The following is a 55,990-nucleotide window of genomic DNA, read 5'->3' on the forward strand; positions in this document are numbered from 1 at the left end:
TTCGGCATCTCGGGCCGGGTAGGCCTTGAGTAAGCGTTGGCGGTAGTTTTCCCACCCCTCGTTGGTGAACTCGCGTATATCGTTGGTCAGGTCGAACATCATGTTGATGCGTTCGGGGGTGTAATTGTCCCAGGCGGCAAAGACCAGCAGGTGGGAGCAATCGGTGATTTGTGCCTGGTTCCAGGCGATGGCTTTAATCTGCTCACGCACTTCGGGGTTGGTAACCACTAGTACGTCATAGGGTTGCAGGCCGCTGGAGGTGGCGGTGAGGCGGATGGCTTCGAGTATGCGCTCTACCTTGTCTTCCGGGACGGCTTTGGCCGGGTTCATTTTTTTGGTGGCGTAGCGCCAGTTCAGCAGTTCGATGATGTCGGTCATTGGCGGGTCTCCAGGGTGTTCAGATGGACTGTCGTTATAGTGGCAGATCCGTCACTGCCGATAGACCGGGTTGTGGCGAACAATTTATTCGGCCCAGCCACATAATAATGCAGTGTGTGGAGTAGTCATTGGCGTGGGCTTGGTTCACGGCCAAGGCTGAGTGCCTGGTGTGAACGGGAACGGTTTTTGTGAGCCATCTTAGTGGCTGGTGATTAACCCTGGACAGTAGCGGTGGCGACCACTGGCCTTGGCTTCGTACAGGGCCTGGTCGGCGGTTGCCAGTATTTCGTTGAGAGATTGTCCTGCCATGGCGCGGCTGCTGCCTGCGCTGATGCTGAGTGGCAGTATTTCGTTCAGGTCGTTGCGGATTTCGTGTTTTTGTATGGCAGCGCAGAGGCGGCGGCCAAGCTGGTCGAGCAGGAATTGCTGGTCGGTGTTGATCAACAGCAGGAATTCATCTCCGCCCCAGCGGCAGGCAAAATCATCCGGACGAATGTGATCCTGAATGATCTGTGCAGTGGCTTTCAGCGCCAGGTCGCCAGCGGCGTGGCCATATTGGTCGTTAATGTTTTTGAATCGATCCAGATCGAGCCAGAGAATGCCGAACCCACCCGGATTCTGTGGCAGCTGTTTCATTTGTTGCTGCAGTTGTTCCATCATGCCACGGCGGTTGAGCAGTCCGGTGACGGGGTCGGCATAGGTCAGTTGTTCCAGTTCTTCGGTACGTTGTCGGACTCTGATTTCCAGCCGTTCACGTGATTTTAATACTTCACTCGCCATGCTGCTGAAATGACTCATGATGCGGCCAATGTCGCCATGAATGTGTTGCGGGATCACATTGTTTACCGGCTGGCCGTCGCGCAGTTGTTCGATCCCGTTTTCCAGTTGGCGCAGCGGCTTCAGTACGTAGCGATTGAGTGCCAGATTAAACAGTAGCAGGGCGATGAAGATGCTGACGCCCGCCAATAGGAACAGCTCATTAAAGGTGCTGAGGGGGAGTAGAATGTCCAGATCCAGCAAGGTCATTACAAACCAGTCTACCTCTGGCAAGTAGACCACCCCTGCCAGCTGATCGCTGCCATTTCTTTCGACATGGATACTGACGACTTGATCGGGCCTTGAACGGGCGGTTTGCAGTATGTGTTCCAGCTCGGCCCGTTGGGCTTCGTTGTCGAGCTGCTGCCAGATGGTTTTGTGTTCACTGGCATCCTTGGTGATGCTGGCAAAGTCGATCTGGGATATGTCTTCCGATACCTGAATGGCCCCTTCGTGGTCGAAAAACAGGTTGTTGATACCCGGTTCCGGGGTGGTGGTGAATTGTTGAATAAAGGTGGTCAGGTCGAGGCCGGTGCCAACAACACCGAGAATCTGGTCGCCATCACGCAGTAAAACATCGATCCAGAGTTTGGTGACCTTGAGTGGAATATCCGGGTTAACGTTCAGGTGAATGTCGCGGTTTTGCTCGATGATGCTGTAGAACCAGCGGTCATTGGGGTTATCGGCACGCAGGGTATAACGATATTGGTCGTTGGCGAATTCGTTGCTGGCATTGTTGTGGTAGTAGTTACCGGAATCGGGCAGGGCGACAAAGTAGCTGTGGTCAGAGAAGTTGTTGCGATAGGACTCCAGCTCTGCCAGCGCCGTCTGCTTTTTCTCTTCGTTGTTTTCGTCTTTTGCCCAGCGGCGCAAAATTTGTGAATCAGCCAGCTGACGGGCCAGTGCCACTTCCCGGATGATGGGCTGAAGCGAGCGTTCTTTTTCCAGTTTAACCTGGGTTTCGAACTGACGCAGGGCGGATTCTTGCAGCACGTTCAGGACGATTTTTTGGCTGAACAACCAGATAGCCAGTCCGGATAACAGCATCAGTAATGCAGTGAGAAGCAGAAAACGTGGCTTAAGGTTCATCTCGGCTTCCCGGTTGGCCGTTTATACAGGGCAGATGGTGTACGCTGCTGCTGTTCTGGTTCCGATCTGGCAAGCGGTGATGCTCTGTCTGCCTGAATTCAGGACTGGATCTGTGTATTGGTATCATGCCTGGCCAGTGTTGTTAATTGCTCTACAACTGGACAACCAGCGATACTCTGAGACTATCACGCTTTTATACCGCAGGCATGCTATTCGCTGAGCTTGTTGCTCTAAGCTGGCGCCAGAGTTTGGCCTGTATTGTCAATTTTGTCACTGTAGCAGGAGTGTGTATGTCTTCGCTGGTATATCCGATGTTGAGCTGGTTGTGTCTCGCCACGGTACTGTTGAGTGGTTGCAGCAGTATGACTTCAGTTGAATCTGGATTCGCTACCCCGGATCGTGCGTTAGAATCGGCTGATTCTGCAGCGGCTGTCCGTCGCAGTGACTGGCTCAAGTACTTGTATCAGCAGTATGACGATTGGCGTGGCACTGGCTATCTGTATGGTGGTACCAGCAGAAATGGTGTGGACTGTTCAGGATTTGTGAATGTGACCTATCGCGATCAGCTGGATAGCTGGGTTCCCCGTACCACTTTGTTGCAGTCACAGTTTGGTGAGCCGGTCGCGATGGGTGAATTACAGGTCGGTGACCTGGTGTTTTTCAAGACGGCTGACAAGGTTCGTCATGTGGGGATTTATCTTGAAAAGGGCAAATTCCTGCATGCGTCCAGCAGTGAAGGGGTGATTATTTCCAGGCTGGATAGCGCCTACTGGCGAGGCAAGTTCTGGCAAGCCCGTCGAATGGCTCCCTGAATAGAAAAAGAAGCATCCTGACGGCCGACTGACTACAATCGATGGCCATATTCTTCGGTGGAGTTTTGTTGTGCAAGCTATTTTGGATGAGATCGTTGCGACGATTGGTGTAAGCAACGACCGTGGCAAGGTGGCCGATTATATTCCGCAGCTGGCGTGTATCGACCCAAACCAGCTTGCTATTTCTGTGGCGCTGGCGGATGGCCGGGTGTTCAGTGCCGGGGATCATCAGCAGCTGTTTTCTATCCAGAGTATTTCCAAGGTGTTTACGCTGACTATCGCACTGGGCAAGTTGGGTGATGGCGTCTGGGCGCGGGTAGGACGAGAGCCGTCGGGAGATCCATTTAATTCCATCGTGCAGCTGGAGCATGAAAACGGCAAACCAAGAAACCCGTTTATTAATGCCGGGGCGATTGCGATTGCCGATGCCATTATGGTGGGGCATCAGCCGAAAGAGACGTTGGCAGAAATTCTGCAGTTTGTGCGCTTTATTGCTGACGATGAGAGTATTTGTATCGACCATAACGTGGCGGAATCCGAGTTGAAAACCGGCGATCGTAACGCTTCGCTGGCACATTTTATGGCGTCGTTCGGCCGTATGAATAATCCGGTCGATTATGTGCTGGGTACCTATTTTCACCACTGTTCAATTGCCATGACTTGCCAGCAGTTGGCCAAAGCCGGGTTGTTTTTGGCCGGGGATGGCGAAAACCCGGTCACCGGGACGCGGGTGGTGTCTGCCCGTCGAGCGCGCCGAATCAATTCGCTGATGATGATGTGCGGCCATTACGATGGCTCCGGTGAGTTTGCCTATCGGGTGGGCTTGCCGGGCAAGAGTGGCGTCGGCGGCGGTATTCTGGCGGTGGCACCGGGGCATGCTTCGATTGCGGTTTGGTCGCCGGGGCTGGATGAGGTGGGCAACAGTAAATTGGGCACTGAAGCGTTGGAGAAGCTGGTGCAGCAGACCGGCTGGTCGGTATTTGCTTGAGGGTATATCGATAAATGGCTGCGCTCGACATGAGGTTTATTCAATTCGAGCTGGAGCAGACGTTTTGTTAATACCGGATCGTAGCCGACTCTAACCCTTTGTCCCAATAGGGTGGCGAGCCAAAGTAGCCTTCCATAAAATCGATAAAGCAGCGTACCTTGCTGGCCAATAGCTGGCGATGGGCATACACCGCATATAACCCCATGGGTTCCGGTTCGTACTCTGGCAGGATGACGTGCAGTCGGCCTGCCGCAATGTCGGCCCCGGAAATAAAACTCGGCTGAATGGTAATACCCGCGCCTTCAATGGCGGCTTTTATCAGTATGTCGCCGTTGTTGCTGATGATACTTCGCTGCTGTTCACGCCCGGCATCTTTCAGCCGTTGATGGATGTTCAGGCTGCTGTCACTTTCCATATAGCTGTAGTGCAGATAGTGATGCTGTTGCAGGTCGTCGGGGCTGGTGGGCGTGCCGTGTTGCGCGAGGTATTGCGGCGAGGCACACATCAGCAAGCGCACCGGGGCAATTTTGCGGGCAATCAGCGACGAGCTTTTTAAATGGCCGATGCGCAGGGCGACGTCGAAACCTTCCTCAACAATATCAACCTTGCGGTCATTCAGTTGAACGTCGATGCCGACTGCGGGGTGCGCTTTTTGAAAATCGCACAGCAACGCCGCCAGATGCTGGGTGGCAAACGAGACCGGCGCACTGATTCTCAGTAGCCCCTGGGCTTGGCCTTGCATATCGCCCAATTGGCTTTCCATGTCGTCAAGGTCATCCAGCAGCTGGCTGGCACGCTGGTAATAGCGGCTACCGGCTTCGGTCAGGTGAACTTTGCGGGTGGTGCGGTTCAACAGCCGAACGCCCAGGTGTTGTTCCAGCTGTGAGACGTATTTACTGATCAGCTGGGGAGAGGTATCCAGCCGTTCAGCTGCACGGGCAAACACACCTTCATCAACCACGGTGATAAAGGCGCGCATGACGCTGATACGATCCATAGCGGCTTCCTGTGTAAGAGTATGAGGTTGATTATCAACATATTGTTGCTAATTAAGCAATGGATGCCATCTTAGTGTTTATGAATTGCAAGAGTAAAGTGTGCTTATCGTCTGCCGTAATGGCGCGGGCACTTAACTATTTCTGTGAGGATTCACCATGAGTAATAAATTGATCACGACCTTGTTGGCTTCTGATGCGGGTTGGGCGGCGCTGATTCTGCGTGTACCCGTCGGCCTGGTATTAGCCGCCCACGGTTCTCAAAAACTGTTCGGCTGGTGGGGTGGCTACGGCCTGGAAGGTACTGGTCAGTGGATGGCCAGTATTGGCCTGGAACCCGGTTATCTGATGGCGTTGCTGGCCGGTAGTGCGGAGTTTTTTGGAGGTCTGGCGCTGGTGTTGGGGCTACTGACTCGTCCGGCGGCGCTGGTCATTGCATTGACCATGCTGGTGGCGATCTTCAGCACTCATATCAGTCATGGTTTGTTTCTGAGCAATAACGGCTATGAATACGCGTTAAGCTTATTGGCGGTGACGGCGGCGCTGACGGTTCAGGGAGGCGGAAGCCTGGCGCTGGATCAGTGGTTGCATCAAGCGCTCAAGGGCGGTCGTGTTAACCGTCTGGAGCCGGTGACTGTCTGAAGCCAGGTCAGGGTATTGAGCCGCGTATTGAACTCAGAGCCCTGCACCTCCTATTACTGCCGGTTAATTGACTGCCGGTTAACGTGAGAACCCGAGTATGAGCCACAAAGATATTTTGTTTATTTCCCATGGTGGTGGTCCGATGCCGTTGCTAGGCGATCCTGGCCACCGTGAGATGGTGCAACGGCTGCAGGAAATTACCGCCACATTAAAGAAGCCAGCGGCGATTCTGGTGATCAGCGCCCACTGGGAAGAGCAAATACCGACGATTACTGCCGGAGCCGATCCGGCGCTGATTTATGACTATTATGGTTTTCCGCCAGAGTCCTATCAGTTGCAGTACCCTTGCGGCGGCGAGCCGGAGCTGGCGAATAGAGTCTATCAGTCGTTAGAATCTGCTGGCATTCCGAGTCGGCTGGATACTCAGCGCGGTTTTGATCATGGCCTGTTTGTGCCATTGATGTTGATGTATCCGCAGGCGGATATTCCGTGTGTGCAGCTGTCGCTGAAACATAACCTGGATGCAGCGGATCATCTGGCGATTGGCCAGGCTTTGCAGGCACTTGATTATGACAATCTGCTGGTGCTGGGTTCCGGTTTTTCATTCCATAATATGCGGGCGTTTTTTGCGCCGGATTCAGCCGAGATGCGAGCACGTAACCAGTCATTTGAAGACTGGTTACTGGAAACCTGTTCCAGCCAGGCGCTGGATGAAGGGGAGCGCAGTCGCCGTTTTGTGGCATGGGAGCAGGCTCCAGCCGCTCGTTTCTGTCATCCTCGCGAAGAGCACTTGTTACCCTTGCATGTGTGTTACGGGCTGGCAGGCAGGCCGTGTGATGCCCATTATGTGGCGACCATTCTGAATAAAAAGTCTGGCATGTTTTATTGGTCGGCTTGACAGGCGGCCCGCCTTCCCTGGTTCCGCGTAAGAATCATCGCTGCTGAATAGTGTGTATGTTCAGCGCATTTTTTATAACCATTCGGTTATTAATCTGGATCAAGTTGGCATTGCAGAACGGGTGTAAAAAGAAACCAGCTTGAGCTGTTCAGAGGGTACTTTGTCATGCTGTCGTGGTTTACCGATTTTGCTTCCTGGCTGACGTATTCGCTGTTGGCGCTGGATCCTGACTCGCGACTTGGGCAGTCGCTGCATTTCTTTATTGAAGACACCAGCAAGATTTTCTTTTTGCTGGTGGTGATGATTTATTGTGTGTCGTTTATTCGCGCCTCGCTGAATGTGGAGCGGGTACGCCGTTATCTGGCCAGTACCAACCGGGGCGTGGGCTATCTGCTGGGAAGTGTCTTCGGTGCCATTACGCCGTTTTGTTCCTGTTCCAGTATTCCGATTTTTCTGGGGTTTACCTCGGCCGGTATTCCGGTAGGCATCACCATGGCGTTTTTGCTGACCTCGCCGTTAATCAACGAGGTGGCAGTGTTGTTATTGCTGAGTTTGGTAGGGTGGGAGATTACCGCCATCTATGTGCTGGTAGGCATGTTGGTGGGGGTATTGGGCGGGATGTTCCTGGATGCGATTCATGCCGAGCGCTGGTTGCAGCCGTTTGCGCTCAAGGCTTATCTGAATGCCAGCGCCCAGACAGATGCGGGCGCAGTAACAGCCAGTCAATTGTCGTTCAGGCAGCGTCATGTATTTGCTCGGTCTGAGCTGACCGACATTGTCTCACGGGTCTGGAAGTGGGTATTTATCGGTGTTGGCCTCGGGGCGGCGCTGCATGGCTTTATTCCCGCAGGTTGGCTGCAAAACACTTTGGGACAAGGGCAATGGTGGTCGGTACCCGCTGCGGTATTGGTTGGCGTGCCATTGTATTCCAACGCGACCGGGGTGATCCCGGTGATGGAAAGCCTGTTTCTGAAGGGGCTGCCACTGGGCACGACGATGGCGTTTTGTATGAGTACGGTTGCGGCCAGTTTTCCTGAATTTATCTTGTTGAAACAGGTGATGCAGTGGAAATTGCTGGTGACGGTATTTGCATTGTTGCTGGTGGCGTTCACGCTGGTGGGTTGGGTGTTAAATGCGGTGGCCTTACTGTTGGTTTGAAGACAGTGATTTGATGAGAGTTATATAAATGCCGTTCTGTGTCTTTTTTTACGTCAAAGGTGACTGATATGAAAGTGTTTAATGTGCTCGGCAGTGGTTGTACCAAGTGCCAGAAAACCGCTGATTTGATACAGAAAATTGCCGCCGAACAAGGGGTAACGATTGAGTTGAATAAGGTCACTAGTCCCGAGACCATTATGGGTTACGGGGTGATGAGTACTCCGGCGGTGGTGGTGGATGAACAGCTGGTGCATTCTGGTTCAATCCCGGATCGGGCCAGTGTTGAGTCTTGGCTGACAAGCTGACAGGAGGTGCGGGTATTGGACAACAGCGGCTAGAAACTGGCAGGATGGCGCACTTTTTCCAATTTGAATCCCGGAGATCACGATGACCAACGAGTTTAAAGCCAAAGCCTGGTTGAAAAGTTCCTGCCCGTTTTGCTTTCGGTTTTTGCTGTTTATCACGGAAGCCGGTTTGCTGGATCAGGTCGAAGTGGTTCGGGTCGATGCGGATGATGAAGATCAGCTGAATGCTCGTCGGTCTGAGCTTCAGCAACTGACTGGCGAGGTGGCCTCCTTTCCAACCGTTGAATTGTCTCCGGGTCAGTATCTCAGCGACACCGCTGGTTTGATTCAGCATTTTGCCGCTGCGCACGGCATCAGCCCGGAAAGTCTGCCGACTTTGGCGTTTTACGATAGTGGTATGTTTCCGACGGCGCTTGCCCGCTTCAGGGAAATTCGCTCCCTGAAAGAGCAGTTGTCAACGCTGTCGGTCTGATATCGACCGCGCCATTGCGATTCCGTAGGCCCGCCTCCGTGCGTGGCCGCTGCTCCGGCTTAGCATCATTGCGGACAGCCACAGAGGGCGTCCCTACGAACCATGGGCGTTTTTATCGGCGTGGAATTTACACATCAGTCGAATGCTTTCGGCCGGTCGTGACAGCTGCTGGATCATGTAGTGGCGAAAATCATCCGGGTAGTTCAGATCCTGTAACGCCAGATCCATGCAGGTCAGCCAGGCTTGAACGCTGCTTTCATCGGCTGGCAGGTGGGCGTGAGCGACAGGAATACTGATGGCACCCACGTGCTCGGCATACAGCTTCGGGCCGCCAGTCCAGCCAGACAGAAACCAGGTGAGTTTTTGCCGCGATGAGGTCAGATCGTCTGAGTGCATGGCACGCAGGATTCTGGCTTCTGGCAGGGTGTCCATCCGTTGATAAAAACGGTCGACCAATGCGGTGATACCTTCCAAACCACCGGCGGCCTGATAAGTGGCGTCGCCTTGTCCATACGCGGGAGTATTTGAGGTTGGGCTCATGTCGGCTGCCTTGATCTCGTAAAAGAAACCAGCGGACTATATCAGCCTACTGTGCAGGCTCACTGATCTATCGCAGGTTATTGGGGCACCGCTTGGCCGATGACGGACTGGTATTTGGCCAGTGCGTCGGTTGTATGTGGTGGTGGCGGTGCGCAATTGCAGTCTTCTGGCGGCGGTTTGGGTATGCTGCGCGCTGACCGTTTGTATATCGACTGCTTACTTATGCCTGCCTCGCAAAAGATTTTCAAAGTTCGCCGCCATTATAATCGCTGGGTGGCGGATCAGACGCTGGAAGATTTTGCCCTGCGCTTTACCGCTCGCAGCGGTCGGCGTATGTCGATCGAACGGGTGGCACAAACGGCGTTGGGAGCAACGGCATTTCTGGCACTGGAAGGGCTGGCGGCGGCGGTGACGCTGAACTACGGCTTTACCAATACCGTGTATGCCATGCTGGTGGTGTGTCTGCTGTTTTTTATCACCGGCGTACCGATTACCTATTATGCCGCCAAGCACGGTCTGGATATCGACTTGCTGACACGCGGTGCCGGATTTGGTTATCTGGGCTCGACGGTGACGTCGCTGATTTATGCCTCGTTCACCTTTATCTTTTTTGCGATTGAAGCGGTGATTCTCGCCAGCGCCTTGCAGGCGTTACTCGGGGTGCCGCTGGCGATCGGCTATTTTTTATGTGCAGCGGCGGTAATTCCAATTGTGATGCACGGTATTTCTGCGATCAGTCGTTTTCAGGCGGGCACGCAGTTTATCTGGGTGTTGTTGCAGTGCCTGGCGTTGGCCGTGGTGATTGTGAATGAATCTGGCCAACTCGCGGCCTGGACGCAGTTTCACGGTCTGGCGGTCGATCAGTTACCAGGCGTTGCTGTACCTGGGCCGGGCAATGATGCTGCCGTTCCGGGTGGAGGAGCAGGCAGTTTTAATATTTTGTTGTTTGGTGCTGCTGCATCGGTGTTTTTTGCGCTGGTACCACAGATTGGCGAACAGGTGGATTACCTGCGGTTTATGCCGCCCAAGACCCCACAAAATGCTCGCCGCTGGTGGTTCTGGCTGATTCTGGCGGGGCCGGGTTGGGTGTTTATCGGCATTATCAAGATGTTGCTGGGGTCGTTTCTGGCTTATCTGGCCATTACCCAGGGGGTTGCCTACGAATTGGCGACTGACCCGACCCATATGTATCAGCGGGTATTTTTTTATCTGACCCATTCCGACGGGCTGGCGTTGTTGCTGGCGGCAACCATGGTGATTGTGTCGCAGATGAAAATAAACGTCACCAATGCGTATGCCGGATCGATCGCCTGGTCGAATTTTTTCTCGCGGCTGACTCACTCTCACCCCGGCCGGGTGGTGTGGCTGGTATTTAACGTCACGATTGCGCTGCTGTTGATGGAGCTGGGTATCTATCAGGCGTTGGAAGCAGTGCTGGGAGTGTTCGCGATTGTGGCCGTCAGCTGGCTGGGATCGTTGGCGGCGGATTTGCTGATCAACAAGCCGCTGGGTCTGAGTCCGGATATCGTAGAGTTCAAACGCGCCCATTTGTACGACATCAACCCGGTGGGTACTGGCTCCATGTTGCTGGCAACCACAGGTGGTGTGCTCAGTTATCTGGGCATGTTTGGTGAAGTCACGGCCACACTGAGTCACTTTGTCAGCCTGGGGATCTGCTTTGTTATGGTGCCACTGATTGCCTGGTTCACGGGTGGTCGTTACTACATTGCCCGTACCTCCCCGGAGCTGGATCTATTGGTGACCGATATTGCGCCGACTGATTTGTCGCGCTTGCCGGAGGACGTGCGCCATCGCCATGTGCAAACCATTCAGTGTGGTGTTTGCGAAAACCATTTTGAGCAGGAAGACATGAGTTTTTGTCCGGCCTACGATTTGCCTATCTGTTCGCTCTGCTGCACGCTGGATGTGCGTTGTATGGACAGCTGCAAGCCGCACGCTCATGTCTCCCGCCAGCTGGCCTATTTCCTTTCCAAGTTTGTGCCGCCCCGTATCGTACGGGTGGTGAATTCCCGGCTGGGTCACTTTGTCAGCCTGTTATTGATTGTAAATCTGCTGATTGCAGTGCTGCTGGCGGTGGTGTATCGACAGATGGCACCAGTAACGGCGACAGAGACCGAGCTGTTGCAACAAACCATGTGGACACTGTTTTTTACCCTGATGATTGCCTCCGGGGTACTCGCCTGGCTGTTTTTATTGGCCCATGAAAGTCGGCTGGTGGCGCAAAAGGAATCCAACCGCCAGACTCGCAAACTCACCGCCGAGATTGAAGCGCACCAGGAAACCGACCAGGCTTTGCAGCAGGCGAAGGAGCTGGCGGAGTCGGCTAATGCCGCCAAAAGCCGCTATCTGACCGGTATCAGCCATGAATTACGCACGCCACTGCAATCGGTGATTGGCTATGCCCAGCTGCTGGCCAACAAGGGCGATACCCCTGCTGGCCACAAGAATGGTCTGGCGATTATCCAGCGCAGTGGCCAGTACCTCACTGACCTGATTGACGGCTTGCTGGATATTTCCCGCATTGAAGCAGGCAAGCTGGATCTGTATCGCTCGCGGGTGGAGCTACCGGTGTTGATAGAGCAGCTGAATGCCATGTTTGCCATGCAGGCCGAGCAGAAGGGGGTTCGTTTTCACTCCAGTGTGCAGGGCACTTTGCCACAATGGACTATGACGGATGAAAAACGTCTGCGGCAGATTCTGATCAATCTGTTATCCAACGCCGTCAAATATACCGTCAGTGGTCAGGTCGACTTTGATATTCGTTATCGCAATCAGGTGGCGGAATTTCGCATTCGTGATACCGGCCCTGGGATCGATGCTGAATCCCTCAAACGTATTTTTGATCCCTTTGAACGGGTACGGAATCGCGCCACAGCCAATTTGCCCGGCACCGGGCTGGGGCTGACCATCGTCAAACTGCTCACTGAGATCATGGGAGGAGACCTCAAGGTAGACAGTACGCCGGGTCAGGGCAGCTGCTTTACCGTCGCGCTGATGCTGCCCTGGGTTAATCTTCAGTCTGACCAACAACGTCAGCACGCGGAGTTGCTGGAGAACAAACGTATCATTGGTTACGAAGGTTTTCAGCGCACGGTGTTTCTGGTGGATGACGATCCGGTACTACGGGGTTTGTTGGCTGATTTGCTGGTGCCGCTCGGATTCTTAACGCTGGAAGCCCACGATGGCGAGCACTGCCTGGCCATGATGGACGAACTGGAACAGGCTGGTGAGCGGGTACCGGATCTGTTCCTGATGGATGTGTCCATGCCGGGTATTACTGGCCTTGAAGTCGCCCACCGGTTGCGTACCCGAGGCATATCCGTACCGATCGTCATGCTCTCCGCCGATGCCCAGGAAGGGGATCGTAGCGAATTCGACCGGGCTATCTATAACGATTACCTGGTCAAGCCTGTGAGTAACAGTCGCCTGCTCAATACCATCGGCACCGTGCTGGAACTGCACTGGACCTGGCAGAGCGGGGATCCCGCTAGTGACCGGGCCGGAGCGCTGACAACCTTGGCGGCCATGTCCGCCGAACGCCAGACACCACGCATCAGTAATACTGCCGCGTTTGGTGTGCTACAACCCCATCCGCAACTGCTGGAACTGCAAGCGTATGCCGAAATGGGCTATCGCAAGGGCGTTGTCCAGGCACTGGAAATTCTGAAAACCTCTTCAGCCATGACCACCCGTCAGCTGGAGTATTTGCAACAACTGGCAGGCGGATTTCAGCTGCAAGAGCTGGCAGAACTGCTGAAAACGGCGTTGGCCGAGACCGATCGGGGAGGTACAACCTGATGAATCCAACCAGCAACACAACACCAGGCGTGAACATTCCGTCGGACATGGTTCTGGTGGTGGATGACTCTCCCGACTCCCTCAGCCTGATTAATGATGCGCTGGAAGGGGCCGGTATCGACGTACTGGTCGCCCTCGAAGGTCGACAGGCGCTGACCATCGCCCGCAAAATGAAGCCCGATATGATCCTGATGGACGCCATCATGCCCAATATGGACGGCTTTGAAGCTTGCCGTTTACTCAAAACCGACCCGGAACTGGCCTCCATTCCGGTGATCTTCATGACTGGTCTCACCGACACCAGCGACATCGTCCGTGGGCTTGAAGCCGGAGGGGTCGATTACCTCACCAAACCCATCAACCCCGATGAGTTACTGGCCCGTATGCGGGTGCACCTGACCAACGCCCGGCTCACCAGTAGCGCCCAGTCGGCCCTCGACAGCACCGGCCAGCATCTGATGACAGTATCGACTCAAGGAGAGTTACGCTGGGCGACACCACAAACCTACGCCTTGCTGGCGCGCGCCAGAGTCGATGACCGCAGTCAGCAATCCCTGCTGGCACCGCAGATTGCGCGCTGGCTGGAACATCACCCTGAACCCGGAAACAGCCTGCGGCTGAACGACCTCGGCTATCCACTGGCAGTGAAACTGATCAACGAACAGAGCAATGGCGAAATGCTGCTGAAGCTGGTCGACGGCCAGCGCCCGACCGGTGCCACCATGCTGCGGGAACACCTCAACCTCACCGAACGGGAATCCGAAGTGTTGTACTGGATCGCCAACGGCAAAGCCAACCGCGAAGCCGCCGAAATCCTCAACATGAGCCCGCGCACCGTCAATAAACACCTCGAACAGATCTTCACCAAACTCGGCGTTGAAAACCGCACTGCCGCCGCAGGCGTCGCGTTGCGGTTACTGGCTGCGGAATCCTGACGAGACAACGACCGCGACACGGACAAACCTTACGGCCACGCACGGAGGCGGGCCCTACAGAATCGCAATGGCGATGAATGTTGCACCGTGGATACGGACGACGCCGACAATGGCCACGCACGGAGGCGGGCTCTACGGAATCGCAATGGCGATGAAATTGCACCGCAGTCCATCGTAGGGACGCCCTCTGTGGCTGTCCGAAACGTCGCAGCCGGGCCTACGGGACATACAGGGTATCTTCAAGCCATTTGGCGGGGTTGTTCTGAATGTATTCCCGAATACGTAAACGATCGTCTTCATCTCGTATCACGTGATCCCAAAACCTTGATTGCCATAACCGACCGGGGAAGGTGACCCAGCCGTGATGCCGGACACCGATGATGTATTGTCGGGTAGTGAAGGTTTTATAACGTCTGACAATATCCCAAAGTTGATGCGGGCATTGCTCTGACAGGGTCAAAATGCCGTGAATATGATTGGGCATAACCACAAAATCCTGGCTTGTAACCCCGTCAAAATATTCTGGAATATTGCTCCAGCAGGCCGCAAGCATCCGACCTGCCGGATTTATTCTGATGGAATTACCATAGGTGTTGGCGAATAACGCCAAACGGTTTTGGCTGCAAATCGTGATGAAATAGTCACCAGCAGAGGAATAATCGTGGTGTGGCAGGCGCATGCGTTTACGTGACGGCAGATCAGACATCATCGCTTCCATTAGATAGATGTTTGGCAAATTTAATCACAGATGTGAAATTTGAAAAGGGGAATGCCGCAATATTGTCAATGGAATGGCGGTGAATGTTGCACCGTGGATACGGACGGACGCCGACAATGGCCACGCACGGAGGCGGGCTCTACGGAATCGAAATGGCAGTGAATGTTGCACCGTGGATACGGACGGTGCCGATCCCTACGGCTATACGTCAAATGACGTATATCTGTGTGTTAATTACCCCATACCTTGAAGTGGGGCTTTTCCGAATAATCGACTGGCAGATTACAGAAGAGGGGGGGCCCGTCAGCGGGCGTCACCAGGCCAATAAAAGTAGATTAAAGGAAGCTTCGGTATGACATTCAAAAAGCTGGTTACCGGCGTCGCTCTGGCGGTTGGCGCTACCATGGCAAGTTACAGTGCGATTGCGGCTGACACCATCAAGGTGGGTGTGTTGCATTCGTTGTCTGGCACCATGGCGATTTCAGAAACCACTCTGAAAGACACGGTTCTGATGATGGTGGAAGAGCAAAACAAGAAAGGCGGTCTGCTGGGCAAGAAGCTGGAAGCCGTGGTGGTTGACCCTGCGTCTAACTGGCCTTTGTTTGCTGAGAAAACCCGTGAACTGCTGACCAAGGACGACGTTGATGTGATCTTTGGTTGCTGGACGTCTGTTTCCCGTAAATCCGTATTGCCGGTGATTGAAGAACTGAACGGTCTGATGTTCTATCCGGTTCAGTACGAAGGGGAAGAGTCTTCCAAGAACGTGTTTTACACTGGCGCTGCGCCTAACCAGCAAGCGATTCCTGCGGTTGATTATCTGATGAATGATCTGGGCGTTAAACGCTGGGTTCTGGCGGGTACCGACTACGTTTACCCACGTACCACTAACAAGATTCTGGAAGCTTACCTGAAAGCCAAGGGCGTCAAAGAATCTGACATCATGATTAACTACACGCCGTTCGGTCATTCTGACTGGCAGTCGATTGTTTCTGACATCAAGAAGTTCGGTAGCAAGGGCAAGAAGACTGCTGTTGTTTCTACCATCAACGGTGATGCCAACGTGCCGTTCTACAAGGAATTGGGTAACCAGGGTATTTCTGCAGAAGACATTCCGGTGGTTGCTTTCTCTGTCGGTGAAGAAGAATTGTCCGGTATCGATACCAAGCCTCTGGTCGGTCACCTGGCTGCCTGGAACTACTTCGAAAGCGTGGATACGCCTGAAAACGAAGCCTTCATCAAGAGCTGGAAGAAGTTCACGGGTAACGATAAGCGCGTAACCAACGACCCGATGGAAGCAACTTATATCGGTTTCCAGATGTGGACTCAGGCGGTTACTAAAGCCGGTACGACCGACGTGAACAAGGTTGAGCAAGCCATGATTGGCCAGCAAGCGCCTAACCTGACCGGCGGTATGGCGGTTATGAACAAGAACCATCACCTGAGCAAGCCAGTATTGATTGGCGAAATTCAGGACGATGGTCAGTTTGAAGTGGTTTGGGAAACGGAAGGTCTGGTCGCGGGTGATGCCTGGTCTGACTTCCTGCCGGGTTCCAAGGATCTGATCGCTGACTGGACTGCTCCAATCAAGTGCGGTAACTACAACACCAAAACCAAAACCTGCTCTGGCCAGACGTATTAAGCCGATGCCGGGTTGACCCCAAGGCCCTGCCGCTTCTGGCGGGGCATCTGAATACCTGATTCCGCCCGCAGACATTCTGATTTTGATGTATTCAGGATGTCTGTTGGTTTTCCTGATCATCAGAAGCGGAGCCTCATTGTGAGAAACCTGTTAATTACCTGCTGCTGCCTGTTGGGTGTGCTGGCCGGGCCTGTGTGTGCCGAACTGGACGACGCGATACTGGCGGCGGCCGACGATGTGGCGGAGATAACGACGGTAGCGGCTGTTGCCGAGCCAGAGAATATGGAGCCTGCGGTGACGGTTGAGTCCTTGCTGCAGCAACTGACCGAAGCTTCCTTGAATCAAGCCATTCCCGTGCTGGAGCAACTGCGTGAAACTGGCGGTGAAGCCATGTTACCGCTGTTTAAAATCATGCTCGCCGGGGATCTTTATTATATTAAAGATACCCGCCAGGTGGTCGGCAAGTTCGAGACCAATGGCGACACGGAATACCAGAACCCGTTGACGGGTGAACTGATCACCGGGCTGGTCTCGCGTGATGTTAAAAAGATCCGGGTTAATAACCGCCTGCGGAATCATCTGAATGGTGTGATTGCCCGCATTCGCCTGTCGTCTAGTGACGCAGCGGTACGAGAGGAAGCGGTGAAGAACCTGCTGTCGGAGCTGGATGCCGATACCATGGTTACTATTCAGTCGGCACGTGATGAAGAAACTGTGTCGGCAGTACAGGAGATTATGGATCTGGCCCTGGCCATGTATCAGCTGGATACCTCAACGCAACAAAGCGATCAGCTGGCGGCCATCGAAGCTATTGGTGGCAGTCTGGAAGATGACGCCCGCAACGTTTTGCGCCGCTTTGCCAATATGGAAACGGATCACAGCGATTATAATGCGGTGGTCAGCCAGGCCGCCGCCAAGGCATTAAACCGCATTCAGGAACGGGTCGAGTTCTACGGCTTTATTGATCAGTTGTTTTTTGGCCTCAGCCTTGGCTCGGTATTGCTGCTGGCGGCGATTGGTCTGGCGATTACGTTTGGGGTGATGGGGGTGATCAATATGGCCCACGGCGAAATGATCATGCTGGGGGCTTATACCACCTATGTGGTTCAGCTGATTATGCCGAATCTGATCGACTATTCATTGTGGGTCGCGATTCCGGCGGCTTTTCTGGTGTCGGGACTGATGGGAGTATTGATTGAACGACTGGTGATCCGTCACTTGCATGGTCGTCCGCTGGAAACCTTGCTGGCGACTTTTGGTATCAGTCTGATCCTGCAGCAGCTGGTGCGTAGCGTGTTTTCACCGCTGAATCGTCAGGTAGCTTCGCCAGAGTGGATGAGCGGCTCGGTGGAGATCAACCCGGTACTGTCGCTGACTCTGAACCGTCTGTACATCCTCGCCTTTGCCCTGCTGGTGTTTTTTGCCCTGCAACTGATCCTGAAAAAAACCAATTTGGGCCTGAACGTGCGGGCGGTCTCGCAAAATCGTTCCATGGCCCGTGCCATGGGGGTGCGTTCTGACCGCGTGGATGCAATGACCTTTGGTCTTGGCTCCGGTATCGCCGGTATCGCCGGGGTGGCGCTGAGTCAGCTCACCAACGTTGGCCCCAACCTCGGCCAGGCTTATATCATCGATTCGTTTATGGTGGTGGTGTTCGGCGGCGTCGGTAATTTGCTCGGTACGCTGGTGGCGGCTTTCTCGCTCGGTATTGCCAACAAGTTCCTGGAGCCGGTGACCGGTGCCGTGCTGGCCAGTATTCTGGTGCTGGTATTTATCATTCTGTTTATCCAGAAACGTCCAAAAGGGCTGTTTCCTCAAAAAGGGAGAGCGGCAGAATGAATGCACTTGCTGCTGTATTTCAGACCTTGCTGAAAAGCAAGGGTCAGCCTGGTGGCCGTGTTGCCCCCTTTGTTATCCTGCTGTTGGTGGTGACGGTACTGGCGTCGGTCGCTAATCTGCTGATCCCGGAAACCTCGGCATTACATGTCAGTACCTACACTATTACCTTGCTGGGCAAGTATCTCAGTTACGCCATGCTGGCACTGGCGGTGGATGTGATCTGGGGTTATTGCGGCATTCTCAGCCTTGGCCACGGTGCGTTTTTTGCGCTGGGTGGTTACGGTATGGGGATGTATCTGATGCGTCAGATTGGTGACCGGGGTGTGTACGGTAACCCGGAGCTACCCGATTTTATGGTGTTTCTCGACTGGCACGAACTGCCCTGGTTCTGGCTCGGTATGGATCAGTTCTGGTTTGCCATGCTGATGGCGGTGGTGGTACCCGGTATTCTCGCTTATGTGTTTGGCTGGCTGGCATTTCGCTCACGGGTAACCGGGGTGTATCTGTCGATCATGACCCAGGCGCTCACTTATGCCTTGTTGCTGTCGTTCTTTCGTAATGAAATGGGTTTTGGTGGCAATAATGGTCTGACCGATTTCAAGGATATTCTCGGCTTCGATTTGCAGTCGGATACCACCCGAGTGGCGCTGTTTTTGATCACCGCACTGATGTTGTCGCTGACATTGATTACCAGTCACTGGATTATGAAGTCGCGGCTTGGCAAGGTGATTGTGGCGATTCGGGATGGCGAAGCCCGCGCCCGCTTTATCGGCTACCGCACCGAGCAGTACAAGGTCTGGCTATTTGTGTATTCCGCTGTGATAGCGGCCATTGCCGGTGCCTTGTATGTACCGCAGGTGGGCATTATCAATCCGGGCGAGTTCTCGCCCATCAACTCGATTGAAGTGGTGATCTGGGTGGCGGTGGGTGGCCGTGGCACCTTGATTGGTGCGGTTATTGGCGCGCTGTTGGTGAACTATGCCAAAACCCGCTTCACCGCGATCATGCCGGATGGCTGGCTGTTCGCGCTGGGTGCCCTGTTTGTGCTGGTTACTCTGTATTTGCCCAAAGGCCTGATGGGTATTTATGGCCAGTTGCAACAGCGTTTTGCAACCCGGCCGGTTGCCCCGACGAAACCGACTACGACCGGGGAGGTGTCCTCATGAGTGTGATTGAAACAGTCTCTGATCAGGCTCGCGATGTGTTCCGGCCAGATCAGGTGTGGCCATTCCTGATGCCGAAGAAGCCCGAAATCAATGTCTCGCAGCAGGTGATCCTGTATGTCGAAGGGGTCAACCTCAGCTTCGATGGCTTCAAGGCACTCAACAATCTTAACCTGTATGTGAACGATGGCGAATTACGTTGCCTGATCGGTGCTAATGGTGCGGGTAAAACCACCATGATGGATGTGATTACCGGCAAGACCCAGCCGGATTCCGGCACCGTGTATTTTGGCAGTAACTACAATCTGCTCGACCGCTCGGAAGCAGAAATTGCCGAACTCGGCATTGGCCGTAAATTCCAGAAGCCTACGGTATTCGAAGCCCATAGTGTGTTTGACAACCTGGAATTGTCGCTCAAGTCCAACAAGGGGGTGATTCCGACGCTGTTTGCACGCCTCAGCCCGACCGAAATCGGCCGTATTGAAGAAGTGCTGGAAATCATCAGCCTGACCGACCAGCGTTATATGCTGGCGGGAGCCTTGTCTCACGGGCAGAAGCAATGGTTGGAAATCGGCATGTTATTGATGGCGCAGCCGAGGTTGTTGCTGGTGGATGAGCCGGTGGCCGGGATGACGCCACAGGAAACCGAACGTACCGCCGAGCTGCTGACCTCGCTGGCGGGAGAGCACACGGTCATCGTGGTGGAGCACGATATGGAATTTGTCCGCAGCATTGCCCGTACTGTCACTGTCTTGCACCAGGGCTCGGTGCTGGCAGAAGGCACCATGGATCAGGTACAGAACAACCGTGACGTGATTGAAGTGTATTTGGGGGAAGAAGCATGATTGCCATCAACAAGGTTAACCAGCTGTATGGCGGCACCCAGATTCTGTGGGAACTCGACCTCACTATCGAAAAAGGCTCCTGTACTTGCATCATGGGTCGTAATGGCGTCGGTAAAACCACCTTGCTGAAATGCCTGATGGGGCTGTTGCCCATCTCCACGGGTGAGATTTTGCTTAACGGCGAACCGTTGCATAAAAAGAACGCCGAAGCCCGTGCCGTGGCGGGTATCGGCTATGTGCCTCAAGGACGCGACATTTTTCCGATGCTGACGGTTGAAGAGAACTTGCGGATTGGTCTGCCGATTCGCAAGCAACGGCTGAAAATGCTTGGTTGTCATGATGATTCTGCCGAGATTCCGGCAAAAATATTCGAGCTGTTCCCGGTATTAAAAGAAATGCTGCATCGTCGGGGCGGCGATTTGTCCGGTGGCCAGCAACAGCAACTGGCCATTGGTCGGGCGCTGGTGATCGAACCCAATGTACTGATTCTGGACGAACCCAACGAAGGTATTCAGCCTAATATCGTCAAGCAGATTGGCGACGTGATTCTCAAACTGAACGAGGAAGAAGGTCTGACGGTGATTCTGGTTGAACAGAAACTCGGCTTCGCCCGACGGGTCGGCAAGGAGTTCCGTTTGATGGAAAAAGGCCGTGTGGTTGCCAGTGACAAGATGGCCAATTTGAACGATGCACTGATTCGGCAATATCTGGCAGTATGATGGCAAGCAGTTCCCCGTTATCGCAAGGTCGGATCAAGGAGTACGCGGCATGAATATGCCGGTTGAACAGCCATCACAAGAACCACAACAAGAGCCAGGACAAGAGCCGTCACCCGCCTTACGGGTGACGCCATCGCGCTGGAATGCCTCACTGGCGTTAGGTATAACCAGAACCCCTCGTGGTTCGGTGTTGAAAAGCAACGTCCACCAGGGGCCTTTGTATGTGCAAAAGCCTTTCTACCCGGAAGGGCGAGAGCTGGCGCATCTTTATCTGCTGCATCCGCCGGGTGGTATGGTGTCGGGCGATACGCTGGCCATTGCCGTCAATCTGGGTGACGCTGCAGCAGCGCTGCTAACCACCCCCGGTGCGGGTCGAGCCTATAAGGCGCGTGCCGACAAAACCCCACAACGACAGAATCTCCGTTTTGAGCTGGCCGCACAGGCCACGCTGGAATGGCTGCCGCTGGAAAGCATTATTTACCCGGATGCCAATACCCGGCTGGATACCGACGTTTACCTTGCAGAAGGGGCGCGTTATATCGGCTGGGAAGTGACCTGCCTGGGCTTGCCCGCATCGAACCAGCCCTTCACCGCCACCAGTTCATTCAGCCAGAATCTCAATCTCTATCGTCATGGTCGCCTGGTGTTGCGGGAGCGATTGCAGGTGCATGGCGATCAGGGTATTTACCGCGCCATGACCGGGCTGCAATCCATGCCCATTAGCGGCATGATGGTGGCGGGGCCTTTCTCTCCAGACGGTAGGGATTACGACTCGGATAGCAAGACGCTGCTGAGTGACGAAGTGATCGGCCAGCTGCGTGCCTTGTTGGAAACGGACGGATCTGGAAAAACATATCTAACAGGTGTTACTCTTAATCGTGATTTTCTGATCATTCGTTACCTTGGTCATTGTTCGGCCCAGGCTCGCGCATTGTTTACCCGCTGCTGGCAGGAAATTCGCCCGCTGCTGATTGGGCGTCAGGCCTGCGCTCCGAGAATCTGGGCGACCTGAACGGCTGTCCCAACCTGAATAACAAGACCACCATCAAAGAGGTCCGGCATGGAACTACTGCCAAGAGAAAAAGACAAGCTGCTGATCTTCACCGCCGCGCTGCTGGCCGAGCGACGACTGAATCGCGGCCTGAAGCTCAACTATCCCGAAGCCATGGCCTACATCACCATGGAAATTATCGAAGGTGCCCGTGACGGTAAAACCGTTGCCGAATTGATGAGCTACGGCAAAACCCTGCTCAGCACCGAGCAGGTGATGGACGGCGTGGCAGAACTGATTCACGAAGTGCAGGTGGAAGCCACCTTCCCGGATGGCACCAAGCTGGTGACGGTTCACGAACCGATTTGTTAGGCCGCTGGGCATACCACGCGAGCCGTGGAAGCCAGAAGAGAAAATGCCAAGGCTGCTCTCGTTCCCACGCTCCGCGTGGTAATGCAAACAGCAAACCCTATCCACCACAGGGAGACACAGATGTTTATTCCAGGTGAAATACAAGCCGTCAGCGGTGACATTGAACTGAACGTTGGCCGTAAAACCCTGACGCTCCGGGTTGAAAACACCGGTGACCGTCCCATTCAGGTCGGTTCTCACTATCATTTTGCTGAAACCAATCCGGCGCTCAGCTTCGACCGCGACGCTGCCTTGGGCTTCCATCTTAATATCGCTTCTGGAACGGCCGTGCGGTTTGAACCCGGCCAGGGTCGCGATGTCGAGCTGGTGGAGTTTGCTGGCAAGCGCGAAATTTACGGATTTCGTGGCGAAGTGATGGGCAAGCTGCCGGCCGCTGAAGGTGCAGACGACCATACGGTCACGGTCAAAATGGATCGCACCGCTTATGCCCAGATGTTCGGGCCGACCGTTGGCGACAAAGTCCGCCTGGGTGATACCGACCTGTGGATTGAGGTAGAAAAAGACTTCACCGTCTATGGTGATGAAGTGAAATTCGGCGGCGGTAAGGTGATCCGCGATGGCATGGGTCAGAGCCAGGTGCTGAATAATCCAGCCGACGGTGAACCGGCGATGGATCTGGTGATCACCAACGCGCTGGTACTGGATCACTGGGGCGTGGTTAAAGGTGACGTCGGCATCAAGAACGGTCGTATTGTAAAAGTCGGCAAAGCCGGTAACCCGGATGTGCAAGCCGGAGTGGATATTATTGTTGGCCCGGGTACGGAAGTGATTGCCGGTGAAGGTTCGATCCTGACGGCGGGTGGCATCGATGCCCATATTCACTTTATTTGCCCGCAACAAATCGAAGAAGCCCTGATGAGCGGCGTCACCACCATGATTGGTGGTGGTACTGGCCCGGCCACTGGCACCAATGCCACCACCTGTACGCCGGGGCCATGGTATCTGGCCAAGATGATCCAGAGCACCGACGATATGCCGATGAATCTCGGCTTTCTGGGTAAGGGGAATGCCAGCCTGCCGGACGCCCTGGCAGAACAGCTGGAAGCCGGCGCTTGTGGCCTGAAGCTGCACGAAGACTGGGGCACCACACCCGCCGCCATCGATTGTTGCCTGAGCGTGGCAGAACAATACGATGTGCAGGTCGCGATTCATACCGACACCCTGAATGAATCCGGTTTTGTTGATGACACCATCGGGGCCTTCAAGGATCGGGTGATTCACACCTATCACACCGAAGGTGCCGGTGGCGGCCATGCACCGGATATTATCCGTGCCTGTTCCTATCCCAATGTGCTGCCGTCATCCACCAACCCGACCCGGCCCTACACGGTGAACACGGTGGATGAACACCTCGACATGCTGATGGTATGTCACCATCTGGATACCTCGATCCCGGAAGATGTTGCCTTTGCCGATTCCCGCATTCGCAAGGAGACCATTGCGGCTGAAGATATCTTCCACGATCGCGGTGCCTTTTCGATGATCTCGTCCGACTCTCAGGCCATGGGCCGGGTAGGGGAGGTGGTGACGCGTACTTGGCAAACTGCCCATAAAATGAAGCAACAGTTCGGTTTCTTGCCCGAAGACAAGGCTCTGGGCAGCGACAACTTCCGCGCCCGCCGTTACATTGCCAAATACACCATCAATCCGGCGATTACCCACGGTATCTCTCATGAGGTGGGCTCTATCGAACCGGGCAAACTGGCGGATCTGGTGCTGTGGAAACCGGCGTTTTTTGGTATCAAACCCTCGATGATCATCAAGGGTGGCATGATTGCGGCCGCACAAATGGGCGATCCGAATGCCTCCATTCCCACTCCGCAGCCAGTGCATTACCGGCCGATGTTTGGTGCCCATGGTTCCGCTGCGGCAAAAACCTCCTTCACCATGGTGTCGCAAGCGGCGCTGGATAGCGGTCTGAAAGAACAACTGGGCATCAAGCGTGAACTGGTGGTCTGTAAAAATACCCGCAATATTCGCAAAAGCGATATGGTGCATAACAGCTGGCAACCCAACATCACCGTCGATCCGCAAACCTATGAAGTGCGAGCCGACGGAGAACTGCTGACCTGTGAACCAGCCACCGAGTTACCACTGGCGCAGTTGTACACGCTATTTTGATTGCGCTGTTCTGACTCAGCAGGCCGTTCCCACGCCGGAGCGTGAGAACGGCCGGCAACGGGAATAACGATTTGAATACTGGCCCCCACGCTCCGGTGTGGTAGCCAATCCGGAGAAATCCATGTTGGAGATTTACGAACGCCTGGGAACCGATGCCGCTGGCCCGATTTACGCCACGGTTTGCCTGACCCATGAACAACGTGACCGGGGGCGTTTACGCCTGACCAGTACGGACGGCGAAGAAGTACGGGTATTTCTGGAACGTGGTAAACCCTTGCTGGTCGGTGAGTTTTTGAAAACCCAGTGCGGCAAAATTGTACAGGTAGACGGCGCGATAGAAGCCGTTGCCGCAGCCACTTGTGACGACTGGCGTACCTTTGCCCGTGCCTGTTATCACCTTGGCAATCGCCATGTGAAACTGCAGGTGGGAGATCGCTGGTTACGTATTACTCCCGATCATGTGTTAGAGGAAATGCTGGTGTTGCTGGGACTGACCATCACACCGACGGAAGCGGTGTTTGTGCCGGAGTCGGGTGCCTATTCCAATGGTGGTCATTCACACGGTCATTCGCACGGTCCGCACGGTCATGCTCACAGCCACGAGCAGGCGCATGAGCACGCACATGATGATCAACACAACGGGAAGCACGACGATCAACATGAGCATGGCCATGACCATCAGCACCACTGATTCGGTCGTGGTTGATACCACCCTGGCGGCTGCGTCACCCTTGAGTGATATGGGTCTGATCCGCTTGATGCAGCTGTGCTCGGTGAGTTTGCCGGTGGGAGGTTACGCCTTCTCCCACGGCATGGAATACGCCATTGATGCCGGCTGGATTACCAAAGCGCCTCAGGTGAGCCAGTGGGTGAATGAGCAGTTGCAACACAGCCTGTCAGCGACTGATTTGCCGGTGTTACGACGGTGTATGGCGGCGATCGCCAGTGGTGATCTGGCTGAACTGGTACGGCTGAATGATCTGCTATTGGCCTGTCGAGAAACGCGTGAATTACGGCTGACCGACACCGCCATGGGAGAAGCGTTACACCGTTTGTTAACCAGCCTCGGTTTTGAGCTGCCGTTTGCCAAAGGCGAGCCGGTCAGCTTTGTCTGCCTGTTTGCATTGGCGGCTGGTGAGTGGGGGATTCCTTACCGTTCGGCGGCGCTGGGATTTTTATGGTCCTGGCTGGAAAACCAGATAGCGGCAGCCACCAAACTGGTGCCACTAGGGCAAACCCAGGCGCAACAATTACTCGGTGAGTTGCAACCCGCTCTGCAACGAGCGTTAGAATACGCAGACACCCTGGATGACGATGAAATTGGAGCGGGCCTGCCAGCCCTGGCTATTGCCAGCTCCCAACATGAACATATGTATTCGCGCCTGTTCCGCTCCTGAAGCAACGGGCCGGTGTTACCAAGACAAGGGGAATTTTTTATGTCGAAACCAAAACAGACACTGCGCATTGGCGTTGGCGGCCCGGTTGGCTCGGGCAAAACCGCCTTGCTGCGTTCTCTTTGCACGGCGATGCGTGACTACTACGATATTGCAGTCGTCACCAACGACATTTACACCAAGGAAGACGCCAAATTCCTCACCGAAAACGAGGCGCTCAGCGCTGATCGTATTCTCGGGGTGGAAACGGGCGGCTGTCCGCATACCGCCATTCGTGAAGACGCTTCCATGAACCTGGCTGCCATCGATCAGCTGCTGGCACGACACGGTGCGCTGGACGTGGTCTTTGTCGAAAGTGGCGGTGATAACCTCAGTGCCACCTTCAGCCCGGAACTGTCAGACCTGACCCTGTATGTGATTGACGTATCGGCAGGTGACAAGATTCCACGCAAGGGTGGCCCTGGTATTACCAAGTCGGACTTGCTGATCATCAACAAAACCGATCTGGCTCCGCTGGTGGGTGCCTCGCTGGAGGTGATGGCGCGGGATGCCAAAAAGATGCGTGGCGAGCGGCCGTTTGTGTTCTCCAACCTGAAAAAAGCCCAGGGCCTGGACGACATCATTCATTTTATTGTGACCGAAGGCATGCTGGAGCAGAAAACGATTCCGCCAGCCAAAGCGGTGGTTTGATTGACGGTACCTTGTCCGAATCCGTCCAAATCAAAGACTCTTGTGAACCAATGACATCAAGGAAACAGCTATGAAACATATCTTCAAAACCGTCATCAGTGCGTCCATTAGCGCTACGGCTGTTGTGCCAGCGGTCGCCATGGCACACACCGGCTATGAAACCTCCGGCTTGATGGTGGGTATAACGCACCCGTTTACCGGACTGGATCATCTGTTAGCCATGGTGGCGGTAGGTCTTTGGGCGGCACAAATGGGGGGGAAAGCTACCTGGCAGCTGCCACTGGCTTTTATCGTGACCATGGCGTTTGGCGCTGGCCTGTCGATGCTTGGTGTGACCGTGCCATTTGTTGAAGGCGGTATTCTGGCGTCGGTGATTGCCGCTGGCTTGTTGGTAGCTTTTGCCGTCCGCTTCAATATCCTGCTTTGTACCGCTCTGACCGCCGGGATGGCGATGTTTCATGGCGTTGCCCACGGTGCCGAAATGCCGGTTGCCGCTAGTGGGCTGAGCTATCTGAGTGGCTTTTTGCTGGCAACACTGATGTTGCATCTGGCGGGTATCGCGCTGATCAAGGCGGGTAAACCTGCAATCGCCGCAATGACGGCGCGTATTACGGGCGCGGGTATCGCCGCCGGTGGTCTGGTCTTGGCAGTTATTTGAATCTGACGACGGTGTTCTCATACCCATACGGATACGTTGGTGTGGGAACCCGGTGCGTTACGACTTTATTGTCTATCCAGTCGGTTTAACATCGGCTGTAACTGTTCTTCGTAACGTTGCCATTGCGCTACCCGGCTGTTCGATAGCGGCTTGCGCACCTGAGTCGCGGACAGGGTTCGTACACTGCGTTTGTTTTCGTGGAAGTTCAGGCACGCGTCATTCCATGGCAGGCCAACAAAGTCCAGCAGGGCGCGGATGGTATGCTCTGGCTCGGCAATCAGCGTTTCATACTCCATCACAAAAATATCGCTGCCGGTGTTCCGCCAGTGCTGAATCAGTTTTTCGCTGGCATTCCAGATGTCGGCCAGCTCTTCCTGCTGATAGGTGAAGTACATACCTTCGGAGAAAAACTGGCGGTAACAGCCCCATAAATTGTCCATTGGGTTGCGGCGGCACACCACTATTTTGGCGTGGGGCAGGGCCTTGCGGATCACTCCGATAGCTTTGTAGTTCTGCAGGTTTTTGTCGGTAAACCAGCCGCCATCTTGCAGTGCCTTGGTGCTGTCCAGATAGGCGTTACCAATGGCTTGCCAGCCGTCTTCCGGCATATCTGCAACCCAATTTGGGAAGGTTTTCCGAATGCCTTTACGAGCCAGCCATTGGCCACACGCCAGTGGCAAATCATTGAGTTCGTCGCCCCCTGCAACGCTGGGATGGCTGGACAGAATCTGTTCGGTCAGGGTGGTGCCACTGCGCGGTAAGCCGCAGATAAAGATGGGTGTTGGTTTACCTGCAAGGTTGTCGGCAGCGCTGGCGGACGCCGCCGTGGGGAAGGCCGCAGCCGCTTTTTCAATTTGGCTCAGTTCCGCACTGTGCTGGTAGGGCACAATCGATCGTTTGAGTTCGGCACCGGCCTGAATGTTGTCGAACTGACGGGCGTATTCTTGGGCGCTTTCGTCACTGCGCCCCAGTGAGTAGTAGATCATCGCCCGTTGGTTGGGGCTCAGTTTGTCGCCGCTGGCTAACGCCTGACAGCGTTGATATTCCGCTGCTGTTAAGGCACCGACCATGTCGGAGCGGTTCCAGATGGCATTCGCGTTATCTGGCTGCAGGGCCAAACAGCGTTTGAAGCTTTCCAGAGCGGCGTCACTGCGGCCCATTTCTTTCAGAATGACACCGCGGTGATTGTGTAATTCTGCCAGTGTCGGTTCCAGCTTGAGGGCCTTGTCTATCAGTCGTAAGGCGTCGCTGTGTTGCTGGGTAATCCGCTTGGCTAGTGACAAACTGGTGAGCGCGGGAATAAACCGGGGTTTGCTGGCCAGGCAACGTTGCGCATCCTGTACCAGGCCTTGCTGGTCGGCAGAATGATTCAAGGCAGCAAACAGCATCATCCAGGCATCGGCAAAACCGGGTACTTGCTGGGTAATCTGCCTCAATACGTCGATGGCCGGTAAGGGCTGGCCACTGTGCAGCCAGCGTTGTGCCAACACCATGGCTTGCTGTACTGGCATGATGCGCTTGTCCTGATCCGGTAGCTGGAGAGTGATCGGTTTCAGAGCTGCTTTATTTGCTTTGTTCGTACCTGCACTTGCTGTTTTTTTTACCACGCCAGTATTCGCCTTTCGTAAAAACAATCCGTTAGCGGATTATGCCTGAATGAAACGCACGGAGCATTTGCCGCCTTTGGCCACCGGGGTTATCGTTACCTATTTAATACTTTCAAGCCGAGGCAACAGGCACTCCCATGGGCAAAATTCATACTTTTGAACTGTGCGACTACCAACCAGAGCAACACGATCAGCCGTATCGCTATCTGGTGATTAGTCAGGGCCAGGTGTTATCGACAACAGCAGCGGATTTGACGCTGCATAGCCATGCCGATGTGCACTGCCGTTGGCCGGAGTTGACGAGTCAGACGGAGACGGTCTTTATTGGCATCGCCAATCGTAATATCCCCTGTTTTGTTATTGAACTGGCACAGCCGGTGGAACCGGAAGCCAATCATTGGTTATCTCCCAGAGCACTGATGGCGAATGCGTCGGCGGATGAATATGTGGCCTTGTCGCGGGCATTGCAGCTGGGCGTATGGGCACGGGAACATCGTTATTGCGGTGTCTGTGGAGCGCCAACCCGGCAACACCAAACCGAGCGGGCGATGTTTTGTGAACCCTGCAATAAGCTGTATTTCCCCCGCATTGCTCCCTGCATCATCACCATAGTGACTCGTGGCGAGTACTGCTTGCTGGCCCATCACAGCCGTTACAAAGTTAATTCTTACAGCACCCTGGCCGGTTTTATTGAGGCGGGTGAGTCGATTGAAGATGCCGTTCACCGTGAAGTGAAAGAGGAAGTGGGCATTACTATCCGCGACCTTGAATACTTCGGCAGTCAGAGCTGGCCTTTCCCTGGTCAGCTGATGGTGGGGTTTATCGCTCACTACGACAGCGGTGATATTGTGATTGATGACGATGAAATTTCTGATGCCCAGTGGTTTCATTACACCCGGCTGCCAGAAACGCCACCACCCTTGTCCATCTCTGGCCAACTGATCCAGACCTTTGTTGACCGTTGTCGGCAAGCCCAATGACCGAGCGTGAAAAGATGCTGGCGGGATTGCCGTATAACGCCTGGGAGAACGAGCTGTTGGCAGCACGGTTGCAAGCCAAGTCGGTTTGTCATGCCTTTAATCAGGCGGATCCGTGTCAGCTGGACGCTCGTATGGCCTTGTTACGCGGTTTGTTGACGCTGCGTGGCAGTGCCCATATTGAACCCAATTTCTTTTGTGATTACGGTGTCAATATTGATATTGGCGACCATTTTTATGCCAATCACAACCTCACCATTCTGGATGTTTGCCCGGTGACCATTGGTGCCCAGGTGATTATCGGGCCTGGATGCATGATCGCTACTGCCATACACCCGTTAGACCCTGTAGAGCGCCAGACAACCGAATCAGGGCTGCCCATTGTGATCGGCGATCACGTCTGGCTGGGCGGCAATGTCTCGGTGCTGGCGGGTGTCACGATTGGCGATAACTGTGTTATTGGCGCAGGCAGTGTGGTCAATCGGGATATTCCTCCAGGCACCGTTGCTGCCGGAAACCCTGCACGGGTTATCCAGAAGGGGACATCTATTTAATCCTGCACGGCTCTGCGCGAGTGTTGCCGTTGTTCAGGGCAAGGCGACGAATGCAGCGAAATGACGAGTCCTTTTCAAATTCGTCAACACCGCACTGGACGGCGGCAACCCGCGCCCTTCGGGGGCTGCCGGATGATCTCGACTCGGTGTCGCCGACGTTTGACTTGACCCGTCAGGCCTGCAAGTCGGCTTCGTGATTCGACACCATCCGGTGGCCCAGAGTGAGCACCGGATTAAATAGATGTCCCCCAGACGTTATAACCAAAGGAGACTCAGGCAATGAGCAACCTACACGGCAAACTGAACTACGTTGAAATGGCCGCCTGTAACCTGGAAGCGACCAAGGACTTTTTTACCGCCGCCTTCGACTGGCAATTTGTCGATTACGGCCCGGATTACACCGCATTTGCCAACGTCGGGCTGGATGGTGGTTTTTATCGCGCAGAGCTGGCTTCCCGAGCTGAGCAAGGTGGTGCATTGCTGGTGTTTTTTAGCGACAACCTGGAGCACACGCTGGCAGCCGTTGAAGGTGCTGGTGGCATGATCGTCAAACCCATATTCGAGTTTCCTGGTGGCCGTCGTTTTCATTTCAGGGAACCCAGTGGCAACGAGTTCGCCGTATGGGCCGAATAACCCCCGCTGGTATAGCGCCTGACCTGGATACATTATGGTTAATATGGCGAAGCCGGTAACAACCCGCCTGAAGCCGTTGCCGGTTAGCTCTCCAGACGAGCAGCGCCTGTGCCCATTATGCGCAGGCGATAACCACTGCGCCGTTGCTAGCGGGCAAGATGCCAGCCAATGCTGGTGCATGACGGCGCAATTCCCACCATCACTGCTGGAACAAACAGTCGAATACGCCGGGCAGCAATGTATTTGTGATCAATGTCGGCAGCTGTTTGAGATGAGATAGATAGCCTCTTGAGGATTGTTTACCGGTTTGTGTTGAGGCACTCTTGCCTTGCCTGGGATGACGGGCATGAATCGATAACAAATAAGGATGAATGATGAAAAAAATCAGCTTGATTGCACTGTTGGCGCTGACTGTTTTGGCAACCGGTTGCTCTGGCCAAAAAATTAAAAGTGAGATCCAGGACGCTGTTGTGTATGACCCTGGCTATGAAATACAGATTATTCAGGACAAAGAAACTCGAACCGGGTTTCTTGACGCAGTGACTGCCTGGATGGATCAGAATGGCTACCAATACACAGTTGATCAGGAAGGTACCAAACACGATAACGATAAGTTGACCGTGGAGTACGTGGGTTACTGGAACTGGGATATGGCAACCTACCTGAATTATTCTAAAATTGAAGGTTTTAATCAGGGACAGCGAGTCCGGCAGATAGAGTTTTCATCGGGTAATTTACCGTCCAAATTTGGTAACTCTGAAAAGCGAATTCAGTTGATGCTGGATGTGATGTTCGGACGTAAAACCGTTGAAGAAGCCAACGCCCAGCTTTGATAGGCAAGCCCGACTTCTTGGCATTCCGTGACCGATGAGGAGTACCCCGGAGGTCTCGGAGTGCTCTTTTAAAGACAGGCAAAAAAGACAGGCAAACTGCCGTGCGGCAGCGAGTATGTGTTATTTCCGGGTACTCGGTTACAGCACGCTGTCTTGTATATTCAAGCAGAATACTCAACGATATTTCTGCAACAAAGGCAGCACTGCACGGCAGCCAAACTCATGCCACCGTCTCATCACACAGCGCCAGCCAAGCGTTTAATCCTGCGGTTCTGAATTTCTGTTTGTGTAGCACGATGTAGAGGCTGCGGCCGAAGTCTCGTTGTGGGGTTTTGACTTCACTCAGGTCGCCACGCCGGAAGTTATCTTCCAGCGCGATGCGTGACAGGCAACTGATGCCCAGTTCTGCCTGTACCGCACGTTTAATGGCTTCGGTGTGTTCCAGCTCCATGGCGATATCCAGTTGCGGTAGCAGGCCGTACATACCGCGATCAAACGCCTGGCGGGTGCCGGAGCCTTCTTCGCGCAGGATCCAGCGGGCCTGTTGCAGTTGCTCGTCGGTGGCCTGGTCAAACTGGGCGAGCGGGTGGGCGGGGTGGCAGAACACCACCAGTTCGTCCGTTTGCCAGTGCCGGATTTCGAGTTCGGGCTGGTTGATTTCTCCTTCAATCAGGCCGACATCCAGTTCAAAGTTCAGCACCTTGTCGACAATGTGTTCGGTGTTGTCGACGGTCAGGGTCACTTCGGCTCCTGGGTGTTGTTGCATGTAGTTGGCCACCATACGCACCGCCAGGTAGTTGCCAATGGTCAGCGTCGCTCCCACTCGCAGTTTGCCGGTGCCCTGGTGCTGCATCAGGTGGTTTTGCAAAGCGGTTGCCTGTTCTGTCAGTGCCATGGCTTCGGGTAACAGCAGACGGCCTTGTTCATTAAGTTGCAGGCGTTTGCCAACCCGGTCGAACAGTTGCAGATTGAATTGGGATTCCAGATCTTTGAGGGCGCTGGAGGCGGCACTTTGCGACATCGCCAGATGGTCGGCAGCGCGGGTGAGATTGCCGCTTTGGGCGATGGCGATAAAGACTTCCAATTGACGCAGGGTGTATCTCATTTTCGGTATTTCCGATTATGGATATTTGAACTACCCGTTTTACCGAAAAGTAGCACGGCAGTACAGTGTGGGTATCAACTAATGCACCACCCGGCGGTTTATGCGGGTACTGCCAACCATATTCGATTGCGGGAGAGTCAACCATGAGCAACCTGATCAAGGAAACCGTCACCAGCGTTCATCACTGGAATGATACGCTGTTCAGTTTTACCACCACGCGTAATCAGGGGCTGCGTTTCAAGAACGGTCACTTCACCATGATCGGGCTGGAAATTGAAGAGAAGCCGCTATTACGGGCTTACAGTATTGCCAGTGCCAACTATGAAGACGAGATGGAGTTTTTCTCGATCAAGGTACAGGACGGCCCGCTGACCCAACACCTGCAAAAGCTGGCTGTCGGTGATGAGATTTTGGTGGGCACCAAGCCGGTCGGGACGCTGATTGCGGATAACTTGCTGCCGGGTAAAAATCTGTATCTGCTGAGTACGGGGACTGGCTTGGCGCCGTTTATGAGCATCATCAAGGATTACGAAATTTATCAGCAGTTCGACAAGGTGATTCTGACTCACGGCGTTCGTCACGTGAGCGAACTGGCCTATCAGGATCGTATTGAGAATGAGCTGCCGCTGAATGAGTATTTTGGCGAAGAGATTCGTAATCAGCTGATTTACTACCCCACAGTGACCCGTGAGGCATTTCGGAATCAGGGCCGTTTGACGGATTTGATCACCTCTGGCAAGTTGTTTGACGATATTGGTTTACCGCCGCCAAACCCGGAAACTGACCGTTTTATGCTGTGTGGCAGCCCGGCAATGCTGAATGATCTGACGGCTATTCTGAAGGGGCTGGGCTTTGAAGAGGCGCGTGGCAGCAAGGCGGGTCATTATGTTATCGAACGGTCGTTCGTTGAGAAATAACAGGTACTTTGCGGGCCAGTGGCCCGCTTTCCCTGATGCTGCTTGCTGACAGGCTCCTGGCTGGTCTTGCCAACAGGGCTGATATGCGGGTTTTAGCGCACGGCAATGCCGACGGGCAGCTCTTCGAACCAGTCCAGGAATTCAGTCATATGCGGTTGCCGGAACAGGCGTCCGTGTTGTGGGGCCATGATGTTGATGTCGAGCTGCCGAACACGGCGAATCCAGTCGAGTTTGGCGTCGTTGGAAGGCATCCAGCGTTGGTGAAACTGGCGCATTTTCGGCGTGTGGGTGGTCATGCTGTCGACAAACAGCGGTGCAGCGCTATCTTCCATGGCGGCACCAATATCACCGCTCATCAGAATTTTGGCCTTGGGGTCATACACGTGAAAATTACCCGATGAGTGCAGGTAGTGAGCGGGGACAAATTGTAGCTGGATGCGACCAAGGGTCAGGGTCTGGCCTTCGTCCGGGATAGCGCAGAAGCGGATTTGGCTCATCCCGAAATGGCGAATAAAACTTTCCCACAGCCAAGGCGAGTAGAGTTTGGCGTCCGGCAATGCCTGATCCCACAGCCCCAGCGAGGAAATAATATCCGGATCCTGGTGGCTGGCAAACAAGTGGGTGATCTTTTCGGCAGGAATAAACTTCAGAACCGCCGAGAGCATGGGAGCAAACAGCTCGATACCACCAGGGTCAAGCAACATCGCCTGGTCACCGCTTTGTACCAGATACTGGTTGGTATCGATAATACCGTCCGACTTGTTGGGATCACGCCCAAACATGATCCAGCGATGATCGCCGTCTTCATAAATGATGGTGGCTTGCATGGGGTCTCCCTTTCCTGTTTTCGGGCTGTGCCAGTGTTGTTTGGTAATAGTATTGGGTGATGTTGTTTGATGATTTTGTTTGGTGATGTTTTCTGAATCAGCGATGCTTTTGGCTCAACAGACGACGGGCGTTACTCAGGTGCTGCCGAATCTGGTTGGCGGTAGTGGTGATGTTGGAGGCAATGACTTCGAGCTGGGCGCGAAAATCTCCGGCAGAGGAGGCTTCAATTTTGCTGGAGGTGGCAATCAGGTTGGCGGTGCGGATGTGTTTGTCGCCTTCTTCCAGTTGCGTTTCCAGTTCCCGCAGACCTTGTGTCAGCAGCTGCGACAAGCGCTCACGTTCGGCGTAGCACCGCTGCATGGCGTGTTGCAGTGAGGCTCCATGAGGGAGCTGCTGACGCTCCAGCCATTCAAATTTGTCGGCGGCGGTATTGGCCCGCCAGAGTGACACGGCTTGTTGGGAGAGGGCTTCGGAGACGCCATTGATGTACTGACTCTGGCGAATAATGTCGCTGGCCAGCTCATCAATAAAATGGGTAATGGCCTTGAATCCCACTGTTTTGGAACCGGCGCGTACGGCCAGGGCGCGGGCATTTTTGGCCGTCAGTGCCAGCCCCTTGGCTTCCAGCATGGCCTGGTGGAGTTCCGCAGCAATACTGGCTGCCGTCACAAAAATGGGTACTGCCATGAGGTGTCGCCCCTGATTCACGTCTTGTTCAGTATAGAAGCACTTGCCATTTTTGCCTGTCAGCGCTGGCTCAAACGAGTTCCGGCGGCATTGGACTTTAACCAGCCGCGAATACGGCGTGTTAATGCATTGTGTTCATCTGCCAGTGCTATCGGCCCGGAGAGGAAAAACTGTTGATAGTGGGCGCGTTTATTGTGTCGCAGCAGGCCTGCTCGCTGGCGTAACTGAGTGGCGGCAAGCTGATTGGCATCGGTAATCACATCGAAGACTGGCACCGCCAGTTGCAGCAGTTGTTGCGGTAGCGGGATTTTGGTGGCGCTGCTTTCTCGGGCGTCAATCAGGATCAGTGCCAATCCGCGCTCTGCTTTGCCGTCGGCATTGATACGGCTGACTTCGTTGAGCCATTGACTGGCCCAACTGGCACTGCTACCGCTGGCGATCACCACCAGGTTGAGCTGCCCGCGACTTTTCAGATACTGAATGCCTTGCCGGATCCGTTCCATCACCTGTTGGCGATGCTGTTGCTGGGCCTGCTCATAAGCGCTAGCCTGCTGGCCTTCGATTGCCGTGACGGCTGATGGATTGGCGTCTGTCTTCAGCGCTGGCAGCTGTGTTCGTTGTGGCAGCGGCGGCTCTCTGGCCAGCGTTGGGTCAAATGTATTGGGTTCTGGCGGTATGGCTATTTTTGCGTCAGTCGTCGCCAGCGTTGTGGTCGTGGTGCTGTCGTCTTTTTTCTGGTCGTTTGGGTTGGTATTTGGGGTGTTGTTTGGGTTGTTGTCGTGCGAGGAAGATGCGTTATCGGCGGCCTCTGCGGTTGCTGCCGGTGTATCCCCAGCGCCGCTTGCCGCAGAGTCTTTATTGGTGCTGCTTGCATCAAGGTACAGGGATGTTGGCGGTAAGGGTGCGGGGGGTGGATCAGGCAGCTCTATGGCGAGCGTTGCCCAGCCCAGGTCTGGCAGCTGTTCACGTAACATGCCGGTGGGCACCGGCCACTGACCATGTTGTCCCTGGTCGTGTAACAGCAAGGTTCCACCTTGTGGAAAACCGCTACGCTCTTGAATAAACAAACCATAAAAGGCGGTTTCGTTCGCCAGCAGTGGCACCACTTCACTGCTGCGCTGAAATAACGCCAGCTGGGCTGGAATGGCCTGGTGGCGCTGCCGTGATTCATCCGGGGTGATACGCTCTGGTGCTTTAACCACGGCGACGGGGTCTGCCAGGGCTTCCGTAGCGCTTGTGTCTTCAGGCTGACTAGCGGTCGTGACGGGTTCTGGGGTCGCTGGTTCGTCAGCGGCGAACGCCGGAGTGGCGGAGAGCAGTGTCAGCGCTGTCAGCTTTATCGCTCCTCTTATTGTCATTGCTATTGCCAGCATTAGCCGCGAGTGAATGCAGTGGGAGCCGGGGGCTGAACAGGGAGGGCGTGGTTGCCGCCGGGGCGGAACACAGGCAGAGCAAACAGACAGTAACCGCATAATGGTCAGGACTCGATCAGGAACAATGGGTTGACGTTGTCAACACAGGCTGCAAAAGCCGTTCCCACCGCTTACAATGACACTTCATTCATTACCCTGTGTCTATCCATGCACGATTTTCTGATTGCTCCTTCCATTCTTTCTGCTGATTTTGCCCGTCTGGGTGACGACGTTGCGGCGGTGCTGGACGCCGGTACCGACGTGGTTCATTTTGATGTGATGGACAACCACTATGTGCCTAATCTGACCATCGGCCCGATGGTGTGCAAGGCACTGAAAAAATACCTGGACAGCAATGGTTATAGCGCTCCCATCGACGTGCATCTGATGGTGTCGCCGGTGGACAGCCTGATTGCAGACTTTGCTGCTGCCGGTGCTACTTATATAACCTTTCACCCGGAAGCCTCGGATCATGTCGATCGCAGCTTGCAGCTGATCCGCTCGCTGGGATGCAAGGCCGGTCTGGTATTTAACCCTGCTACCCCCTTGCACTACCTGGATTATGTGATGGATAAACTCGACGTGATTCTGCTGATGTCGGTCAATCCGGGTTTTGGTGGCCAGTCGTTTATTCCTGGCACGCTGGATAAATTACGTCAGGCGCGCCAGTGTATCGACGATTCCGGCCTGGATATCCGCCTGGAAATTGACGGTGGCGTCAAGGTCGACAATATTCGCGAAATAGCAGCGGCCGGAGCCGATATGTTTGTCGCTGGCTCGGCTATTTTTAATCAGCCTGATTATCAGGCCGTGGTTGAGCAGATGCGTGAGCAGCTGGCCAGCCTCCGTTGAGAAGGACATCCTGATATGTCGATCTGGAGTGAACCGGTACAAACGTATTTTTCCGCCCGTGAAGACACGGTTCCGCAAGCGCTGCTGTTTGATCTTGATGGCACGCTGATCGACAGTGTGCCGGATCTTGCGGCTGCGATTGATCAGATGCTGGTGCAACTGGGTCGACCGGTGGCTGGTCAGCCGCTGGTGGCTGAATGGGTCGGTAACGGTGCCGACATGCTGGTACGCAGAGCCTTGTGTGATGGCAATGATATGCAGGCCCAGGCACTGGATGCCGCCGAGGTTGCTGCGGCCAGAGCCTTGTTTGATCCTTTCTATCTGGAGCATCTGAACGATGCCACCGGGGTTTACCCCGGTGTTGAAAAAACACTCACCATACTGGCGGTGCTGGGCATTCGCATGGCATTGGTGACCAACAAACCCAGAGTGTTTACCGATGTGCTGCTGGATGCGCTCGGCTGGCGTCCTTATTTTGATGCGGTGGTGTGTGGTGATGACCTGCCACAACGTAAACCAGACCCTGCGCAGATTCTGCACGCCTGCGAGTTGATGGCGGTAGAGCCACAACAAGCGATCATGGTCGGCGATTCCCGTAATGATATGTACGCTGGCAAGGCCGCAGGCTGTATGACCGTGGCGGTTCCCTACGGCTATAACCATGGCGAAAATATTGCTACCTGCCAGCCGAATCTGATCATTCATTCACTTGCCGACCTGATTCGGCATGTTTAATCGCCTGTGCAGCTGCTTGTAAAAACAGGTGGCGCGAGTGTGGACCGGAGGCTTTGAGGTTGTCGGGTGGCAGGTAACAGGTGTAAGCATATGCTTCGGATTGTATTAATGGTCAGTCTGGTTCTGACCAGCGGGGTTACCCTGGCTGCCGAGGTGCGTATACACACGCCGCAACCGAGTTGGTCGAGTCTTCCTGTGGTTACCTCGGATAATCGCACCTATAGCGGGTTCAATAGAGGGTTCAATCCCTATTTTGATGCGGCGTACGGCCTTAGTGTACTGAACTGGCCAAAAACCGAGTGGCAACGAGCCAACGAACCCGACGGCAGTAGCCGCCATGCGGTTGTCGGGCGATTTTTTCGTGTTGGTGGTGGTATCAGCTGGCGGTCGATACTGTCGGGCGGAATGAATGTCTGGCTCTGGAATGCTGACGACAACAAAAGCACTACGGACAGCGACGAGCGTTCGTCGAATACCGTCTATCAACAAGATGGTGCTGCGTTCAGCTGGAATGTACGGGCGATGTTGCCAATCAAACCAGGGCAGGGGCCGTGGTTTGGCTATGGGCGTATGTGCTTGCGCGCCAGCGCCACCAGTATTGACGCTGCCCGCGAGGTATCGGGTTGTACCCCGATGTGGCAAGCTGGATTGTCGTTGGGAGGGTTCGGTTCCCGTGCCGTATCGTTATATCTCGAATACGACCGGGCACATTTTGAGGAGGTCCACAGCTATGCCATCAGTGCCGGGCTACGAGGAGTTTTTTGATGGATGCGTTGGCTTTGGCCCCGCTATTGCCATTTGACCCACAGATGATGGGCAGTTATCTGCCGTTAACGCTGGTCAGTTTGATTGCAGGGATACTACTGGGTTCGTTGGTGACCGGGATGATCGTCAGACGTCGTGCACAGGCCGCCTTGCTGCTGGTGCAACAACAACAGCAGCAGCGGGAACAGCAGCTTGCCGAATTGGAAAACCGTCTGAGTGAGACTGATGCCGCACTTAATGCTACCCGTACCGACGCGGCGCGCTGGCAAGAGCGCAGCCATGCTGCACTGGCGCAGAAACAGGCGCTGGAAATCGAACGTCGCGAATCGCAGTTGTTGTGGCAAACCCGTCTGGCCGATTTGCAGCAGCGTTTGAGCGACAGCCAGACGGAGCTGGTGAGCGAACGTCAGGCGCGAGAAATGCAGCAGCAGCACGCCGATGAAAAACTGGCTTTGCTGCAGCAAAACAAGGAGCAGTTACTGCAAGAATTTGAACATCTGTCGCAAAAAATCTTCGAGCAAAAACAGCAGCAGTTTACCCAACAGAGTCAGCAAGGGCTGACCAGCTTGCTGACGCCGTTTCGAGAGCAGCTCGATGGTTTGCGCAAAAAGGTTGAGGATGTCCACCTTAGCGATACCCGTGATCGGGCCACGCTACAGGCGCAGATTGTTGAGCTGCACAAGCTGAATCAGCAAATGTCGACTGAGGCTCATGCGCTGACAACCGCCCTGCGTGGTGAAAAGAAAACCCAGGGCAACTGGGGCGAGATGGTGCTAGAAACGGTACTCGAGCGTTCCGGTTTGCGGAAGGGTGAAGAATACGTCCGGGAAGAAAGCCACCAGGACGACAGCGGCCAGCGTTATCGCCCGGATGTCATTATCCGCCTGCCGGAAGGCAAGCATATCGTGGTGGATTCCAAAGTATCGCTGAATGCCTATACCGATTACGTCAATGCCGACTTCGAGCTGGAGCAGGCGGCGGCACTCAAACGGCATGTGGAATCGGTGCGTAGCCATGTCCGCAGCTTGAGTGACAAGGCATACCAGCACCTGAATGGTCTTAATTCACCGGATTTTGTGTTCCTGTTTATGCCCGTCGAACCAGCTTTTATGCTGGCATTCCAGCATGACGAAAGTCTGTTTAATACGGCGTTTGAACAAAAAATCGTGGTCGTGACGCCAACGACTCTGCTTGCGACCTTACGCACGGTGGCCAGTTTGTGGGCTATTGAACGACGTAATAAAAGTACCGAAAAGCTGGCTGACCAGGCCGGTAAACTGTACGACAAACTCACTGTGGTGGTGGATAAATTCGAAAAAGTGGGTAGCCAGCTGACGACGCTGAACAAGGGTTATGATGAGGCCTGGAATTCGCTGAAATCCGGCCGTGGTAACTTGCTCAGTCAGGCCGATGGTTTCCGTAAATTGGGTGTTCGGGTCAAAAAGGAATTGGCTAAAAATCTGGTCGACGACGCCAATGCCGAGGATGAATTACATGAATCCCTTGGTAGCCGGGAAGCCCCCGTCGATTGAATGAACAGCATTATCATTTCAGGCCGACTGGTTAACCATCGGCTATAAATCCAGATATGGGCACGGCCATTCAGCGAGCAGACCGGCAAGGACGGGGAAGCGTCTATATATGTCCCCTTATGGTCACGCTGATTATCGGTTTTGCCTTGATGACGACTGCGACGGTTTTTTACCATATCCATTTGAAATTAATACCGGTATTGATCGATTCTGGGTTGAGGATACAAGCAGCGATCAATTTCCCGGTCGCCCGTCGGAAATGATTGCGTTCGTTGCGAGGGAAAGACTGGTTTGAGCAATTTTTGCGCAAATTTGAGGAGAATGGTTCTATTTAACAAAAATTTGCTCAAAAAAGAGCCAGATTCAGCTTTTCCGCTGTAGAGCAGCCCTAAGCCCGACAGACTTCTGGGCTTCGCGTTTGATCAAACATTTTTCCTGGAGAGCTTATGAGCCGCTTATCTGCGACCGCCGTGAAACAATTGATTCAATGGTGTGAAGAAAAAGCCACCGGGCTGGGTGTCCGGGTTTCGATCAGCGTTGTTGATGAAGGGGGTCATTTGATTGGCTTTTCCCGGATGGACGGCGCCGCAATTGGCCCTGGTGAAGTGAGCCAGCGCAAGGCACGTACCTCGGCGTTGTTTCGCACGGACAGCGGCGCTTTTGGTGAGGTGGTTCGGTCGCGTCCCCTGACCGGGATTGAATCCACTCATGGTGGACTGGCGTTGTTTAAGGGTGGTATTCCCTTGTTTGCTAATGGTCATGTGATTGGCGGGCTGGGGATTGCGGGTGGTACGGCCGTAGAGGATCTGGAGATTGCCGAGTGGGCGCTGGCACAGTTGAACGACGGTTTGGCTGCGGGCTGATTTATCGGCTTGTGATACCATGGCAGTTTGTTTTTGCCAGAGTATTGCCTTGCAGTGCTGGCCCATCCAAGCGACCCGAGACACCTATGAACGAGCGTGACGATCTCTACCAGACCCGCGAAGCCCACAGTGCCGATTTCCGTTTTGATGACGCCGTGGCGCGGGTTTTTCCCGATATGATCAAACGCTCGGTGCCCGGCTATGCTGAAACCGTGGCGATGTCCGGTATTATTGCCGGTCGTTATGCCCGCGATAACACCCGCTTGTATGATCTTGGCTGTTCGCTGGGAGCGGTCACGCTGGCGATGCGTCATGGTGTACGTGCCCGTGGTTGTCAGGTGATCGGGGTGGATAATTCGGCCTCCATGCTGGAACGCGCCGCACATTATATTGCCCTCGACGATCATTCCCTGGCCGGTGATCCGGTAGCGGTTGAATTGTTGCAGGCTGATATTTGTTCGTTGACGCTGGACAATGCCTCGGTGACGGCACTGAATTATGTGTTGCAGTTTATCGTGCTCGACCAGCGCCTCGAACTGCTGACTCGTATCGCTGAGGCAACGATTCCGGGTGGCGCATTGATTCTGTCGGAAAAAATCAGTTTTGAGGTTGCCGAGCAGCCGTTGCAAGATGCCTTGCACTGGGATTTCAAGCGCGCCAATGGTTACAGCGAGATGGAAATTGCCCGCAAGCGCACGGCCATTGAGGATTATCTGATCCCGGAGCGCGAAGAGGTACATCGCCAACGGTTGTTGGCTGCTGGGTTCAGCCAGGTTATTCGCTGGTATCAGTGTTTTAATTTTGTCTCATTTCTTGCTATCCGTTAATGCCGCTACTACACGGTTACACGGTTACACGGTTACACGGTCTCTTATTCCTCCTTTTGCTTGAGTCTGCTTCATGCCTGTTGATGTTACTCCGTTGTTTGCTGATCTTGATGCTGCCGATGCGGCAACCCTGTTGCCATGGTTTCATGACGTGCTGACGGCCATGCGAGGGGAGGGCAGCCGCATGGCGCGCTGGGCTGAGGTGTTGCCGGAGCAGTTAGAGGATTTGCTGGTCACGAGGGAACACGGTGATCAGCAACGTTGGGTAGACGCTTTGAGATTATTACCCCGGCTAGCGGCTGTTACGTGTGATCTTGGTACTTTTGATCTGGCGATCAAGGGCCATACCAGCCCGGCGCAGGCGCAGGCAGTGGAACAAGGGCTACGTGGCTTGATGCCATGGCGCAAGGGGCCATTCCAGCTGTTTGATAGTTATATTGATACTGAATGGCGTTCGGACTGGAAATGGCAACGGCTGGCGCCTCATTTGTCCGACTTGACGGGGCGTACCGTGCTGGATGTTGGTTGCGGCTCGGGTTATCACCTCTGGCGGATGCTGGGAGCCGGTGCTTTCCGAGTGATCGGTGTCGATCCTTCACGGCTGTTTCTGATGCAGTTTCAGGCCATCAAGGGCTATGTGACAGCGGCCCAGGGAATCGCTCCCCAAGCGGATTTGCTACCGTTCAAAATGGAAGATGTCCCTGCCAATTTGAAAGCCTTTGATAGCGTGTTTTCGATGGGGGTACTTTATCATCGCAAGTCACCGATTGAGCATCTGGAAGAGTTGCGCGGGGCACTCAAGCCGGGTGGTGAGCTGGTGTTGGAAACATTGGTGATCGACGCGGATCCAGGTGAGGTGGTGATGCCAGAAGACCGCTACGCCATGATGCGGAATGTCTGGTTTATTCCATCGGTAGAGACGTTGTTGTTGTGGTGTCGTCGCACCGGCTTCCGCAACGCCAGAGTGGTGGATCTGAATCAGACCTCATTGGCGGAGCAGCATTCAACCGACTGGATGCGTTATAACTCGCTGGTGGATTTTCTTGATCCGGATGATCTTTCCAAAACCGTCGAAGGCTACCCAGCCCCGCTACGGGCGGTGATTATTGCCGAAGCCTGAGGACTCTGGTTGGGTGGGCTTGCGCAGGTAGCGCTGCTTGTTGAGCAGCGCTACGGATTGAAAGCAGGGGAGGAATTATTGTTCTGTGGTTGCGGTGTCGGAATCCGCTGCTTGCTCATCCAGCAGTTGTTGTTCCGGTTGAACCCCTACTACCTTGCCATTTAAATCAGTTACCAACCAGTTGCCGCTCAAGCCAATTGCCAGTCGCACGGTGTCGTTGTATTCGAAGGTGCCAGCCGGTGCCCGGCTATTGATAAAATCGATAAAGCCACCGTCGGTGATGGGCTTGAGTTCTGCCGGGGTCAGATCCTTGTAGCTGGCCGGGCCAAATATCGAGCCATTGGAACTGGGCTGATAATAAAACACTTGATCCTCACTGGCTTTAATCGCATCCAGGGTGTCCTGGTTCAGGGTGTGGGCATAGAGTATTTCGTAGCCTTGGGGTGGAAACGCGACATACAGAGCGACCGGGCGAGTTTGGTGCACGGTATACACACCAGCTATCAGCGCGGCCAGTTGTACGGCGGCAATGATGCTGAGATCCATCTTCAGGCTTTTTTTCGCCGGGTTAAAGACCAATAGCGTCAGTGTTGGCCCGAGCACCAGATCAACTCCGGCAATCATCAACAGCGCCTGGTGCCAGCCCGGATCGGCAGCACTCAGAATGCCGGGATACCAGACGCCAAAAACCAGCGCGACCATCATCAGAAACAGCACCAGGCTGATACCAAAGTGAGCGGCAAATGCCTGATAACGATTAAACGATGTGAGGTGCATAAGAGTTCCGTTATAGCGGTTGTCGTTTCAGTGTCTGTTACTTCAGTCTTGATGGCTTCAGTGTCTGTGACGGGGCCAGCGTTTTGTCAAAGCCCGAGTCTGCCCAAAAGCCCGCGTCCTGATCATCGGTCAGAGTGTAATACGCATTGATAAATCAATCGCTTTACAATCTTTGGTCAGCGCCCCGATGGAGATGTAATCGACCCCGGTGCGTGCGTAAGGCAGCAGGGTGGCATCAGTGATATTACCGGATGCTTCCAGTTTGATTGGCCCTTCCAGGCGATTGGCAGTGGCAGCGCGGGCATGTTGTACCGCTGTGGTCATCTCGGCGGGGGTGAAGTTGTCGAGCATGATGATATCGGCATTGGCAGCGATGGCTTCGTCCAGCTGGTTCATGGATTCCACTTCAACCTCGACCGGTTTGCCAGGGGCGATGTCATGGGCAGCCGCAACGGCCTGGGCAATTCCGCCACATGCCATGATGTGGTTTTCCTTGATTAAAAAGGCGTCGTACAGGCCTATTCGATGGTTAAAACAGCCGCCGACACTGACCGCATATTTTTGTGCGATGCGTAAACCCGGCAGGGTTTTACGGGTATCGAGCAACTTGACGCCAGTACCTGCAACCTGATCGGCATACTGTCGGCATAAAGTGGCAGTGGCTGAGAGCGTTTGCAGGAAATTCAGGGCGCAGCGTTCGCCAGTGAGCAGACTGCGCGCTGAGCCTGACAGTTCAAATAGCAGTTGGTTTGGGCGCACCCATTCACCTTCGGAGACGCGCCAGATGACCTGGACGTTCGGGTCGAGCTGACGGAAGACTTCATTGACCCAGGCTTTGCCTGCGATGATGGCGCGTTCACGGCTGATAATACGGGCTTGGGAGCGCTGCTGCGTCGGGATCAGGCGGGCCGTGATATCACCACTGCCGACATCTTCGGTCAGGGCAGTGGTAACGGCGTTGGTAATATCGGCAGCGTGTAGGCTCAGGTTCATGACATGACTCTTGATATTAATTGTTGGTGCGGTATAGGGGACATCTATTTAATCCGGTGCTCGAAATGACGGCGTTAAAAATCGACTCAAAATGCTCATGTATCACTCATAAATTGCGCTTTTTCGTCGATTTTTGCTTTGTCCTTTCATCGCTCGCTACATTTTCAGATGCATCCTATAGGCGACCCGGACTATCGCGGATTCTTGTGGTGGTGAATCTTACACGGAACCCGGCATGGGTGCATGACGCTGCCGGCTTCGGTTGTCGGGTGCGGAGGATTGTATCCGGTGTAGTATGAATGAGTGAAGATACCCAAACAGTACGGAGAACATTCAGTTTGGACGTAAAAGACGGGCGCTTGCCCGACGCGCAATGGGTGCCCTCACCCAACTTTGGCCAGCGTCCGCCAGCGGCGGTTGTTTCATTGCTGGTGATTCATAATATCAGCCTGCCGCCGGGTCAATTTGGCAGCGGGTGTATACAACGCTTTTTCAGCAATCAGCTGGCTGTCGACGAGCATCCGTATTTTGCTGAAATCGATGGCTTGCAGGTGTCCAGCCATTTATTGATTGAGCGGGATGGCACGCTCTATCAGTTTGTCAACTTTAACGATCGCGCCTGGCACGCCGGAGTATCGTGCTATGAGGGTCTGACTGATTGTAATGATTTTTCGATTGGTATTGAGCTGGAAGGCTGCGATAACACCCCGTACAGTGAGGCCCAGTATCAGGTGCTGACTCGGGTGACGATAGCCTTGCGCCGATACTACCCGATGATCGGCAGCCGTATCGCGGGCCATGACGATATCGCACCGGGTCGCAAGACGGATCCCGGCCCGGCGTTTGACTGGGGCCGCTACCTGAACTCCCTGAAACCGGATGAGTATGATTTATGAAATTTCTGATTCTGTTTATCTCGTTGTTGTTGCAACAGCAGTTGCCCTGGGCTCGTCGCTGGGGACAAGGCAGTTTGTACGATCGCTGGCTGGCACTGTGGCAGCGCTGGCCAGGGTTTGAACGCCTGGGTGCCCCCATCAGGCTGATACTGCTGGTGATACTGCCCAGTATTCTGGTTGCTTTGTTATTTGTGTGGCTGGAATCGTTCGCCTGGGGATTACCATCCGCTGTGGCGGAGGTCGGGCTGTTATTACTGGTACTGTCTCAGGCTAATATGGGAGCGGGTTTGAAACGCTACCGCGAACATTTGACCAGCGGTGATATTCAGGGCGCATTTCATTGTGCCGATGAAGCGGTTTCAGTACCGGGGTTGGCATTGTCGTCGGATCCGGAAACCCTGAATGCTCAGGTTTTGCATACAGTGTTGTACCGCTGGTTTGAGTACTTTTTTTTGATGGTGTTCTGGTACATGTTTGCCGATGTGGGTGGCGTTGTGCTGGCCTGGCTGACGTTACATTTTGTCCGTGCTCAGGAGGCATTGGGGCAACAAGAGGGCGCCTCCGAAGAATCGCCGGAGCAGCCGGAACAACCGCTGGAACCGAAACAACAAACGGAGCAGGAACAACAGGATGCAGCAGACGATCCGTCAGAAACCGTTGGTTCCGGCAATCAGTATGCCGGGAAAAAGGCGCAAGCCGATCGTGTATCAAGCTGGTGTTTACACTGGCTGGAATGGGCACCTGCGCGTTTGCTGGGGCTGACCTATTGCCTGGCTGGTAATATGACGATGGCATTGCCGGTATGGCGTCAGTTGTTGTGGAAAACGGCCATCGACAGCCAGCAAGTGCTGGTGGATGTCGCGAGTGCGGCGTTGTCGTTCAGTCACGAAAAACGCTGTTGGCACAGTGCTGCTGCCGATTGTCCGGCTGCGGCAGCGGAGCTGGATGAATGGCAGCAATTGCATTTGCGCAGTGTATCAATCTGGATGGTAGGTATTGCTGTAGCAACGATCGGTGGCTGGTTGCTCTGACAGTCGGCAGGGCAACCAGCTGTGATGAATGGCTTGGGTTATTAACCCACAGGATCAGGCTCCGTCTTTTGATAGCTTCTGATCATGCCGTTAAGTGTGTTGCAAGGGGCTTTCATACGGCAGCCAGCGCTGTAGAGGCTGGGGGTGATGGGTTTGCTCCAGACTACTTCTGCCTGGCAAAAACCGGTACGGTGAACGTCCAGGTCAGGTCGTACGTCGACCAGCTCCAGATTTAATTCGGTACCGGGTTCAATGGCTTCATAGGTCGATATCATCAGTCCTTCATCTGAGCAGTTCAGTAGTAAACCAAGGTAGGACAAATCGCCCTGCTGAAAGACACTGACGTTGGATGAAATATCGGCTCTCGGGGTATGACGTTGTTCGGTATGCCCGTTCATGCAAACCTCCTTCACTGGATTATGCGACAGCCACCAGACTGCTCTGAAACCTGTGAGGAGGTCAATGTTTCTATTTAGATCAAAATGACATGTCAGGCGTGTTTTTGATTAATACATGCTTTGAATCAGGTCGATACTTGGCTTGAGTGTACGGCGCCAGGTAAGCTCCAGCTCCTTCGAAAATTTAGGGTCATGACGCGCCAGGGTTTCCATCAGAGCATCCAGCCAAAGGCTGTAATACATGGGGTTGATATTCATTTCTCCACGGCTGTGACTTTTCCCAAGAGCCTTTATTTTGGTATCCGGCATGCCGCGAGAGTGCATCACCAGCCATAAAATACCGCTGCGTAACAAGGCCCGCTGAGCCTCCATATTGGTGTTTTTGAACATCTCCCGAACGTCGTGTGACTTGCTCATGAAAATGGAATAAAAGTCTTCAAAGAAGACAATGTTGTTGCAGCTACGCCCGTAGCTTTGGAATACGATGTCCGCATCGCTCATAGATAACTCCTGGATTTCTCTGCGCTACCTGGACTCGGATTCGAGAGCAGGCTTTCCTTGAAACTGCTCCTCTATTCGGGAGCTTTGGGTTTTGTCCGGTAACGAGCTACACTGCAATGATCACTTAACGTTCACTTCGAACCGCGTTCCGTTTGTCTTTCTATTACTTTGACACGACCAGAATCCCCCTGGCTGCGATTATCAGTCAGGTGCCCGCTCTGCTAACAATAACGCTATTGTACTGGTTACTCGCCCTACAATCTGTAAGGTTAAATCCGAAGTCGAGTGGATAAAAGCACTTTTACAGGTAACAGACAATTTCCGCAGACAGCTTGCACTTTCATCGTGAGTGGCAAGTGCTTATTTCTACGGCGAAGGTATCCCGAAGACAGGAATATCAGCTCAAAACCGACTGCTGTATCGGTGGTTTTTTGCCAGTGTTTCCGGACATACAGCCTGCCGGAGTGATCGGCAGGCTGTATCTGAGGATGAATGAGGTGAGGGCGTTAGTCTTCCAGCAGGGAACGCAGCATCCAGGCAGTCTGTTCGTGTACAGTCAGGCGCTGGGTTAACAGATCTGCGGTTGGTTCGTCGTTAGCTTCACCGACCAGTGCATACAGGTTTCTGGCAGTGCGGGCCGCCGATTCGTGTCCCTGAGCCAGGATGGCAACCATATCCATTGCTTTGGGTGGAATGGCTGGGGCATCAGGCAGTGAGGCCAGTTCGGCAAACTGGGCGTAGGACCCTGGTGCAACGTGTCCCAATGAGCGAATGCGCTCTGCAATGGGATCGACGGCATTCCAGAGTTCAGTGTATTGATCCATAAACATCACATGCAGGCTATTAAACATTGGCCCGGTGACGTTCCAGTGGAAGTTATGGGTGGTCAGGTACAGGGTGTAAGTATCCGCCAGCAGTCGACCGAGGCCGTCAGCGATGGCTTGGCGATGGGTATCACTGATTCCAATATTGATGCTCATAGTGTTCTCCCTTGGGTAAGCAGTCTGTGGATAAAAACATGATCCAGTCATTGTTGCCATGATTGGCGGTGTGACGATTGTGAGTATGCCTGAATGTCGATCAACAAATATTGATCGGGTACCCGATTGGTTGGGATACGCCCAAATTGGTTCCTCTCAATTTGGCGGTGCTTCGGATACTTGCGTCTGGCGGAAGATGCCGGTGCTTGTCATTTTCCGCCAATAGACAGACAGTGGACGCTTGTTTCCTCTCTCACCTGATCACTGCCAGTCTGTGCTGATCAACCGCCAGGAAACCGGTTTGTTTGATCGACCAGCAACCGATCGGCTACTCACCTCATCTTGCATAGTAATAATAGCTATCTTGTATTTGATTTTAGAATTCGATTGTTTTTATTGAGTCCATGGTCAGATGCTATAAGGTCTGAACAGGAGGGCTGGAACTTCAGACAGTCGGTTGCAGCTTGATGGTCTGGCCTATGGATTCCAGTGCCGCAAAAAAGTCGTGGCGACTGCGATGACGTTTGACCGCCTGAAAGACGCTTTCCATTTCTGTGGAATGCAGCGAAAAATAATGCAGCCACTGTTTCATGCGGTCAGTGAGTTGTTTGTCTTCCAGATGCTCAAGTCGTTCTGCGAGTTGGTAAAACAACGCCAGATAGTCTTGCCAGGCTAACTTTTGATGAAACAAGCCTTGCTGTTGCGCACGAATCTGCAGACCCAGATCGGGTTTTGCGACCAGGCCGCGACCAATCATTAACAGGCGTGACTGACTCTGGTGTTGGCATGCTGCCGCCTGGTCGGGTGTCCAGATTTCACCGTTGGCCAGTACCGGAATATCGACAACCTGTTTGATGTTGGCGATCCACTCCCACCATGCCGGGGGCTTGTAGCCTTCCGTTTTGGTGCGGGCATGTACTGTGAGCCACTGGATTCCGGCAGCGGCCAGAGCCTGGGCATTGTCGAGCGCCAGCGCTTTATCGGTGTAGCCGAGACGCATTTTGGCACTGACCGGAATGTGGGCAGGCACAGCGTTGCGGACGGCCTTGGTGATGGCATATAGGCGCTCAGTGTGTTGCAACAGCACAGCGCCGCCCTGGCTGCGGTTGACGGTTTTGGCCGGGCAGCCAAAATTGAGATCAATTGCCGGTGCACCCAGTGCGGCAACCCGTGCCGCATTGGCTGCCATCAGCTCCGGATCGCTGCCTAATAATTGAATATGCACCGGCGTTCCTGCCAGGGTTTTGCCGCCTTGTGCCAGCTCCGGGCAATATTTTAAAAATACGCGATTGGGTAATACCGTTTGGCTGATGCGAATAAATTCGGTAACACAATGGTCAATTCCCCCGACGGCGGTCAGTATCTCCCGTAAATGGAAATCCATTAATCCCTCCATGGGCGCTAGTGCAATATAAAGAGAACTGTTGGGGTCAAATGGCAACATGGGAGCGCTCGCAGAGACGAAAAAGCGTGTAGACGAAATCAGGCGCGGAAATTGAGCATTATATGGTGTTGAGGTCAAGTATTTTGCCTTCCACTTTGGCCGTATATCCCGGTCAAATGCGTCAATAGGACTATTTGCTTAAGCTATAGTTGATATAAGTTTCAGAAATACTACTGGTTTCAGTAGCTTGGAGACCCTGTTTGGAGGTTGCCAGTAATTCGCCTTGATCTGGCACAGTTGAAAGAGTTAGCCCTTTTAAAGTAGTCTTATCCGGTTTTTCCCCGTTATAAACATGGGTTATGCCGGTGAATATTGGTGGGGAAATACTCGCTGTTCGTAAAAATTATTACTAAAAAGGAGCCGCTTGCATGTCTGAGCCAGGACTCGTCACGCAAGGTTTGGAATTGATGGTTTTTGGTATGGGTACGGTATTTGTCTTCTTGACGATGCTGGTATTCGTTACCGGATTCATGTCCAAGCTGGTAAACAAGTATGCTCCAGAGGAAGTGATCGTGCCGGTAGCGGCAAAAAAGAAACGGTCTCAACCTCAGGGAGTAGATCCGCAACTGTTGAAAGTACTTTCAGCTGCGGTCAAGGAACATCGTGCGCGCCAAAAGTAGTGTACGAATCATAATAACCAAAACGTTAACAACGTTATCGGAAGAAAAGGCCATCACCCATGACCGATTCTAAAAAACTCGGAATTACCGACGTCGTATTGCGCGACGCGCACCAATCCATTCTGGCAACTCGCATGCGTATCGACGATATGCTGCCGATTGCTGAAAAACTCGATCAGGTGGGTTACTGGTCGCTGGAATCCTGGGGTGGTGCGACATTTGACTCTTGTATCCGTTTTCTGGGAGAAGACCCCTGGGATCGTATTCGCGAATTCAAGAAAGCAATGCCCAAAACGCCCCATCAGATGTTGCTACGTGGCCAAAACCTGCTGGGTTATCGCCATTATGCGGATGATGTGGTGGAGAAGTTTGTTGAGCGTGCAGCGACCAACGGTGTGGATGTATTTCGTGTCTTTGATGCGATGAATGACCCACGCAATCTGGAAACAGCACTCAAGGCCGTTAAAAAGCAGGGTAAACACGCTCAGGGCACCCTGTCGTACACGACCAGCCCGGTGCATACCATGGAATCATGGGTCAGCCTTGCCAAAAAGATTGAGGACATGGGTGCAGACTCCATCGCCATCAAGGATATGGCCGGTGTACTGACGCCTTATGTGGCTTTTGAGCTGGTGAGCAAATTGAAGGCCCAGACGGATCTGGAAGTTCAGTTACACGCTCATGCCACTTCGGGGTTGTCTGACATGACGATCCTGAAAGCGGTTGAAGCGGGTATTGACCGTGTTGATACTGCCATATCATCAATGTCCATGACCTATGGTCATACCGCGACAGAATCCGTTGTAGCGGCATTGGCTGGCACTGAGCGTGATACCGGTATCGACCTGTTGTTGCTGGAAGAAATTGCCGCTTATTTCCGGGCTGTGCGTAAAAAATACTCGAAGTTTGAAGGTGCGCTCAAGGGCACTGATTCCCGTATTTTGGTGGCTCAGGTTCCTGGCGGCATGCTGACCAATATGGAAAACCAGCTGCGTGAACAAGGGGCTTCCGATAAGTTCGATGAAGTACTGGCCGAAATTCCACGGGTACGTGAAGATCTGGGCTTTATTCCTCTGGTGACACCAACGTCCCAGATTGTCGGAACCCAGGCTGTTTTGAATGTGTTGACGGGTGAACGTTACAAGTCAATCTCGAAAGAAACCCAGGGCATTCTGAAAGGCGAGTACGGTGCCGCTCCTGCACCGATGAACGCCGAATTGCAAGCCAAAGTTCTGGATGGCAAGGAAGTGATTACCTGTCGACCTGCGGATCTGATCGAAAACGAAATGGACAAGGTGATTGCCAATGTCGACAAGCTGGCGGCTGAAAAAGGCATTACGCTGGCAGCAGACAAGATTGATGACGCCCTGACCTATGCCATGTTCCCGCAGATTGCGCCGAAATTCCTGGAAAATCGCGGCAATCCCGACGCATTCGAACCTGCTCCGAAAGGCGACGCTGAAGATACCTTCACCATTTCCGTTGATGGTAACGATTATGTGGTGAAAGTGGACGATGGCGGTGACGTTACGCATCTGGCTTCTGTCAACGGTGCTCCGCTGAGCATGGGCGGTTCTTCGGCAGCAGCTGACGGTGACGTAGTGGCGGCGGGTGATGGTGATCCGGTGTGTGCTCCTTTGGCTGGTAACGTCTGGAAAGTACTGGTTGAAACTGGCGATCAGGTTGATGAAGGTGATGTTGTCGTGATTCTTGAAGCCATGAAGATGGAAACCGAAGTACGTGCTCCACGCACGGGTACGGTAACCGGTGTCTCAGCCAAAGAAGGTGTGTCAGTGAAAGTGGGCGACACTCTGTACAACCTCGCGTAAGGAAGGAGTGCCTGAATGGAAAGCCTGATTAACCTGTGGCATGACAGCGGTTTGTACCAAATGGAAACCGGTCAGGGTGCAATGATCCTGATTGGCTGTTTGTTGCTGTTTCTGGCCATACATCCAAAGTTTCAGTTTGAACCACTGCTGCTGCTGCCTATCGCGGTGGGTACTATTTTCGTCAATATTCCCGGTGCCGGTTTTTATGCCGGTCCGGTATTTGATGCCCATGGCCACCTCGATTCACCTGCTGGATTGCTGTACTACATTTACCATGCCGGGATTGAAACCGGACTGTTTCCGTTGCTGATCTTTATGGGCGTGGGCGCTATGACGGATTTTGGTCCGTTGCTGGCTAACCCGAAAACCCTGTTGCTCGGCGCAGCGGCGCAGTTTGGTATTTTCGGCACTCTGTTTGGTGCCGCTTTCTTTACTGACATTGGTGTGATGGATTTCACCCTGCAGCAAGCCTCCGCCATCGGGATTATTGGTGGTGCAGATGGTCCGACTTCGATCTTTATTGCATCGAAGCTGGCACCAGAACTGCTGGGTGCAATTGCAGTCGCGGCATATTCCTATATGGCACTGGTGCCGATGATCCAGCCGCCGATTATGAAAGCACTGACGTCCGTTGAAGAACGCAAGATTCAGATGGTGCAATTGCGTACCGTCAGCAAGGCCGAGAAGATTATCTTCCCGATTACTTTGCTGGTGCTGGTGGCTCTGTTGCTGCCTTCTGCTGCACCGCTGCTGGGGATGTTCTGTTTCGGTAACCTGATGAAGGAATCCGGTGTGGTCGATCGTCTGAGTGATACTGCCCAGAACGCATTGATCAACGTGGTGACTATTTTCCTCGGGCTGGGTGTCGGGTCGAAAATGAGTTCAGACAAGTTCCTGAACTTTGACACCCTGAGCATTCTGATCCTGGGCATGCTGGCATTTTGTGTTGGTACGGCAACGGGTGTACTGATGGCGAAAGTCATGAACAAGTTATCGAAAGATCCGATCAACCCCCTGATTGGCTCTGCGGGTGTCTCCGCTGTACCTATGGCTGCGCGAGTGTCCAACAAGGTCGGTCTGGATGCCAACCCTCAGAACTTCCTGTTGATGCATGCCATGGGCCCCAACGTTGCCGGTGTTATCGGTTCTGCGGTGGCTGCTGGTGTGATGATCAGTTACTTTGGTGCTTAACAGACCAGCGTTATGTTGATGTGTTTACACCCATAAAAAACGGCGCTTCGGCGCCGTTTTTTATGGGTGATGGATAACCGCTTACATGGTCTTGCAGGCAGTGGTACAAAATCCCTGTCATGCAGTCTTTTAGTACCCTTGGGGTCAATACCAGCAGATATCATTGGTGCCTTTCAGGCTGTTATAGGTTTCCAGGCCTTTGTTGCCAGCCTCGTTATAGGTCAGGATGCCGCAGGCCCAGTCAGTCTGGCTGGCAGTGGGAGTCGCTTTTAATGTGTAGGTGTGAGTGCCCAGGGTTGAGCTGATGCTATAGCTATCACTGACGTCGTCGATGCAGCTGTTTTTTAGCGTAGCACCACTGTATTTGGTGGCCGCTGCATACCGTTTTTCCAGTGTCTGGGATATTTCCAGTAAACAGGAGGTGGCGGCATTTCGGTTGGTCTTGATCACGTAATTGCGGTAACTCGGAATGCCGATAGCAAACAGGATGCCAATAATCGCGATGGTCACCATCAGCTCGATCAGAGTGACGCCCCGCGCTGCAGTGCGCCGTGGACTCAGGTTATTCATCAAGCAGTTCCCTCCAACCAGACCAGCCCTGGTCGCCAGTGGTAAATGTAAATGGGTTATCGAGCCCGAGATTGGTGATTGTCTCTCCGGTGGTCGTGCTCTGGGATGTGTTTTCTTCGCTATGGCCTTGCAGGGTAGGCGTGCCACCAATGGAAATGACGGCGGGTGTGAATGCTTTGCCGGTGCCAATTTTGACGTTGCTGCCATCCACCGATGCATTACGGTGCAAAACGTTGGTCGGAAACAGTCCAGTGTCGAGGGAATACAGATAATAGTAGGCATCACAGCTGGCTTCGGTATCTCGTTGCAGTGGCAAGAAGATCACGCTGGCGGCAATTTCTACCTGATCCGTAATGGTGACGTCGGATTCCAGTAGCTGAATATGTTCGTAGTTGGAGCTATGGTCGGTCTCTTTGGTGTAGGTGGTGCCGGCGTCGTTCCAAGAGCCGGATTCACCGATCATACTGATCCAGTCGGGTCGCCAACTGGTTTCGGAAGCGGGCAAGCGAAAGACTTTTAAGCGTTCTGTGGTTTGAGCCACCATGTAGTCCTCGCCTCTGAGAGTAGCCGACTGTAACCAGAGTACGTTTTTCTGCACCGTAGATGAGGTGCCTATGTTCCCTGTCAGCTTCCAGGACAAGCTGCCTTTCATCGAGCCACTGTCGATCAGCACTGCGCTATAGACGTTGCCCTGGTTATCGCCAAAAGAGACTTCAAGATTTTCCAAATTGCTGCTGCCGCTGACTGCGAAGTACTGGTAAGCCAGTGGTGCGGTGGTAGCCTTGCTGGTTTTACTTGATAAATCGTAAACGGTTTTACTTGAGCCAGATGTCAGCTCCCTTACCACCAGATCGGTGTTATTGGTGATGTACATGGCGTATTGCTTGTTGTTGCTGGTGAAGGTTACCGGGCGATGAGGGTTGTCGCCGCTGCTTTCTTCCACCCAGAGCACGCTGTCCAGATCACCAGCGGATGTTAGTTTCAAGGCATAGTGCATGGCACCGCCTTTGGCAGAACCAACAATGATGTTATCGCCAATGGTTGCAATTTGTCCTTCCATTGTGTGCTGGGTATAAAAGGTTGTGTAGTCATCCAGGTCGGTAACCAATGGTCGGGGCATAAACCCCCATTTTAATTGTCCGCCAGTATTGACGTCGTCACTGCGGTCAACGGCGTAGATAAAACCGTCATCTGTCTGAAAAATCACCAGATCATCCAGAATGACGGGTTGGGTGATGTAAGGTGCACCGATCCAGGCGGAAGAATCCCGGTTGCCGAGGTAAGTACCACCAGCATAGTCAGGTGTGATGGTGTAGCTTTTGATCTGAGCGGTACTCAATGTACCGAGTGTTCCAAAGGCGGCGTCATCCAGGTTTTTAAATTTCACCAGTGTGCCAGAAGCATCCGTTGACCAGAGGCGCTCTTCGCGCAGAGAGGTTGTCATTTTGTTGTTGGCA

The 55,990-nt window shown here is 53.8% G+C and carries 57 protein-coding genes and 1 pseudogene (2 of these 58 running past the window's edge); 40 read left to right on the top strand and 18 right to left on the bottom strand.

What is annotated here, in order from left to right:
• On the bottom strand, positions 1 to 378 hold the 5' portion of the coding sequence (locus WG929_RS01100; protein ID WP_416204529.1) for an NAD(P)H-dependent oxidoreductase. 261 nt of this gene lie to the left of the window's left edge; the window shows 378 of its 639 coding nt (coding positions 1-378); it begins with the start codon at positions 376 to 378; its stop codon lies off the left edge, out of view.
• A gap of 198 nt (positions 379 to 576) precedes the next feature.
• Positions 577 to 2,283, bottom strand: coding sequence for a GGDEF domain-containing protein (locus WG929_RS01105; RefSeq protein ID WP_416204530.1), 1,707 nt, complete (start codon positions 2,281 to 2,283; stop codon positions 577 to 579).
• A gap of 290 nt (positions 2,284 to 2,573) precedes the next feature.
• On the opposite strand from WG929_RS01105, the gene WG929_RS01110 reads away from it, so the two are divergent.
• Both WG929_RS01110 and WG929_RS01115 read left to right on the top strand, forming a co-directional pair.
• Positions 2,574 to 3,095 carry a C40 family peptidase gene (locus tag WG929_RS01110; RefSeq protein WP_416204531.1) on the top strand — a complete coding sequence of 174 codons (522 nt, stop codon included), beginning with the start codon at positions 2,574 to 2,576 and terminating at the stop codon, positions 3,093 to 3,095.
• Positions 3,096 to 3,165: 70 nt separating this feature from the next.
• Positions 3,166 to 4,083, top strand: a complete 918-nt coding sequence (locus WG929_RS01115) for a glutaminase (protein ID WP_416204532.1) — start codon at positions 3,166 to 3,168, stop codon at positions 4,081 to 4,083.
• Positions 4,084 to 4,150: 67 nt separating this feature from the next.
• Here WG929_RS01115 and WG929_RS01120 read toward each other — a convergent pair whose 3' ends face one another.
• A complete protein-coding gene (locus WG929_RS01120) occupies positions 4,151 to 5,080 on the bottom strand; it encodes a LysR family transcriptional regulator (protein WP_416204533.1) in 930 nt (309 codons plus the stop codon).
• Positions 5,081 to 5,237: 157 nt separating this feature from the next.
• On the opposite strand from WG929_RS01120, the gene WG929_RS01125 reads away from it, so the two are divergent.
• The 5 genes from WG929_RS01125 (at position 5,238) to WG929_RS01145 (ending at position 8,553) form a co-directional block, all read left to right on the top strand.
• Complete coding sequence (locus tag WG929_RS01125; protein ID WP_416204534.1) at positions 5,238 to 5,720, top strand: DoxX family protein; 483 nt, start codon at positions 5,238 to 5,240, stop codon at positions 5,718 to 5,720.
• 97 nt (positions 5,721 to 5,817) lie between these two features.
• Entirely contained in the window at positions 5,818 to 6,618 is an 801-nt protein-coding gene (locus WG929_RS01130) for a DODA-type extradiol aromatic ring-opening family dioxygenase (RefSeq protein WP_416204535.1), read from the top strand.
• Between the two features lie 165 nt (positions 6,619 to 6,783).
• Entirely contained in the window at positions 6,784 to 7,776 is a 993-nt protein-coding gene (locus tag WG929_RS01135) for a permease (protein WP_416204536.1), read from the top strand.
• A gap of 68 nt (positions 7,777 to 7,844) precedes the next feature.
• A complete protein-coding gene (locus WG929_RS01140; protein ID WP_369857217.1) occupies positions 7,845 to 8,081 on the top strand; it encodes a thioredoxin family protein in 237 nt (78 codons plus the stop codon).
• 82 nt (positions 8,082 to 8,163) lie between these two features.
• Entirely contained in the window at positions 8,164 to 8,553 is a 390-nt protein-coding gene (locus WG929_RS01145) for a hypothetical protein (RefSeq protein WP_369857218.1), read from the top strand.
• A 93-nt stretch (positions 8,554 to 8,646) separates the two neighbouring features.
• Here the strand turns inward: WG929_RS01145 and WG929_RS01150 are convergent, their stop codons facing one another.
• The gene (locus WG929_RS01150; protein ID WP_416204537.1) at positions 8,647 to 9,093 is read right to left on the bottom strand and encodes a group II truncated hemoglobin; all 447 of its coding nucleotides are present in this window, start codon (positions 9,091 to 9,093) and stop codon (positions 8,647 to 8,649) included.
• A gap of 222 nt (positions 9,094 to 9,315) precedes the next feature.
• On the opposite strand from WG929_RS01150, the gene WG929_RS01155 reads away from it, so the two are divergent.
• The gene (locus WG929_RS01155; RefSeq protein ID WP_416204607.1) at positions 9,316 to 12,912 is read left to right on the top strand and encodes an ATP-binding protein; all 3,597 of its coding nucleotides are present in this window, start codon (positions 9,316 to 9,318) and stop codon (positions 12,910 to 12,912) included.
• Complete coding sequence (locus WG929_RS01160) at positions 12,912 to 13,847, top strand: response regulator (protein WP_416204538.1); 936 nt, start codon at positions 12,912 to 12,914, stop codon at positions 13,845 to 13,847. The genes WG929_RS01155 and WG929_RS01160 overlap by 1 nt, the downstream gene beginning before the upstream one ends.
• Before the next feature lie 217 nt (positions 13,848 to 14,064).
• Here WG929_RS01160 and WG929_RS01165 read toward each other — a convergent pair whose 3' ends face one another.
• Complete coding sequence (locus WG929_RS01165) at positions 14,065 to 14,553, bottom strand: transposase (RefSeq protein ID WP_416204539.1); 489 nt, start codon at positions 14,551 to 14,553, stop codon at positions 14,065 to 14,067.
• Between the two features lie 364 nt (positions 14,554 to 14,917).
• On the opposite strand from WG929_RS01165, the gene urtA reads away from it, so the two are divergent.
• The 12 genes and pseudogenes from urtA to WG929_RS01225 all read left to right on the top strand — a co-directional run bounded on the left by urtA (position 14,918) and on the right by WG929_RS01225 (position 27,056).
• The gene (gene urtA / locus WG929_RS01170; RefSeq protein WP_369857222.1) at positions 14,918 to 16,204 is read left to right on the top strand and encodes an urea ABC transporter substrate-binding protein; all 1,287 of its coding nucleotides are present in this window, start codon (positions 14,918 to 14,920) and stop codon (positions 16,202 to 16,204) included.
• 282 nt (positions 16,205 to 16,486) lie between these two features.
• A complete protein-coding gene (gene urtB, locus WG929_RS01175) occupies positions 16,487 to 18,043 on the top strand; it encodes an urea ABC transporter permease subunit UrtB (protein ID WP_416204608.1) in 1,557 nt (518 codons plus the stop codon).
• The gene (urtC, locus tag WG929_RS01180; protein WP_416204540.1) at positions 18,040 to 19,209 is read left to right on the top strand and encodes an urea ABC transporter permease subunit UrtC; all 1,170 of its coding nucleotides are present in this window, start codon (positions 18,040 to 18,042) and stop codon (positions 19,207 to 19,209) included. Before urtB ends, urtC begins: the two co-directional genes overlap by 4 nt.
• A 68-nt stretch (positions 19,210 to 19,277) precedes the next feature.
• Positions 19,278 to 20,051, top strand: coding sequence for an urea ABC transporter ATP-binding protein UrtD (gene urtD, locus WG929_RS01185; protein WP_369858036.1), 774 nt, complete (start codon positions 19,278 to 19,280; stop codon positions 20,049 to 20,051).
• Positions 20,048 to 20,770: an urea ABC transporter ATP-binding subunit UrtE gene (urtE, locus tag WG929_RS01190; RefSeq protein WP_369857224.1), complete on the top strand. Its 723-nt coding sequence runs from the start codon at positions 20,048 to 20,050 to the stop codon at positions 20,768 to 20,770. Before urtD ends, urtE begins: the two co-directional genes overlap by 4 nt.
• Before the next feature lie 49 nt (positions 20,771 to 20,819).
• Complete coding sequence (locus WG929_RS01195) at positions 20,820 to 21,782, top strand: urease accessory protein UreD (protein WP_416204541.1); 963 nt, start codon at positions 20,820 to 20,822, stop codon at positions 21,780 to 21,782.
• A gap of 48 nt (positions 21,783 to 21,830) precedes the next feature.
• On the top strand, positions 21,831 to 22,133 hold the full coding sequence (locus WG929_RS01200) for an urease subunit gamma (protein WP_416204542.1): 303 nt from the start codon (positions 21,831 to 21,833) through the stop codon (positions 22,131 to 22,133).
• A 120-nt stretch (positions 22,134 to 22,253) separates the two neighbouring features.
• On the top strand, positions 22,254 to 24,314 hold the full coding sequence (ureC, locus tag WG929_RS01205; RefSeq protein ID WP_416204543.1) for an urease subunit alpha: 2,061 nt from the start codon (positions 22,254 to 22,256) through the stop codon (positions 24,312 to 24,314).
• Positions 24,315 to 24,435: 121 nt separating this feature from the next.
• Positions 24,436 to 24,939 (top strand): annotated as a pseudogene (gene ureE, locus WG929_RS01210) (urease accessory protein UreE); the annotation flags it as partial.
• Positions 24,938 to 25,711, top strand: a complete 774-nt coding sequence (locus tag WG929_RS01215; RefSeq protein ID WP_416204544.1) for an urease accessory protein UreF — start codon at positions 24,938 to 24,940, stop codon at positions 25,709 to 25,711. The pseudogene ureE and the gene WG929_RS01215, both read left to right, overlap by 2 nt.
• A 39-nt stretch (positions 25,712 to 25,750) precedes the next feature.
• Entirely contained in the window at positions 25,751 to 26,398 is a 648-nt protein-coding gene (ureG, locus tag WG929_RS01220; protein ID WP_369857229.1) for an urease accessory protein UreG, read from the top strand.
• Between the two features lie 70 nt (positions 26,399 to 26,468).
• Positions 26,469 to 27,056: a HupE/UreJ family protein gene (locus WG929_RS01225; protein WP_416204545.1), complete on the top strand. Its 588-nt coding sequence runs from the start codon at positions 26,469 to 26,471 to the stop codon at positions 27,054 to 27,056.
• 65 nt (positions 27,057 to 27,121) lie between these two features.
• Here WG929_RS01225 and WG929_RS01230 read toward each other — a convergent pair whose 3' ends face one another.
• Positions 27,122 to 28,567, bottom strand: a complete 1,446-nt coding sequence (locus WG929_RS01230) for a tetratricopeptide repeat-containing sulfotransferase family protein (RefSeq protein ID WP_416204546.1) — start codon at positions 28,565 to 28,567, stop codon at positions 27,122 to 27,124.
• A 233-nt stretch (positions 28,568 to 28,800) separates the two neighbouring features.
• Here WG929_RS01230 and nudC point away from each other — a divergent pair, with 233 nt between their 5' ends.
• The 6 genes from nudC (at position 28,801) to WG929_RS01260 (ending at position 31,660) form a co-directional block, all read left to right on the top strand.
• Positions 28,801 to 29,643 (top strand): NAD(+) diphosphatase, encoded by an 843-nt coding sequence (nudC, locus tag WG929_RS01235; RefSeq protein WP_369857232.1) that lies wholly within the window; start codon positions 28,801 to 28,803, stop codon positions 29,641 to 29,643.
• Positions 29,640 to 30,194, top strand: a complete 555-nt coding sequence (locus WG929_RS01240; RefSeq protein WP_416204547.1) for a sugar O-acetyltransferase — start codon at positions 29,640 to 29,642, stop codon at positions 30,192 to 30,194. Before nudC ends, WG929_RS01240 begins: the two co-directional genes overlap by 4 nt.
• A gap of 50 nt (positions 30,195 to 30,244) precedes the next feature.
• Positions 30,245 to 30,391 (top strand): hypothetical protein, encoded by a 147-nt coding sequence (locus WG929_RS01245; protein ID WP_369854690.1) that lies wholly within the window; start codon positions 30,245 to 30,247, stop codon positions 30,389 to 30,391.
• An 82-nt stretch (positions 30,392 to 30,473) separates the two neighbouring features.
• A complete protein-coding gene (locus tag WG929_RS01250) occupies positions 30,474 to 30,827 on the top strand; it encodes a VOC family protein (protein WP_369857234.1) in 354 nt (117 codons plus the stop codon).
• A 43-nt stretch (positions 30,828 to 30,870) separates the two neighbouring features.
• On the top strand, positions 30,871 to 31,107 hold the full coding sequence (locus tag WG929_RS01255; protein WP_416204609.1) for a cysteine-rich CWC family protein: 237 nt from the start codon (positions 30,871 to 30,873) through the stop codon (positions 31,105 to 31,107).
• 94 nt (positions 31,108 to 31,201) lie between these two features.
• Positions 31,202 to 31,660 (top strand): Sbal_3080 family lipoprotein, encoded by a 459-nt coding sequence (locus WG929_RS01260; RefSeq protein ID WP_416204548.1) that lies wholly within the window; start codon positions 31,202 to 31,204, stop codon positions 31,658 to 31,660.
• 220 nt (positions 31,661 to 31,880) lie between these two features.
• Here the strand turns inward: WG929_RS01260 and WG929_RS01265 are convergent, their stop codons facing one another.
• Positions 31,881 to 32,765 carry a LysR family transcriptional regulator gene (locus WG929_RS01265; protein ID WP_416204549.1) on the bottom strand — a complete coding sequence of 295 codons (885 nt, stop codon included), beginning with the start codon at positions 32,763 to 32,765 and terminating at the stop codon, positions 31,881 to 31,883.
• Between the two features lie 143 nt (positions 32,766 to 32,908).
• On the opposite strand from WG929_RS01265, the gene WG929_RS01270 reads away from it, so the two are divergent.
• Positions 32,909 to 33,682, top strand: coding sequence for a ferredoxin--NADP reductase (locus WG929_RS01270; RefSeq protein ID WP_416204550.1), 774 nt, complete (start codon positions 32,909 to 32,911; stop codon positions 33,680 to 33,682).
• Positions 33,683 to 33,774: 92 nt separating this feature from the next.
• On the opposite strand, the gene WG929_RS01275 is transcribed toward WG929_RS01270, so the two are convergent.
• The 3 genes from WG929_RS01275 to WG929_RS01285 form a co-directional block, all read right to left on the bottom strand.
• Positions 33,775 to 34,509: an oxygen-binding di-iron domain-containing protein gene (locus WG929_RS01275; RefSeq protein WP_416204551.1), complete on the bottom strand. Its 735-nt coding sequence runs from the start codon at positions 34,507 to 34,509 to the stop codon at positions 33,775 to 33,777.
• 97 nt (positions 34,510 to 34,606) lie between these two features.
• Complete coding sequence (locus WG929_RS01280; RefSeq protein WP_416204552.1) at positions 34,607 to 35,197, bottom strand: hypothetical protein; 591 nt, start codon at positions 35,195 to 35,197, stop codon at positions 34,607 to 34,609.
• Positions 35,198 to 35,256: 59 nt separating this feature from the next.
• Positions 35,257 to 36,555 carry a DUF3530 family protein gene (locus tag WG929_RS01285; protein ID WP_416204553.1) on the bottom strand — a complete coding sequence of 433 codons (1,299 nt, stop codon included), beginning with the start codon at positions 36,553 to 36,555 and terminating at the stop codon, positions 35,257 to 35,259.
• Between the two features lie 222 nt (positions 36,556 to 36,777).
• Here WG929_RS01285 and rpe point away from each other — a divergent pair, with 222 nt between their 5' ends.
• The 7 genes from rpe (at position 36,778) to cmoB (ending at position 43,303) form a co-directional block, all read left to right on the top strand.
• Positions 36,778 to 37,461, top strand: coding sequence for a ribulose-phosphate 3-epimerase (gene rpe, locus WG929_RS01290; protein WP_416204554.1), 684 nt, complete (start codon positions 36,778 to 36,780; stop codon positions 37,459 to 37,461).
• A gap of 15 nt (positions 37,462 to 37,476) precedes the next feature.
• Complete coding sequence (locus WG929_RS01295; RefSeq protein WP_416204555.1) at positions 37,477 to 38,196, top strand: phosphoglycolate phosphatase; 720 nt, start codon at positions 37,477 to 37,479, stop codon at positions 38,194 to 38,196.
• A gap of 90 nt (positions 38,197 to 38,286) precedes the next feature.
• Positions 38,287 to 38,961, top strand: a complete 675-nt coding sequence (locus tag WG929_RS01300) for a hypothetical protein (protein ID WP_416204556.1) — start codon at positions 38,287 to 38,289, stop codon at positions 38,959 to 38,961.
• The gene (locus WG929_RS01305) at positions 38,961 to 40,493 is read left to right on the top strand and encodes a DNA recombination protein RmuC (RefSeq protein WP_416204557.1); all 1,533 of its coding nucleotides are present in this window, start codon (positions 38,961 to 38,963) and stop codon (positions 40,491 to 40,493) included. Before WG929_RS01300 ends, WG929_RS01305 begins: the two co-directional genes overlap by 1 nt.
• Before the next feature lie 446 nt (positions 40,494 to 40,939).
• Positions 40,940 to 41,356 carry a GlcG/HbpS family heme-binding protein gene (locus WG929_RS01310; RefSeq protein ID WP_416204558.1) on the top strand — a complete coding sequence of 139 codons (417 nt, stop codon included), beginning with the start codon at positions 40,940 to 40,942 and terminating at the stop codon, positions 41,354 to 41,356.
• Positions 41,357 to 41,442: 86 nt separating this feature from the next.
• On the top strand, positions 41,443 to 42,183 hold the full coding sequence (cmoA, locus tag WG929_RS01315; RefSeq protein ID WP_369857246.1) for a carboxy-S-adenosyl-L-methionine synthase CmoA: 741 nt from the start codon (positions 41,443 to 41,445) through the stop codon (positions 42,181 to 42,183).
• A gap of 73 nt (positions 42,184 to 42,256) precedes the next feature.
• On the top strand, positions 42,257 to 43,303 hold the full coding sequence (gene cmoB / locus WG929_RS01320) for a tRNA 5-methoxyuridine(34)/uridine 5-oxyacetic acid(34) synthase CmoB (RefSeq protein WP_369857247.1): 1,047 nt from the start codon (positions 42,257 to 42,259) through the stop codon (positions 43,301 to 43,303).
• Between the two features lie 75 nt (positions 43,304 to 43,378).
• Here the strand turns inward: cmoB and WG929_RS01325 are convergent, their stop codons facing one another.
• Positions 43,379 to 44,080 (bottom strand): hypothetical protein, encoded by a 702-nt coding sequence (locus WG929_RS01325; RefSeq protein ID WP_369857248.1) that lies wholly within the window; start codon positions 44,078 to 44,080, stop codon positions 43,379 to 43,381.
• A gap of 129 nt (positions 44,081 to 44,209) precedes the next feature.
• Positions 44,210 to 45,073 carry a carboxylating nicotinate-nucleotide diphosphorylase gene (gene nadC, locus WG929_RS01330; protein WP_416204559.1) on the bottom strand — a complete coding sequence of 288 codons (864 nt, stop codon included), beginning with the start codon at positions 45,071 to 45,073 and terminating at the stop codon, positions 44,210 to 44,212.
• Positions 45,074 to 45,411: 338 nt separating this feature from the next.
• Between nadC and ampD the strand changes: the two genes are divergently transcribed.
• Both ampD and ampE read left to right on the top strand, forming a co-directional pair.
• Entirely contained in the window at positions 45,412 to 45,969 is a 558-nt protein-coding gene (ampD, locus tag WG929_RS01335) for a 1,6-anhydro-N-acetylmuramyl-L-alanine amidase AmpD (protein ID WP_435873308.1), read from the top strand.
• Complete coding sequence (gene ampE / locus WG929_RS01340; protein ID WP_416204560.1) at positions 45,966 to 47,000, top strand: regulatory signaling modulator protein AmpE; 1,035 nt, start codon at positions 45,966 to 45,968, stop codon at positions 46,998 to 47,000. The genes ampD and ampE overlap by 4 nt, the downstream gene beginning before the upstream one ends.
• 41 nt (positions 47,001 to 47,041) lie before the next feature.
• Here the strand turns inward: ampE and WG929_RS01345 are convergent, their stop codons facing one another.
• The 4 genes from WG929_RS01345 to WG929_RS01360 all read right to left on the bottom strand — a co-directional run bounded on the left by WG929_RS01345 (position 47,042) and on the right by WG929_RS01360 (position 50,323).
• On the bottom strand, positions 47,042 to 47,398 hold the full coding sequence (locus WG929_RS01345) for a PilZ domain-containing protein (protein ID WP_369857252.1): 357 nt from the start codon (positions 47,396 to 47,398) through the stop codon (positions 47,042 to 47,044).
• A 108-nt stretch (positions 47,399 to 47,506) separates the two neighbouring features.
• Positions 47,507 to 47,899, bottom strand: a complete 393-nt coding sequence (locus WG929_RS01350) for a globin (protein ID WP_369857253.1) — start codon at positions 47,897 to 47,899, stop codon at positions 47,507 to 47,509.
• Positions 47,900 to 48,405: 506 nt separating this feature from the next.
• The gene (locus WG929_RS01355) at positions 48,406 to 48,879 is read right to left on the bottom strand and encodes a Dps family protein (RefSeq protein WP_369857254.1); all 474 of its coding nucleotides are present in this window, start codon (positions 48,877 to 48,879) and stop codon (positions 48,406 to 48,408) included.
• A gap of 445 nt (positions 48,880 to 49,324) precedes the next feature.
• Entirely contained in the window at positions 49,325 to 50,323 is a 999-nt protein-coding gene (locus WG929_RS01360) for a tRNA dihydrouridine synthase (RefSeq protein ID WP_416204561.1), read from the bottom strand.
• A 368-nt stretch (positions 50,324 to 50,691) separates the two neighbouring features.
• On the opposite strand from WG929_RS01360, the gene WG929_RS01365 reads away from it, so the two are divergent.
• Genes WG929_RS01365 through WG929_RS01375 form a run of 3 tightly spaced genes read left to right on the top strand, consistent with a single transcriptional unit; the run spans position 50,692 to position 53,963 of the window.
• Positions 50,692 to 50,943: an OadG family protein gene (locus WG929_RS01365; protein ID WP_369857256.1), complete on the top strand. Its 252-nt coding sequence runs from the start codon at positions 50,692 to 50,694 to the stop codon at positions 50,941 to 50,943.
• 59 nt (positions 50,944 to 51,002) lie between these two features.
• Positions 51,003 to 52,772, top strand: coding sequence for a sodium-extruding oxaloacetate decarboxylase subunit alpha (gene oadA, locus WG929_RS01370; RefSeq protein ID WP_416204562.1), 1,770 nt, complete (start codon positions 51,003 to 51,005; stop codon positions 52,770 to 52,772).
• Between the two features lie 15 nt (positions 52,773 to 52,787).
• Complete coding sequence (locus tag WG929_RS01375) at positions 52,788 to 53,963, top strand: sodium ion-translocating decarboxylase subunit beta (RefSeq protein ID WP_416204563.1); 1,176 nt, start codon at positions 52,788 to 52,790, stop codon at positions 53,961 to 53,963.
• Positions 53,964 to 54,107: 144 nt separating this feature from the next.
• On the opposite strand, the gene WG929_RS01380 is transcribed toward WG929_RS01375, so the two are convergent.
• Positions 54,108 to 54,533: a type IV pilin protein gene (locus tag WG929_RS01380; RefSeq protein ID WP_416204564.1), complete on the bottom strand. Its 426-nt coding sequence runs from the start codon at positions 54,531 to 54,533 to the stop codon at positions 54,108 to 54,110.
• Positions 54,526 to 55,990, bottom strand: partial view of a pilus assembly protein gene (locus WG929_RS01385; RefSeq protein ID WP_416204565.1) — the 3' portion only. Its footprint extends 1,328 nt past the window's final position; only the last 1,465 of its 2,793 coding nucleotides appear in the window; its start codon lies off the right edge, out of view — the gene reads right to left on this strand; it ends in the stop codon at positions 54,526 to 54,528. The genes WG929_RS01380 and WG929_RS01385 overlap by 8 nt, the downstream gene beginning before the upstream one ends.

Source organism: Oceanobacter antarcticus (assembly GCF_044962685.1).
GTDB lineage: Bacteria > Pseudomonadota > Gammaproteobacteria > Pseudomonadales > Oceanobacteraceae > Oceanobacter > Oceanobacter antarcticus.

What these genes read in the sequence shown, in the direction of transcription:
- WG929_RS01215 (WP_416204544.1), top strand. Translation starts at nt 24,938, where the DNA reads ATGATGATCAACACAACGGGAAGCACGACGATCAACATGAGCATGGCC.
- WG929_RS01380 (WP_416204564.1), bottom strand. Translation starts at nt 54,533, where the DNA reads ATGAATAACCTGAGTCCACGGCGCACTGCAGCGCGGGGCGTCACTCTG.
- WG929_RS01145 (WP_369857218.1), top strand. Translation starts at nt 8,164, where the DNA reads ATGACCAACGAGTTTAAAGCCAAAGCCTGGTTGAAAAGTTCCTGCCCG.
- urtB (WP_416204608.1), top strand. Translation starts at nt 16,487, where the DNA reads ATGGAGCCTGCGGTGACGGTTGAGTCCTTGCTGCAGCAACTGACCGAA.
- WG929_RS01250 (WP_369857234.1), top strand. Translation starts at nt 30,474, where the DNA reads ATGAGCAACCTACACGGCAAACTGAACTACGTTGAAATGGCCGCCTGT.
- WG929_RS01125 (WP_416204534.1), top strand. Translation starts at nt 5,238, where the DNA reads ATGAGTAATAAATTGATCACGACCTTGTTGGCTTCTGATGCGGGTTGG.
- WG929_RS01265 (WP_416204549.1), bottom strand. Translation starts at nt 32,765, where the DNA reads ATGAGATACACCCTGCGTCAATTGGAAGTCTTTATCGCCATCGCCCAA.
- WG929_RS01245 (WP_369854690.1), top strand. Translation starts at nt 30,245, where the DNA reads ATGCAGCGAAATGACGAGTCCTTTTCAAATTCGTCAACACCGCACTGG.
- WG929_RS01305 (WP_416204557.1), top strand. Translation starts at nt 38,961, where the DNA reads ATGGATGCGTTGGCTTTGGCCCCGCTATTGCCATTTGACCCACAGATG.
- WG929_RS01120 (WP_416204533.1), bottom strand. Translation starts at nt 5,080, where the DNA reads ATGGATCGTATCAGCGTCATGCGCGCCTTTATCACCGTGGTTGATGAA.
- WG929_RS01230 (WP_416204546.1), bottom strand. Translation starts at nt 28,567, where the DNA reads ATGCCAGTACAGCAAGCCATGGTGTTGGCACAACGCTGGCTGCACAGT.
- ampE (WP_416204560.1), top strand. Translation starts at nt 45,966, where the DNA reads ATGAAATTTCTGATTCTGTTTATCTCGTTGTTGTTGCAACAGCAGTTG.
- WG929_RS01130 (WP_416204535.1), top strand. Translation starts at nt 5,818, where the DNA reads ATGAGCCACAAAGATATTTTGTTTATTTCCCATGGTGGTGGTCCGATG.
- cmoA (WP_369857246.1), top strand. Translation starts at nt 41,443, where the DNA reads ATGAACGAGCGTGACGATCTCTACCAGACCCGCGAAGCCCACAGTGCC.
- WG929_RS01275 (WP_416204551.1), bottom strand. Translation starts at nt 34,509, where the DNA reads ATGCAAGCCACCATCATTTATGAAGACGGCGATCATCGCTGGATCATG.
- WG929_RS01155 (WP_416204607.1), top strand. Translation starts at nt 9,316, where the DNA reads ATGCCTGCCTCGCAAAAGATTTTCAAAGTTCGCCGCCATTATAATCGC.
- urtE (WP_369857224.1), top strand. Translation starts at nt 20,048, where the DNA reads ATGATTGCCATCAACAAGGTTAACCAGCTGTATGGCGGCACCCAGATT.
- WG929_RS01200 (WP_416204542.1), top strand. Translation starts at nt 21,831, where the DNA reads ATGGAACTACTGCCAAGAGAAAAAGACAAGCTGCTGATCTTCACCGCC.
- urtC (WP_416204540.1), top strand. Translation starts at nt 18,040, where the DNA reads ATGAATGCACTTGCTGCTGTATTTCAGACCTTGCTGAAAAGCAAGGGT.
- WG929_RS01360 (WP_416204561.1), bottom strand. Translation starts at nt 50,323, where the DNA reads ATGTTGCCATTTGACCCCAACAGTTCTCTTTATATTGCACTAGCGCCC.
- WG929_RS01260 (WP_416204548.1), top strand. Translation starts at nt 31,202, where the DNA reads ATGAAAAAAATCAGCTTGATTGCACTGTTGGCGCTGACTGTTTTGGCA.
- WG929_RS01310 (WP_416204558.1), top strand. Translation starts at nt 40,940, where the DNA reads ATGAGCCGCTTATCTGCGACCGCCGTGAAACAATTGATTCAATGGTGT.
- WG929_RS01160 (WP_416204538.1), top strand. Translation starts at nt 12,912, where the DNA reads ATGAATCCAACCAGCAACACAACACCAGGCGTGAACATTCCGTCGGAC.
- WG929_RS01255 (WP_416204609.1), top strand. Translation starts at nt 30,871, where the DNA reads ATGGCGAAGCCGGTAACAACCCGCCTGAAGCCGTTGCCGGTTAGCTCT.
- nadC (WP_416204559.1), bottom strand. Translation starts at nt 45,073, where the DNA reads ATGAACCTGAGCCTACACGCTGCCGATATTACCAACGCCGTTACCACT.
- WG929_RS01165 (WP_416204539.1), bottom strand. Translation starts at nt 14,553, where the DNA reads ATGTCTGATCTGCCGTCACGTAAACGCATGCGCCTGCCACACCACGAT.
- urtA (WP_369857222.1), top strand. Translation starts at nt 14,918, where the DNA reads ATGACATTCAAAAAGCTGGTTACCGGCGTCGCTCTGGCGGTTGGCGCT.
- oadA (WP_416204562.1), top strand. Translation starts at nt 51,003, where the DNA reads ATGACCGATTCTAAAAAACTCGGAATTACCGACGTCGTATTGCGCGAC.
- WG929_RS01355 (WP_369857254.1), bottom strand. Translation starts at nt 48,879, where the DNA reads ATGAGCATCAATATTGGAATCAGTGATACCCATCGCCAAGCCATCGCT.
- WG929_RS01375 (WP_416204563.1), top strand. Translation starts at nt 52,788, where the DNA reads ATGGAAAGCCTGATTAACCTGTGGCATGACAGCGGTTTGTACCAAATG.
- WG929_RS01280 (WP_416204552.1), bottom strand. Translation starts at nt 35,197, where the DNA reads ATGGCAGTACCCATTTTTGTGACGGCAGCCAGTATTGCTGCGGAACTC.
- WG929_RS01240 (WP_416204547.1), top strand. Translation starts at nt 29,640, where the DNA reads ATGACCGAGCGTGAAAAGATGCTGGCGGGATTGCCGTATAACGCCTGG.
- WG929_RS01285 (WP_416204553.1), bottom strand. Translation starts at nt 36,555, where the DNA reads ATGACAATAAGAGGAGCGATAAAGCTGACAGCGCTGACACTGCTCTCC.
- WG929_RS01295 (WP_416204555.1), top strand. Translation starts at nt 37,477, where the DNA reads ATGTCGATCTGGAGTGAACCGGTACAAACGTATTTTTCCGCCCGTGAA.
- cmoB (WP_369857247.1), top strand. Translation starts at nt 42,257, where the DNA reads ATGCCTGTTGATGTTACTCCGTTGTTTGCTGATCTTGATGCTGCCGAT.
- urtD (WP_369858036.1), top strand. Translation starts at nt 19,278, where the DNA reads ATGCCGAAGAAGCCCGAAATCAATGTCTCGCAGCAGGTGATCCTGTAT.
- WG929_RS01270 (WP_416204550.1), top strand. Translation starts at nt 32,909, where the DNA reads ATGAGCAACCTGATCAAGGAAACCGTCACCAGCGTTCATCACTGGAAT.
- WG929_RS01225 (WP_416204545.1), top strand. Translation starts at nt 26,469, where the DNA reads ATGAAACATATCTTCAAAACCGTCATCAGTGCGTCCATTAGCGCTACG.
- WG929_RS01105 (WP_416204530.1), bottom strand. Translation starts at nt 2,283, where the DNA reads ATGAACCTTAAGCCACGTTTTCTGCTTCTCACTGCATTACTGATGCTG.
- rpe (WP_416204554.1), top strand. Translation starts at nt 36,778, where the DNA reads ATGCACGATTTTCTGATTGCTCCTTCCATTCTTTCTGCTGATTTTGCC.
- nudC (WP_369857232.1), top strand. Translation starts at nt 28,801, where the DNA reads ATGGGCAAAATTCATACTTTTGAACTGTGCGACTACCAACCAGAGCAA.
- WG929_RS01135 (WP_416204536.1), top strand. Translation starts at nt 6,784, where the DNA reads ATGCTGTCGTGGTTTACCGATTTTGCTTCCTGGCTGACGTATTCGCTG.
- WG929_RS01365 (WP_369857256.1), top strand. Translation starts at nt 50,692, where the DNA reads ATGTCTGAGCCAGGACTCGTCACGCAAGGTTTGGAATTGATGGTTTTT.
- WG929_RS01150 (WP_416204537.1), bottom strand. Translation starts at nt 9,093, where the DNA reads ATGAGCCCAACCTCAAATACTCCCGCGTATGGACAAGGCGACGCCACT.
- WG929_RS01300 (WP_416204556.1), top strand. Translation starts at nt 38,287, where the DNA reads ATGCTTCGGATTGTATTAATGGTCAGTCTGGTTCTGACCAGCGGGGTT.
- WG929_RS01345 (WP_369857252.1), bottom strand. Translation starts at nt 47,398, where the DNA reads ATGAACGGGCATACCGAACAACGTCATACCCCGAGAGCCGATATTTCA.
- WG929_RS01140 (WP_369857217.1), top strand. Translation starts at nt 7,845, where the DNA reads ATGAAAGTGTTTAATGTGCTCGGCAGTGGTTGTACCAAGTGCCAGAAA.
- WG929_RS01350 (WP_369857253.1), bottom strand. Translation starts at nt 47,899, where the DNA reads ATGAGCGATGCGGACATCGTATTCCAAAGCTACGGGCGTAGCTGCAAC.
- WG929_RS01110 (WP_416204531.1), top strand. Translation starts at nt 2,574, where the DNA reads ATGTCTTCGCTGGTATATCCGATGTTGAGCTGGTTGTGTCTCGCCACG.
- WG929_RS01325 (WP_369857248.1), bottom strand. Translation starts at nt 44,080, where the DNA reads ATGCACCTCACATCGTTTAATCGTTATCAGGCATTTGCCGCTCACTTT.
- WG929_RS01195 (WP_416204541.1), top strand. Translation starts at nt 20,820, where the DNA reads ATGAATATGCCGGTTGAACAGCCATCACAAGAACCACAACAAGAGCCA.
- ureG (WP_369857229.1), top strand. Translation starts at nt 25,751, where the DNA reads ATGTCGAAACCAAAACAGACACTGCGCATTGGCGTTGGCGGCCCGGTT.
- ureC (WP_416204543.1), top strand. Translation starts at nt 22,254, where the DNA reads ATGTTTATTCCAGGTGAAATACAAGCCGTCAGCGGTGACATTGAACTG.